At 48.0% G+C, this 50,137-nt stretch carries 42 protein-coding genes and 1 tRNA gene; 8 read left to right on the plus strand and 35 right to left on the minus strand.

Annotation, left to right across the window (positions count from 1 at the left end):
• The 3 genes from ACQY2K_RS00005 to ACQY2K_RS00015 form a co-directional block, all read right to left on the minus strand.
• Positions 1-720, minus strand: a 720-nt coding sequence (locus ACQY2K_RS00005) for a dTDP-glucose 4,6-dehydratase (RefSeq protein WP_428040275.1), incomplete at its 3' end; no start/stop codon positions are given.
• The gene (gene rfbA / locus ACQY2K_RS00010) at positions 720-1,604 is read right to left on the minus strand and encodes a glucose-1-phosphate thymidylyltransferase RfbA (RefSeq protein WP_428040276.1); all 885 of its coding nucleotides are present in this window, start codon (positions 1,602-1,604) and stop codon (positions 720-722) included. The genes ACQY2K_RS00005 and rfbA, both read right to left, overlap by 1 nt.
• 708 nt (positions 1,605-2,312) lie before the next feature.
• Positions 2,313-2,927, minus strand: a complete 615-nt coding sequence (locus ACQY2K_RS00015) for a Fic family protein (RefSeq protein ID WP_428040277.1) — start codon at positions 2,925-2,927, stop codon at positions 2,313-2,315.
• A gap of 59 nt (positions 2,928-2,986) precedes the next feature.
• On the opposite strand from ACQY2K_RS00015, the gene ACQY2K_RS00020 reads away from it, so the two are divergent.
• From ACQY2K_RS00020 to ACQY2K_RS00035, 4 genes are all read left to right on the plus strand, one after another.
• Positions 2,987-3,865 (plus strand): hypothetical protein, encoded by an 879-nt coding sequence (locus ACQY2K_RS00020; RefSeq protein WP_428040278.1) that lies wholly within the window; start codon positions 2,987-2,989, stop codon positions 3,863-3,865.
• 69 nt (positions 3,866-3,934) lie between these two features.
• A complete protein-coding gene (locus tag ACQY2K_RS00025) occupies positions 3,935-4,813 on the plus strand; it encodes a hypothetical protein (protein ID WP_428040279.1) in 879 nt (292 codons plus the stop codon).
• A gap of 36 nt (positions 4,814-4,849) precedes the next feature.
• Positions 4,850-5,347, plus strand: coding sequence for a DNA-deoxyinosine glycosylase (locus ACQY2K_RS00030; protein ID WP_428040280.1), 498 nt, complete (start codon positions 4,850-4,852; stop codon positions 5,345-5,347).
• 139 nt (positions 5,348-5,486) lie between these two features.
• Positions 5,487-5,729, plus strand: coding sequence for a hypothetical protein (locus ACQY2K_RS00035; RefSeq protein WP_428040281.1), 243 nt, complete (start codon positions 5,487-5,489; stop codon positions 5,727-5,729).
• 371 nt (positions 5,730-6,100) lie between these two features.
• Here ACQY2K_RS00035 and ACQY2K_RS00040 read toward each other — a convergent pair whose 3' ends face one another.
• From ACQY2K_RS00040 to ACQY2K_RS00050, 3 genes are all read right to left on the minus strand, one after another.
• Positions 6,101-7,483 (minus strand): hypothetical protein, encoded by a 1,383-nt coding sequence (locus ACQY2K_RS00040; protein WP_428040282.1) that lies wholly within the window; start codon positions 7,481-7,483, stop codon positions 6,101-6,103.
• Between the two features lie 36 nt (positions 7,484-7,519).
• A complete protein-coding gene (locus ACQY2K_RS00045) occupies positions 7,520-8,407 on the minus strand; it encodes a hypothetical protein (protein WP_428040283.1) in 888 nt (295 codons plus the stop codon).
• Positions 8,408-8,615: 208 nt separating this feature from the next.
• Positions 8,616-8,687: transfer RNA gene (locus ACQY2K_RS00050), tRNA-Arg, on the minus strand.
• Between the two features lie 166 nt (positions 8,688-8,853).
• On the opposite strand from ACQY2K_RS00050, the gene ACQY2K_RS00055 reads away from it, so the two are divergent.
• Genes ACQY2K_RS00055 through ACQY2K_RS00065 form a run of 3 tightly spaced genes read left to right on the plus strand, consistent with a single transcriptional unit; the run spans position 8,854 to position 10,856 of the window.
• Positions 8,854-9,000 (plus strand): hypothetical protein, encoded by a 147-nt coding sequence (locus ACQY2K_RS00055; protein WP_177748153.1) that lies wholly within the window; start codon positions 8,854-8,856, stop codon positions 8,998-9,000.
• The gene (locus tag ACQY2K_RS00060) at positions 8,993-9,688 is read left to right on the plus strand and encodes a hypothetical protein (RefSeq protein ID WP_428040284.1); all 696 of its coding nucleotides are present in this window, start codon (positions 8,993-8,995) and stop codon (positions 9,686-9,688) included. Before ACQY2K_RS00055 ends, ACQY2K_RS00060 begins: the two co-directional genes overlap by 8 nt.
• Before the next feature lies 1 nt (position 9,689).
• A complete protein-coding gene (locus ACQY2K_RS00065) occupies positions 9,690-10,856 on the plus strand; it encodes a tetratricopeptide repeat protein (protein ID WP_428040285.1) in 1,167 nt (388 codons plus the stop codon).
• 62 nt (positions 10,857-10,918) lie between these two features.
• Here the strand turns inward: ACQY2K_RS00065 and ACQY2K_RS00070 are convergent, their stop codons facing one another.
• Positions 10,919-11,554, minus strand: coding sequence for a redox-sensing transcriptional repressor Rex (locus ACQY2K_RS00070; RefSeq protein ID WP_177748163.1), 636 nt, complete (start codon positions 11,552-11,554; stop codon positions 10,919-10,921).
• 191 nt (positions 11,555-11,745) lie between these two features.
• Between ACQY2K_RS00070 and adhE the strand changes: the two genes are divergently transcribed.
• Positions 11,746-14,391, plus strand: a complete 2,646-nt coding sequence (adhE, locus tag ACQY2K_RS00075; protein ID WP_428040286.1) for a bifunctional acetaldehyde-CoA/alcohol dehydrogenase — start codon at positions 11,746-11,748, stop codon at positions 14,389-14,391.
• A 69-nt stretch (positions 14,392-14,460) separates the two neighbouring features.
• Here the strand turns inward: adhE and ACQY2K_RS00080 are convergent, their stop codons facing one another.
• The 28 genes from ACQY2K_RS00080 to ACQY2K_RS00215 form a co-directional block, all read right to left on the minus strand.
• On the minus strand, positions 14,461-15,213 hold the full coding sequence (locus ACQY2K_RS00080) for a hypothetical protein (RefSeq protein ID WP_428040287.1): 753 nt from the start codon (positions 15,211-15,213) through the stop codon (positions 14,461-14,463).
• Positions 15,214-15,232: 19 nt separating this feature from the next.
• Positions 15,233-16,000 carry a pirin-like C-terminal cupin domain-containing protein gene (locus ACQY2K_RS00085; protein WP_428040288.1) on the minus strand — a complete coding sequence of 256 codons (768 nt, stop codon included), beginning with the start codon at positions 15,998-16,000 and terminating at the stop codon, positions 15,233-15,235.
• Between the two features lie 431 nt (positions 16,001-16,431).
• Positions 16,432-20,313, minus strand: coding sequence for a hypothetical protein (locus ACQY2K_RS00090; protein ID WP_428040289.1), 3,882 nt, complete (start codon positions 20,311-20,313; stop codon positions 16,432-16,434).
• A gap of 177 nt (positions 20,314-20,490) precedes the next feature.
• Positions 20,491-21,996 (minus strand): hypothetical protein, encoded by a 1,506-nt coding sequence (locus ACQY2K_RS00095; protein ID WP_428040290.1) that lies wholly within the window; start codon positions 21,994-21,996, stop codon positions 20,491-20,493.
• A gap of 48 nt (positions 21,997-22,044) precedes the next feature.
• A complete protein-coding gene (locus tag ACQY2K_RS00100; protein ID WP_428040291.1) occupies positions 22,045-23,499 on the minus strand; it encodes a hypothetical protein in 1,455 nt (484 codons plus the stop codon).
• 10 nt (positions 23,500-23,509) lie between these two features.
• Positions 23,510-23,782, minus strand: a complete 273-nt coding sequence (locus ACQY2K_RS00105) for a hypothetical protein (RefSeq protein ID WP_428040292.1) — start codon at positions 23,780-23,782, stop codon at positions 23,510-23,512.
• A gap of 15 nt (positions 23,783-23,797) precedes the next feature.
• Entirely contained in the window at positions 23,798-25,291 is a 1,494-nt protein-coding gene (locus tag ACQY2K_RS00110; protein WP_428040293.1) for a hypothetical protein, read from the minus strand.
• A 31-nt stretch (positions 25,292-25,322) separates the two neighbouring features.
• Positions 25,323-26,921: a hypothetical protein gene (locus tag ACQY2K_RS00115; protein ID WP_428040294.1), complete on the minus strand. Its 1,599-nt coding sequence runs from the start codon at positions 26,919-26,921 to the stop codon at positions 25,323-25,325.
• A 136-nt stretch (positions 26,922-27,057) separates the two neighbouring features.
• Positions 27,058-27,606: a hypothetical protein gene (locus ACQY2K_RS00120; RefSeq protein WP_177748193.1), complete on the minus strand. Its 549-nt coding sequence runs from the start codon at positions 27,604-27,606 to the stop codon at positions 27,058-27,060.
• 5 nt (positions 27,607-27,611) lie between these two features.
• Positions 27,612-28,742, minus strand: a complete 1,131-nt coding sequence (locus ACQY2K_RS00125; protein WP_428040295.1) for a hypothetical protein — start codon at positions 28,740-28,742, stop codon at positions 27,612-27,614.
• Positions 28,743-28,744: 2 nt separating this feature from the next.
• Positions 28,745-28,918: a class III signal peptide-containing protein gene (locus tag ACQY2K_RS00130; RefSeq protein WP_177748199.1), complete on the minus strand. Its 174-nt coding sequence runs from the start codon at positions 28,916-28,918 to the stop codon at positions 28,745-28,747.
• A gap of 3 nt (positions 28,919-28,921) precedes the next feature.
• Positions 28,922-29,614 carry a response regulator gene (locus tag ACQY2K_RS00135; RefSeq protein WP_177748202.1) on the minus strand — a complete coding sequence of 231 codons (693 nt, stop codon included), beginning with the start codon at positions 29,612-29,614 and terminating at the stop codon, positions 28,922-28,924.
• 27 nt (positions 29,615-29,641) lie between these two features.
• A complete protein-coding gene (locus ACQY2K_RS00140) occupies positions 29,642-30,763 on the minus strand; it encodes an ATP-binding protein (RefSeq protein ID WP_177748205.1) in 1,122 nt (373 codons plus the stop codon).
• The gene (locus tag ACQY2K_RS00145) at positions 30,747-32,651 is read right to left on the minus strand and encodes an ATP-binding protein (RefSeq protein ID WP_428040296.1); all 1,905 of its coding nucleotides are present in this window, start codon (positions 32,649-32,651) and stop codon (positions 30,747-30,749) included. Before ACQY2K_RS00145 ends, ACQY2K_RS00140 begins: the two co-directional genes overlap by 17 nt.
• Before the next feature lie 119 nt (positions 32,652-32,770).
• Positions 32,771-33,721 (minus strand): hypothetical protein, encoded by a 951-nt coding sequence (locus tag ACQY2K_RS00150; RefSeq protein WP_177748211.1) that lies wholly within the window; start codon positions 33,719-33,721, stop codon positions 32,771-32,773.
• Positions 33,722-33,739: 18 nt separating this feature from the next.
• The gene (locus tag ACQY2K_RS00155; RefSeq protein ID WP_177748213.1) at positions 33,740-34,009 is read right to left on the minus strand and encodes a hypothetical protein; all 270 of its coding nucleotides are present in this window, start codon (positions 34,007-34,009) and stop codon (positions 33,740-33,742) included.
• Positions 34,010-34,024: 15 nt separating this feature from the next.
• Positions 34,025-35,134, minus strand: coding sequence for a hypothetical protein (locus ACQY2K_RS00160; RefSeq protein WP_177748216.1), 1,110 nt, complete (start codon positions 35,132-35,134; stop codon positions 34,025-34,027).
• Positions 35,135-35,150: 16 nt separating this feature from the next.
• Positions 35,151-36,590, minus strand: a complete 1,440-nt coding sequence (locus ACQY2K_RS00165) for a hypothetical protein (protein WP_428037699.1) — start codon at positions 36,588-36,590, stop codon at positions 35,151-35,153.
• Positions 36,591-36,601: 11 nt separating this feature from the next.
• Positions 36,602-37,492, minus strand: coding sequence for a type II secretion system F family protein (locus ACQY2K_RS00170; RefSeq protein WP_177748222.1), 891 nt, complete (start codon positions 37,490-37,492; stop codon positions 36,602-36,604).
• A gap of 2 nt (positions 37,493-37,494) precedes the next feature.
• Complete coding sequence (locus ACQY2K_RS00175) at positions 37,495-39,120, minus strand: type II secretion system F family protein (protein ID WP_177748225.1); 1,626 nt, start codon at positions 39,118-39,120, stop codon at positions 37,495-37,497.
• Between the two features lie 25 nt (positions 39,121-39,145).
• Positions 39,146-41,464 (minus strand): ATPase, T2SS/T4P/T4SS family, encoded by a 2,319-nt coding sequence (locus tag ACQY2K_RS00180; protein ID WP_428037700.1) that lies wholly within the window; start codon positions 41,462-41,464, stop codon positions 39,146-39,148.
• 5 nt (positions 41,465-41,469) lie between these two features.
• Complete coding sequence (locus ACQY2K_RS00185) at positions 41,470-42,216, minus strand: type II and III secretion system protein (RefSeq protein WP_177748228.1); 747 nt, start codon at positions 42,214-42,216, stop codon at positions 41,470-41,472.
• 13 nt (positions 42,217-42,229) lie between these two features.
• Positions 42,230-42,991 (minus strand): Flp pilus assembly protein CpaB, encoded by a 762-nt coding sequence (gene cpaB / locus ACQY2K_RS00190; RefSeq protein ID WP_177748231.1) that lies wholly within the window; start codon positions 42,989-42,991, stop codon positions 42,230-42,232.
• A 41-nt stretch (positions 42,992-43,032) separates the two neighbouring features.
• The gene (locus ACQY2K_RS00195; RefSeq protein ID WP_177748235.1) at positions 43,033-43,518 is read right to left on the minus strand and encodes a TadE/TadG family type IV pilus assembly protein; all 486 of its coding nucleotides are present in this window, start codon (positions 43,516-43,518) and stop codon (positions 43,033-43,035) included.
• An 11-nt stretch (positions 43,519-43,529) separates the two neighbouring features.
• Positions 43,530-43,751, minus strand: a complete 222-nt coding sequence (locus ACQY2K_RS00200) for a hypothetical protein (protein WP_428040297.1) — start codon at positions 43,749-43,751, stop codon at positions 43,530-43,532.
• A 26-nt stretch (positions 43,752-43,777) separates the two neighbouring features.
• Positions 43,778-43,963, minus strand: a complete 186-nt coding sequence (locus ACQY2K_RS00205; RefSeq protein WP_428040298.1) for a hypothetical protein — start codon at positions 43,961-43,963, stop codon at positions 43,778-43,780.
• A 3-nt stretch (positions 43,964-43,966) separates the two neighbouring features.
• Complete coding sequence (locus ACQY2K_RS00210; RefSeq protein WP_428040299.1) at positions 43,967-44,938, minus strand: hypothetical protein; 972 nt, start codon at positions 44,936-44,938, stop codon at positions 43,967-43,969.
• Positions 44,939-45,031: 93 nt separating this feature from the next.
• On the minus strand, positions 45,032-49,672 hold the full coding sequence (locus ACQY2K_RS00215; protein WP_428040300.1) for a hypothetical protein: 4,641 nt from the start codon (positions 49,670-49,672) through the stop codon (positions 45,032-45,034).
• Between the last annotated feature and the right edge of the window lie 465 nt (positions 49,673-50,137).

Genomic DNA, 50,137 nt, shown 5'->3' on the forward strand with positions numbered 1-50,137 from the left:
GGCAATTCCCTTGCAATGATCCAACACATACAGCCAATCACGCACATTTTTTCCGTCGCCGTATATCGGAATATTTTCCCCTGCTAAGGCTTTTCGGATAATGGTGGGGATCAACTTTTCGCTGTGTTGTTTCGGACCGTAATTGTTGGAGCAATTACTGGTAGTCACGTTGAGACCATAGGTATGATGATAAGCCCGCACCAACAAATCACTAGACGCCTTGCTGGCAGAATACGGCGAGTTGGGCGCATAGGGCGTGGTTTCGGAAAAAAGTCCTGTTTCACCTAATGAGCCATACACCTCGTCTGTAGAAATATGGTGAAAGCGACTCTTTTCATACCCGGGTTTTACTTGGCCGGGGGCAGTCATCCAATGTTTGCGGGCTGCTTCCAACAGTGTAAATGTGCCTTCTATATTCGTTTTGATAAATGGAAGTGGCCCCGTGATAGAGTTATCCACATGGGACTCCGCCGCAAAGTGGAACACCCCGCGGATATCGTATTTTTCAAACAGGTTCTGCACCAGAGCAGCGTCGCAAATATCGCCCTTTACAAAGGTGTAGCGCGGATTATTCTCGCACTCTTTTAAATTTTCCAAGTTACCCGCATAGGTCAACTTATCCAAATTGAGCACACGATACTGCGGGAACGCCTCTAAAAAGTACGGGATAAAGTTGGACCCGATAAACCCCGCCCCACCGGTAATTAATATATTACTCATTAAAAAAATCCTCGTTTTTCTTCTTTTGGTATGGATAATAGATATTGTCCATACTCTGTACTCTTCATACATTCGCCACGCTTTATTACTTGTTCCAAAGTAATCCAGCCATTTTTGTAAGCAATTGCTTCTAAACACGCTATTTTAAGACCCTGGCGACTTTCTAGGGTCTCTACAAACATAGAGGCATTTAGCAAATCAGCATGCGTGCCAGTATCCAACCAAGCCATTCCTCGCCCCATAAACGATACGGATAGTTGTTTGTTTTTAAGATACCACTCGTTGACTGACGTGATTTCCAATTCGCCGCGGGCAGAGGGCTTTAAAGCCTTTGCTATATTGACCACTTGATTGTCATAAAAATATAACCCTGTAACAGCAAAATTTGACTTAGGATGAGTAGGCTTTTCTTCTATGGATATCACTTGATTGTGCTTGTCTAATTCCACAATGCCATATTGTGAGGCGTTTTTTACAGGATAAGCAAAAATTCGGGCTCCACTAGAAATTTGAGCCGCTTGTTGTAGTAACTGGGTCAGGTTACTACCGTAAAAGATATTGTCACCCAAAATAAGGCACACGGAGTCCTGCCCGATGAATTTTTCGCCTAAAATAAAGGCTTGCGCCAACCCCTCAGGTTTGGGTTGCTCGCAATAGGAAAGTTGCAAGCCGTAAGCGGAACCATCGCCCAAAAGTTTTTGATAAAGAGGCAAATCAGTAGGAGTTGAGATAAGTAAAATTTCCCGTATACCCGCCAACATTAAAACAGATAATGGATAATAAACCATCGGCTTGTCATAAATGGGGATGAGTTGCTTGGATACACCAAAGGTTGCCGGATACAAGCGACTACCAGTTCCACCAGCCAAAATGATACCCTTCATATTCCACTCCTATAAACCGTGGGAAAAGGACTTGTGGAACTCTTGGCGGAGATATTCATAAGTCCCTTTCCCGTTCACACGCCGTGCTGTAGCGTATGAAAACGATGGAACCTATTGAATTTATTCACTAAGGAAGAAATGAAATGGAAGTAAACAAAAACGGCTGACTATAACAAGTCTCATCACAGTCTTGTCATAAACAGCCGTGGTTGCGCTCAAAGGATGTCCGCAACACTCGGCAGAAGACAAAGGGCTCATGACTTCCCCTCATCTTCTGCCTAAACCAGCCGTTTTTGGACGTGATGAGAACTTTGGTTGCCCAAAGCCTTCCTATTCTTCAATAGGATTCCAAAAACAGAATAAATTGTAATTTTGCCACTCTATGTGGCGGTACTTTATACTCCTGTAAATATATCGCTTTATGGTAACATATTTACGCTTAATTGTACATATTTTATTTTCTTATATGCACATACGCCATTGTTGGATATAGGTGTTGAATATACCCAACTGATTGCTCCATGCCACTTAAACTGCCCATAAGGATTGTTCCCTTGTTCCATCTTCGCGCGGAACGCGTATTTCCCCGCCGTCCAAGATATTAAGCAAGTACAATAAACGATTTAATTTTTTAAGGTTTTTCGGTTGCATAATAACAAATCCTTTTGTTACAAGTCGGTCATTTAGGACATACTTTCATCCGTTGCCCTATTCCAACGTCTCACTTGCCAATATATAATGCGTATTTCGCCCAGCCCCCAACTGCTTTAATATCCCTCGCCGTTGCAAATCGGCAATATCACGGCTAGCGCTATCTTGTGAACATTTACAAATAATAGCCCATTTGGTGCTGGTTAAATGCCCCTTAAACCCATCAAAAAGCATATTGAGCATTTTGCTTTGGCGTTCATTAAAGGATTCACTCTGATGTTTCCCCCAAAACTTTGCTTTATCCAAAGTTGTTTTCAGCAATACATCCGCATTTTTAATGGCTTTCTCCAAGGTTTCCAAAAAGCAGACCAACCACTCTGTCATATCCAAACCCCCACGCTGCGTAATTTCCAACTGCTTATAATACATTTCGCGCTCTTTTTCTATAGCGGAAGACATAGAATAAAATCGGGTTGGCCTGTTTTCGCTTCGGGCAAGCAGGAGTTCCGTCAAGGCGCGGGCAATACGGCCGTTGCCATCGTCAAAAGGGTGTAAAATAACAAACCACAAATGGGTAATTCCGGCTTTAATCACGTTATCAGTTGAGTCATTATTCACAAAATCAAACAGTTTTTCCATTTCACCGTCTAAAACACTCGCATTAGGACCCACCGCGAGGATAGGCCCTTTGACCCTGTTTTTTATTCCCTTGTTTTCTATATAATATATATATGAAAAAATTAACTGTTTTTTTGATTTTTGTTTTATCCGCTTGCACGGCAAATCTGGCGTTTGCCCAAGGCAAGTTGGTTGAAGGCGCCGCCAAGGCTAGTGCAAAGGCGGGCGAAGTCGCGGTCAGTTCCGCCGCCAAGGCTGGACGAGCGGTTACCAGCGGAGTAGCCAATGCTATGCCGAAAGTGATGCTCCAACAGGCAAAACTGGCGCAGATTACCGAACAAATTAAAATTTCTACGCCCACGCCCGCACAGACTTCCAAGGCAACGACGTCCCGCTTGTCCAGCATTACTGGCACTTTAAAACGCTTGATGGGCAGAACCCCAGCCGTCCAGTTGCCGCCACAAGTTTTGCACACAGATTTATCGTTAGAAATTAATGATTTCTCGGCCTACAAAACCGATTTAAAAACTCTCCCCGCCGAAACCCCGTGGAAAGAAACTCCGCAGGATATGTACCGCGCGTTAAGTTTGCCCGCAGACGGAGCGGCCTTGCGCAACATTATGGAAAACGGACTTCTGTTAAAAGATGTGGGCCAGTTCAGCAACAACAGAACAATGGCTTATGTCAGTGGGGACCCGCGTATGGTCAGAACGGTTTCTTCTATGAAATTTAACTCTTTGGCCAGCAATCCGAACACCGCTGTTTACTATGCTAAACAGCACCACAGCAAAGACATTATCGTCGTGCTTCGCGTACAAGGATTGCCAGAACACGGAAATGTCATACACGTGGGAAGAGATATCCCGGCAGAAAATATTAAAGAAGTTATCGCCGCTTTAAAAATCGGCGCCAGAACCGTATGGTGCCGGATAAAAGCAGAAGAGGACGGCTTTACTCTTAACCCGTATCTGTTTGATGTTTCCGGATTATAGGTCCAAAGACCTATGGTTTTTTAGCCGAGGGCCCTTATACTATAAGTAATCCCGAGTAAGGAGTTTTTTATGAAACGCACCCTATTTCTTTTGCCTATTATTGCCGCCTTGCTTTTATCTGCGCCACTTCAAGCGCAAAATTTGGTAAAGGCAAGCAAAGGGGCCGAAAAAGCCACCTCTACCGTCCTAAAAGCCAGTGAGGCGGGGGCCAAATCCGCAGGCAAAGCCGCAGCCGCCGCAAGCACGGTATCCTTTTCCACGCGTTTGGCCCAGCAGTTCCCAGGCGTGGTGGTAAAAGTCTATGAATTAAAAGGGCTGTCTCGTCAGCAAGCCTTGCGCAAAGCCGTGGAATTGGGTGCTAACAAAGCCCAACCCGCTTGGCCCAAATTGCAAGCCGACGGATCTATTCACACGCAAACATTTAAAGATTTGACATTGGATGGGTACAAGGGTGCCATTCCCGCGCTGCCACACCCGAACCGCAACATTTATTTGCACCGCGGTATGGGGCTGACGGAAGAAGGGCTTGTAAAAGTCCTGCAAAAGGGTGTCCTTTTGGAAGATGCCGGTGGGGCTTCTGACTGGTATAACACCGCTTTGGCGATGGGCGGCCTTGCCTCGCCGGGGATGTCCCAATCGCTATTAGATAAAATGTCCGAAGCCAAAGCCATTAACTTTACGATTGATGCGCAGGAAGCCGCGCACTATGCCCAAAATAACAGTTTTAAAGAAGGCAAAGTGCCTGTGGTGGTAACTGCGCACGGTATGCGCGACAAGGACCCGGTGTCCGGCTATTACACGTTTAAAGAAGACATCAAACCCGAACAATTTACAGCGGTAGCGGTCTTGCTCAAAGGGCCTATGGGTTTTCCGCTTTGGTTCCGCGCCAGCCTAGGCCAAGACGGCAAAACGCTTGTCTTAACGCCCTATCAAGTAACAAAAGAATAACTTTTGCCCGGGGTTTTTAGAAGCCCCGGGAATTTTATGCTTTACAGTTTTCCCCCACTTATTAATTCCAAAACCCGCGTACTGGTGGTTGGCAGTATGCCGGGAGCGGCCTCTTTAAAAGCGCAGGAATATTACGCTTACAAATACAACCAATTTTGGAGAATTATTTTTGACCTGTTCGCCGGCGGGCGCATACCCCAAAACTATGAAGATAAAAAACAAGTGTTGCTCGCCAAAGGCATTGGCCTATGGGATGCCTTGGCCGCCTGCCAACGAGAGGGCAGTTTAGACGGGAATATAACGGAACCCACACCCAACGATTTTCCCACTTTATTTAAAAAATATCCCCGCGTACACACCCTATTATTTAACGGGCAGGCCGCGCGGAACCATTTTAAACGCGCCTTTGGCGACTGCGGCAAAATTTGCGTACTTCTCCCCTCCACTAGCCCCGCCCATGCGTCGCGCCCTTACGAGGAGAAAAAAATTCTCTGGAAGCAATCCTTTTTGACGGCGTTAAACCGTTCTATGTAGTCCCCCACGCTTTTAAATAGGATATTTTTTGGCTGATTAATTTCTTTGCTTTCGGCGAGTTCCGTTTTCCGTACGGCCTTGCCGGATACCTCTTTTTGACCTTTATAGCCTTTTTGTTGACCGTCCTCAAACCCGCTAAATGCCGCACCAAGGAAAAAAAGAGGCTCTTATTTATCAAGCCAAAGATAGAAAAACTAAACCAAAAGCAACCTTGTCCAATGAAATTGTATGGAGGATCCAAGTTCAACTGGTAGAGTTATTTCAATCAAGCAAATCTAATATTAGTAAGCATATCTTTGAAGAAGGAAATAATCAGTTGTGCGGATTTTCCGAACAACTGCCACTGATAGAAGGGATTATAGTACAAGTTACTACAATTTAGATGTAATCCTAGCCGTAGGTTAATAGGTGCAGGCCGAGCGAGGTACACAATTCCGTATATGGGCTATCCCAAAGAAAGGTGTACACAATATAACACTTTTCGTTATAATATGTACACCTGTTTGGAGATGAACAAAAGTTAAACCGTGCCAAAAAGCGCGTAAATTCAATTTAGTATAGACGGATTTAACTATAAAACTGCCCCGTATTGCGAGCCGTTCGGTACATAAAGCCCAAGAGGAACCCCGCAAGCAAGGGATACCTAACGTGTATGTAACCAACGGCAAGCAATCATAGCAAATGCCGGACGGGTCGTTTACAGACAAAACCTCTTTCTAAACCGTTTTTATCACCGCAAACTACCACGGGGGCTTATTTGTGCACAAAAATCACATGATTACAAACATAATTTTTATTGTTTTGATACGTTTTCATCTCTTCATAATGAAAATGTTGGTATGTGGAATTATCTCTAGATACACTCTGTAAATTTTCGTCATACCATCTGCTCCATTCATGGGCCCCATTGCGGTAGAAGGCATTTCTTCCCAAAGAAAGAGGCTTTTCACTCTTTATAAGAATACTAAACTTATCAAAAATTTGATCATATATCCACTGCGCTAGCACTTTATGGAGTCCATCTAGCGTTTTGATAGAAATTTCTGCCTCCGGCACCCACCCTCCATAGAGGGGCCTATAAATGGCTCGCGTATATAACCTGAGGCCGCTAGGCTCTTGAAAGGAGCGGGAAACTTTCCAGGCAGCAGCTAATTCTTTAAAGTCTTTTTGACATTCCGGCGGTGCCTGTATTTTATCAAGATCTACCGCGGCACATTCAGAAAAATCAATTTTGCCTTTAGAGTTTTTGTTTTTCCGTGCGGTTCTTTTGGTTTGCCCTTTACAATAACTCGTTCCGCTCATACATTGGTACAGTTTTTGCAAGCGGACCTTTGAAAGAGTATCCCCGGGATTTGCCACCGCAGATAACTGATTCAACTGCCACTGGCGATCCGGCGGGGTATAAGAGTAAACACAAGTAATATTTTTTTTATTTGATGTTCTTGAAACGGACCGGGCATCCTCACCAATCTTAGTATAATAAGCATCCGACCAAACGATGAAATTTTGTACGGCTGCACGCTCGCCCAACTCGTCCAATTCTATATCTTCATAAACTTCCCCTTGCAAAGAAGATGGCGGTAAGGTTTGAGCGAAGCCCTCTTTCACAGGAACACGAATTTTTCCGTTTACGATTGGATATTTTGCTTTCAGGTCTTCCGGCACATATGTTTCCGGCACTTCCACAGATGTCAGCCGATCCAACAGGTCGTGAAATTGCGCGCGGTACATGGGAGACAACGCATCAGATACGGTGTAAACAGCACCGTAAACAGCGCCGCCAATTACCAAGATCCCCCCGGCGGTAAGCAGGGTTTCCGGCGCGCTGGCACTCGCCACAGAAATAAATTCTGCGCTTGAAATCGTTTTGTCCAACGCCCTGCCAAGCGCTGCCTTCTCCAGCCACTCAGTTTTTTTGTTTTTTTCCACGGGAAGAAGCAGTTGGCCTTTCACATACCGGAACACCCTGTTACCCAAGAGTTCAAGCCGTACCGTTTCCTTCGGATTGTCGGTTTTGACGGTCCGCAAAACTTCAAGAATAGCAACGGCTTCTTGCGGGTAATAACTGAATTTTCCTTCGTAAAAATCCTTATAATCGTCATTATAGGCATAAGCGGCAGCTACGGTAGCGGCCAAAAAGCGGAATGGCTTGGAATACTTAGGGTTGGTAACCTAATCCATCAGTTTGGTTTGCTCGGCAGGGAACAAACTTTCCGCATAATACGCCAACACCAACCGCACAAAGCGGGGCGGTATATAGTTGATATGTTTTTTGTTAAAAGAGGCGTTTTCGGCCATAAAAGTCAACAAGGGTCTAAAATCACGACGCTCTTTTAACATATTGTTTAGAATTTGAACATCAAAAACAAAATCTTTTTCTTCTAATTTAGAATCTTGTTCAAACAAAAATACGCTTTCCAAATGGCTTACATCAAACGCGGGAACAATTCCCCCGTCTTTCCCGTCGGATAAACCCTTCGTCAACTCGCCGGGAGCTCTTTTCTTTCCCCAAAAAGGGTCCTCTTCCTTTTGGGCTAACTTTAACTCTACTTTTTTATTCAAGACATCACCAGTTAATTTACCAAAATTAAACACAGCAGGCTTTTTCCCAACAATTTCCGCTTGGGTGGATCTTACTTCTACTTTCTTTCCTTTTTCAAGGAACATAAAACCATCACTCCGCACCAATCCATATGTGCCTTTTGCGTCCGCCAACTGCGTAAGACTTTTGTATAAAGCCATAAAATAGGGGGATTCTTCTTTTGCTCTATCCCCTGTTAAATAAACATACTGCTCCATAATATTGTAAAAGGCGGGAACAAGCACTTTTTTTAATTGTTCTTTCTCGTTTTGACTCATGTTCCCCCGTTCCACTCGCGTGGCTAATATCCGTACACATTGGGGCCTAAACCATTGGGTACTTTTAGGGTCGGTCAACATAGTCTGAATATTGCAAGACGCATATTCTGCATCCGAGTTTTTTCCGGCAGAATGATTAGACGCATAAGTATTTATGCAGGTAGCAAAAAAAACTACCAGTAAAATAAATAGTTTTTTCATAATAGAGAACTCCTTATTTTTATTGTAATGGTTATAATACAGGATGTCAATAGGAGGGCCACCCGGCCTACCTCTACCACAAACTCGCTTTTTGCGCTTTTTATAATATCTACCATTAAAACGGGTTCTATTTTCCCCCCGCATACTACAGGGAAACAAGTTCGCTTGTGCGCACAAAAAAACCACGCTTTCGCGTGGTTTCTAAAAGTGCGCCCAACAGGAATCGAACTTGTATCTTCAGCTCCGCAGGCTGACACTCTATCCATTGAGCTATGGGCGCTTAAATCGGATTTTGTTTCGCGGATTAATTACTACCTAATTATTTTAACATTTTTGTTTGTAGTTTTCAACGGGTTTTATAAAAACTTATTTCTCCGTCGTAAATCTATATATGTATTATATCATTTTCTTTTCGCATAAACACTCCAAACTGCTATAATAACAGTATGAACGAAGCAAAAACAGGTACCTATGTGTACGATAAAAAATTAGGAAAAGTCGTAAAAGTATCCGACCGTGTTCCGTCGGTAAAAAAATCCGCAGGCCACATTTGCGGCGGATGCTGTGGCTGTTGCCACGGGAATAATGACTAATTTCCAGCCATCAGCGGGAGCCTTATTTGCACAAGCATTGCAGGGGCTTGCGGATGTTTTGCGCAAAGTTTTTCTGCCACATCTAGCCGCCGGGCTAGGGCTGTTTATTATATCGGTGTACAGCGTTTATTCATTTGTTTTGGCACCTGTGCATTTGCCCCCTCCGGCGGAGTTTATTCTCGTCGGCGCGCTCTTTTTGGGCTACGGTTTAGCCGCCTTTGCTTATTCCTTTATTACCGCGTGCGCGTTTGCCCTGCGCATCGCTTGTGCTACTTGGGAAGAATTTATTGATAATACGCTGGACCAAGTTAAACAAGCCGCCGCCCATAAAATTGACGATATGAACGAAAGCCTCGCGAAGGACCAAGCCAAGGTAATTGTATCCGGCAGTGTGCGGGAGGTGTTTGGCGAATTTAACCAAAGGCGCAAAACCTCTTTCGGGCGCGCTTTAACACGGCTTTTGTTAGGGGTAACTTCGCTGGCGATGCGTTCTGTACTGCTTTCCCGCTTGGTTAAAATTTCAGGTCAAACGGTGCAACTGGGTAAATTATTTGCGGGGCGGGCAACTTTGGTGGGCGCGATTTTTCTTAATTTGCGTTTATTTTCCACCTTACTTTTGATATTCTTATATATAGTGGGCATAGTGGCCCTTATACTTAATTTTTTACTTGTGTTTTGGTTAAAATAATATGATTCAAAAATATTTACTGCTACTTCTTTTTTCGTTTATTTCCCTTTCAGCCTCGGCGGAAACGGGCTTGCAGTTATTAAACCGCGCCAAACAACAAACGGACCCCGCCGCACAAATTAAATTGTTAAATAAGGCCATTTCCAAAGCACCCAAACTGGCAGATGCCTATCACTACCGCGCCGATGCGTATTTGGCAAGCGGTAAAATCAACCAAGCCTTGGCCGACTATTCCAAAACGGTATCGCTCCGCCCCAAGGACCCTTTCCGCTATTATGCCCGGGGATTGGCCTATATGCAGGCAGGGCGGGCGTCGCTCGCACAAACAGACCTGACGAAAGCCATTTCGTTAAAACCTGCCCACCGGGATTTTTACTTAGCGCGCGCTCGGGCCAACACGGCCCTAAACAAGTACGAACTGGCTCTTGCAGATTATAAAAAATATTTGGGCAAGCGCACCCCGTCCGTAACGCTGGGGCGCGAATTAATCCCGGTGTATTTAGGAGCATACCGCTATCCGGCGGCAGAAAAGTTGATAGCTGCCCAGCAGGCGGCCGGTAACGATTCGGCTGATTTACACTATTGGCAGGGGCGCATTTTTTCCGGACAAGGCCGGTTAGACGAGGCTGTTTCCGCTTACAGCAAGGCAATCAACCGCGACGAAGCCTATGCTTCTGCGTATCGCTACCGGGCAGGAGCATTTAAAGATATGGGTGATTTTGAAGCCTCTCTGGCGGACTATACCACCCTTTTAAAATTACAGCCCGAAGCAATCTTTTTTAACCGCCGGGGGCTTGTCTATGAAGAAATGAAGGATTTTAAACACGCGGCCGAAGATTATTCCCGCGCCATAGAACTTTCGCCCAAATGGGCTATTCCGTACAACAACCGCGGCTTTGTAAAAATGCAACTTAAAGATTGGAACGGTGCCAAGACGGATTTGGAAACTGCTATCCGTTTGGACGGAACAAGCCCGACCCCGTATGTAAACCTGGCAGGCGTATATTGGATAGCCAAAAAAGACCGCAAAAATATGTTTGATAATTTGGATAAAGCAGTGCGGCGCAACTTTAAAAATTTTGACTCACTTTACGACGAGGACCAAAAGGGCTGGATGTTTAAAAACATTAATAAAACCGCCGAGTTCCGCGCAGTTTTATATAAGTAAGTATTTGACAAACAGCCCCGGGAAAATGCCCGGGGCTGTTTTATCTCCGCTGAAAAACCGGCTTAACGCTTCAACTTGGCGCACAGTTCCGCCAAGCCCGAAGATATATCCTCCTTTTGCACGATTACCCCCTCCGGCACCGTTAAATTAACGGGTGCAAAATTCCATATGGCTTTAATACCGGCCGCCACCAATGTATCCGTAATGCCTTGGGCAGCCTCGGCAGGAACTGTCAAAATGGCTATCTTTAAATTTTCCCGCTCAATAATACTGGCCAGTTGCGCGGTGTGATACACGCGCACACCGTGCAGGAAATTACCCACTATTTCCGGATGAGTATCAAACGCCGCGACAATTTCAAGGCCGTGGTTTTTAAACCCGGCAAACCCCAACAGAGCCGACCCCAAATGCCCCGCACCCACCAGAAAAGCCTTGTTTAAATTATTCCAGCCTAAAAACTTTTCAATAACCGCTATGGTTCCTGCAACTTTAAACCCCGCACGCAGTTTACTGGGTGCGCCGACAGCCTGTAAATCTTTTTTAATCACAATCGGTAGCAGTTGCGTTTCCTCTGCCAAAGTGGTGGAAGAAACCAATTCCCGCCCGTAAGTGTGCAAGTTGTAAAAAATACGCAGGTATTGGGGCAGGCGGCGTATGGTTTGGGCACTAATCTCTTTTTTGCGGTGAAAAAGGCTCATAAATAAAATTTCTCCGTCGTAAGTTACTGGATATCTTGATATCTATGTTATCTTTTTTAAATTGCTTCTGTCAAGCCTTAAAGAAAGCCTTTCCAGAGGTATTATTGACTTTAAATTCCCCAAAAGTTAAAATATAGATAACGAAATATCTATAACAGGTATTTTAAACACTTAAAGGAGAATAAAAAATTATGGCGGAAAAGAAAGTTGCCGCTGCTCCGGCTGTTGCCACTCCCGAAGAAATGGAACATTTGACCCAGGTCGTGGATAAGGTAAAAGCCGCCCAGCGCATTTATGCTACTTATACGCAAGAACAGGTGGACAAGATTTTCCGCGCGGCCGCTATTGCCGCTGCGCAACAACGTATTCCGTTAGCCAAAATGGCTGTGGAAGAAACCGGTATGGGTGTAATGGAAGACAAGGTAATCAAAAACCAATTCGCTTCCGAATACATTTATAACCAATACAAAGATACCAAAACCTGCGGCGTTCTGTCCGACGACGACGCCTTCGGTTACCGCAAAGTGGCGGAACCTATCGGCGTAATTGCCGGTGTCGTTCCCACCACCAACCCGACGGCTACCGCCATTTTTAAAAGTCTTTTGGCTTTAAAAACCCGCAACGGTATCGTTTTTTCTCCGCACCCGCGCGCTAAAAAATGCACCATCGCCGCGGCCAAAATTGTATTAGATGCGGCGGTAGAAGCCGGCGCGCCGAAAGACATCATTGGTTGGATTGAAAACCCGACAATGCCGCTTTCCAACGCTTTAATGCACCACCCGCACATTAACCTGATTCTCGCCACCGGCGGCCCCGGTATGGTAAAAGCCGCGTATTCCTCCGGCAAACCGGCCTTGGGCGTAGGCGCGGGCAACACCCCGGCCGTCATTGATGCCACCGCCAATATCAAAATGGCCGTCAGTTCTATTATTATGAGCAAAACCTTTGATAACGGTATGATTTGCGCCAGCGAACAGTCCGTAGTGGTGGAAGACCCCGTTTACGACCAGGTCAAAGCGGAATTTATCGCCCGCGGCTGCCATTTTGTAACGGGAAAAGACCGCAAAAAATTGGCTGAAACCATTGTGGTAAACGGCAAACTTAACTCCGGCATTGTGGGCCAGTCCGCTATGAAAATCGCCGAAATGGCCGGTATTAAAGTTCCTGCCGGAACCAAAATTTTAATCGCCGAAGCCAGCGAAGTAAACGACGAAGAAGTCTTTGCGCGTGAAAAACTCTCCCCGGTGTTGGCTTTCTACCGCGCCAAAGATTTTAACCACGCGGTTGAACTCGCCCGCGATTTGATTCTCTACGGCGGCGCAGGCCACACCTCGGTACTTTATACCGACGAATCCAACGAAGAACACATTGACATCTTTAAGGATATGCCCACTGCCCGCACGCTGATTAATATTCCCTCCTCCCAGGGTGCTATCGGCGACGTGTACAACTTCAAACTCGCTCCGTCTTTGACGTTGGGCTGCGGCTCTTGGGGCGGCAACTCCGTCAGCGAAAACATTGGGGTAAAACATCTTATGAACGTGAAATCCGTCGCGGAACGCCGCGAAAATATGTACTGGTACAAAGTGCCGCACAAAATTTATTTTAAACGCGGTGCGCTCTCGCAAGCCTTGGCCGAACTGGCCGGGAAACAACGTGCGTACATCATTACGGATAAAACGATGGAACAGTTGGGCCACGTTCGCGCCGTTGCGGACGTTTTGGAAAGCCTGAACATCAAGTTCCGCGTATTTTCCAACGTGCTGCCGGACCCGAACATTGCCAACGTAAACGAAGCCTTGGCTATTGCCAACTCCTGGCAGCCGGACATCATCATCGGCCTCGGCGGCGGTTCCGCTATGGACGAAGCCAAAATGGTATGGCTGCTTTACGAAAACCCGGACACCAGTTTTGAAGATATCGCTATGCGCTTTATGGATATCCGCAAACGCATTTACGCGGCTCCGCCCTTGGGCAAAAAAGCCACGATGGTTGCTATCCCGACCACGTCCGGTACCGGCTCCGAAGTTACGCCGTTTACCATTATTACCGACGAAAAAACCGGCACCAAATACGCTATTACGGACTATGCTTTAACACCCGATATGGCTATCATTGACCCGGAATTTGTACTCGGTATGCCCAAAAAACTGACGGCTTGGTCCGGCTTGGACGTATTGACTCACGCGATTGAAGCCTACACCTCCGTCTATTCCACGAACTTTACGGAAGGGCAAGCCTTAGAAGCGATGCGCTTGGTATTCAAATATTTGGAAAAATCCTATACCTTGGGTGCCAAAGACGTAAATGCCCGCGAAAAAATGCACTACGCGGCCACCATTGCCGGTATGGCTTTTGCTAACGCGTTCCTGGGTCTGTGCCACTCTATGGCGCATAAATTGGGTGCTATGTACCACGTTCCGCACGGTTTGGCCAACGCGCTCCTGCTTACGTATGTCATTGAGTTCAACGCCACGGATAAACCGACCAAACAGGGCTTGTTCCCGCAGTACAAATACCCGTTTGTGAAGGGCCGCTATGCCAAGATTGTGGACTTCTTACTCCCCCATAACAATATGGGTGATGACAAAGATGCCAAAGTGGAAAAATTGATTGAGATGATTACGGACCTCAAAAACAGATTGGATATTCCGAAATCCCTCAAAGAATACGGCATCCCGGAAAAGGAATTCTTGGATAACTTGGATAAACTTTCCGAATTGGCCTTTGACGACCAGTGCACCGGCGGCAACGCGCGCTATCCGCTTATCAGCGAAATTAAGGACCTGTATCTGAAAGCGTACTACGGCGAACCCGTCAAACACAAAGCCGACTAATGGCTTAACTGAATTGAAAAACAGCCCCGGACAAAAATGCCCGGGGCTGTTTTGATATTCCTCTTGCGCCTATAAATACAACAATTTAAAACCAATACTTATGCTCCAATCTTTCGTTTTCCAATTTCCCGAACCGTGCGTACTGGCATTGGCATAAAAGGCCGTACCGTCATTAACCAATGTTCCTACTTCCACCTCGGGGATAAACTCCGCCAGTCCGCTGTGTTCATAGTCCATATAATAATACAGGTTTGTCAGCACCCACCACTCATTAGGCGAGGTGTAGCCCACGTTCAGGCGCACACGGCCCATATTGATATCGTCGCGTGCGTGGTCCCCCACCACAGAAATATAAAACTTATATCCCAAGGCCGCATAAGCACCGTCAAAAAATTTACGCAAAATAAACACGGACGGGCTGGCCTGCAACTTACCTGTCCCCAAGCGTTTATCGGTAGCCGTGGGCACAAACATTTCCATTTTTACGCCATATCCAAACTCGCCGTCCGCCTGCGGATTCAGCCACGACATACTGACAAGAGCATCCCCCAAACCGCTAACCGATTTTTCCGGTGATTCATAACGCGCAAGCGGTACTTCCACTCCCCAGTTATACCGCGGGTTAATCACACGGTATGTCTTTAAGGTAACTTGGCTGGACGAAATACCTGCGCTGTCGTCAATCGTAGTAAGCGAGGGATTAACTTCAAAAGTAGTAATATTTTCCGTCGGCACCACGCCATAATGGTAAGAGCGTTGGATTTGAGCGGCCGCCGGGCCTGCAAGTAACGCACAGCATAACACAAGTATCCATTTTTTCATATATATTTTCTCCCTCCTTTTACTTTAATGGTATTTTATTAAAATTCAAGTTCTTTGTCTTTTCCGCAGAGGCAGAAAGGAGTAAAAAACGGGCTCCCGTCTGCAAGGTGTAGGCGGTTACTGTTCCGCCGTACATATGCAAAAAAGAATCCTTGCCGAAAAACAGGTCTTCCCCTTCGCCAAAATGCGCCCGCCCCCCAAACACATATACCAAGGTATTATTTTCGGGCGGAACCGGATAAGTAAACGCGGCACCCGGCGACAAGGTAATATCCAACATTAAACTTTCCCCACACGAGGGGTTAAAAGGCCCGGTTTTGCCCTCAAAACTACCGCAGAGAACGCGAACATCTGCTCCGTGGTATCCAACCACCAAAGGGACATTTTCGCTCTCTGTCTGCAAGTTTTGAGGCTTTTTGGATATATCAGCGGAGGCAAGCCACAGTTCCGCATTTAAAACATAAACGGTTTTGGCCGGGGTACGGCGTGTAAGCCCGCCTATGGTATTTATCCAGCGGGAAACACCCCCTTGGCTGGCTAATTCGTCTAGCAGTTCCGCTTCTTCGCTTGGCCCGGTTACCAAATAGTTTAAACGGTCCATACCCGCTACCGCTGAGGGCGGCAAGATATCGGACCGCTCAAAATCCGGACTGCAATAGCAAACGGCAAACCAACAAAACGGTTGCATAGCCCCGGCATTACGGCGGTCAATCAGACGGCGGATAACCAAACAAGGCCCGACAGGGGCTTTTTTCCACATTGTTTTCGTTTTTAGCGCGGTTGTCATTTTGTCCTCCCATAAACAAACAGACCGGGTATCTACTAATATTCTACCCGAACTGGGGACATTTTAAACGCTTGGAAATGGGTTAGTTGCCCTGCGGGCGGCTACTCTATGCGCCAGGCAGTGATTAACGAATCCCCGACAGAAACACTCGGGGATGACGGCAAAAAAACAACAAAAAGGCCGTTATAAAAATTGGGGTCATCCGGAACTGGCGGCCCGCAGGGTTTCAGAATCTACTGCTTGGGCTGTTTGTCGTGTCGTTATTTAACAAAGTCATTCTGGAAGGTTTCTGTCCAGAATCCGTTGTTTTCCTCTTTTTTTAATAACAACAGATCCTGGACTACGACTTTCCAGGATGACGGGAAAAAGGACAAAGAAAAAACCCCGGGAGGTTTTATCCCCCCGGGGTAGTACAACTTTAAAACAACTGTTTATTGCTGTTCTTGCGTCAAGGTACGAGAACCAGGATGTTTAGCCACTTTATCCACGGTACCGCATTTCACCATTCCATTGCCTGGCTTTTTGTTTTTACCATTGGTGCAAACCGCTCCAATGTAACGCAAGGCATCGGCAACCGGCATAGTTCCGGCATCATCCAACTGACAACCGGCCTTATCCACATCATTGAAAATATTACGATACGCCTTTACATATTCTCTACGGTTGTAATCGTCCAATCCGGCAACATCTTCTGTTTTTAACTCATCAGCAGTCAAACTCTGCTTACGAGTAAATCCGAATTTTCTTTCCACCACATCGGCAATCGCGTGCAACGGGAAAGCATTTGGGTCGTCCGCATTGGTGGTCCAACCGCCTTCTTCCAACGCCTTCTTATAAGCATTGCGGTCATAATCGCCGTCTCTTCTGCGAACCTGGCCCAGCGGTCCATATTTTCCGTTCCAGTTATAATTACCATAGTGGTGTCCATTTCTGATAACGATGTTTTTCAAACGACATCTAGCATCTCTTGGACTTTTCTTACAGCCGTCAACGGACATTTTGTAAAGAGTGCCATCAGCATTTTTTTCTTCATCTGCTGTCCTAGCCGAGGTTTTAATATCATTGCAACCCCAGAAACGGCGATCTGCATACTCTTTACCATCCTCACCAGGAACAACAGGTGCTGGATAGAAGGACGAGTTCACACCAGTATAAGCGGCAAACGCACCAAAGGTGTTTCTCCAAACATTTCTGAGGACACGAGCATCCGGGTCCACAGAGGTATAACCAATGGTTTTACCCAAGGAGCAGACAACCTCTATCGGCACTTCTCTGTTAAGCAAGTTCTTTTGATAGGCAATCGTCATAGCATCTACCAACTGGCCTACGCTTACTTCCCCAGAGTGTACCACTTCCGTATTTTTAGCCGTCAGTGCAGGATCGGCATTGACCGCCGCCAATACACTGTCCACATAACTCTTGGCAGCAGAGTTATTAAACACAGCCTGGGCAGCATCTTTTTTAGCCAAACGCTGTAAGCCCACGGCACGGCAATTAGCACTATTCAGCGAAGTGTTGAACCCGAAGTCCGTAGGAATCGTTAAACCGACATCTTTACGGCCCTGTTCATTATACTTTGCCGGGATACCGCCGTTACCACTCAGGTAGTTGGCCAAGTCCAATTTTACCTTACCAGGTTCCGGTTTAGGAGCCTCCGGCTGTACGGGTGGGTCATTGTCCACAGGATTATCGTCCGTAATCGTCGGGAAACCAGGAACTTCCATAACTCCGCCGCCGTCGTCATACACGCAGGTAGCGGTGCTGACTACACGGCCCGGACGGTCTTGGCCCAAAATAGCCGTAACTTTGCCTTTCTCGTCGCGTTCTTTGATTACACCATTTTGGCAGCCGCCTTTATTAATGCTTTCGCCGTCCACGGACAGGCTGTCGCACTGGCGGATTTCCCAAGTGATAATCGTACGGTTGGACGGGTTTGTTCTATCCGAACCGCGCAACTTTTTGATATTGGCGGAGTTTGCAATTACTTGGTAACCCTCGGACAAATCAGACGTGCGTTCTGTACCCAACGAGTTGGTTACAAAACCGGGGCCCGTCATTTGCGTGCTCCACGAACCTGTGTACTTTTGGATATCCATATGCGGGATATCATAATACTGGCCTTGTGCAATATCCGTAGAGGTGGTAATTGCCTGCGCCACATCGTTATTTTGCCCCTGAACAGAATACGAAATCAGGAAGCGGGATTTCATAAGGTTGTAAGCCATATCACCCGACATACCGTTGGTAAACGTCAGATGAGCGTACGGCATACCGTTAATCTTAGCACCCTGGTTAGAAACCGTGGCGTGGTTTTCGCAAGTGATGCGCACCAACGGATACGGACAGCGCGCACCCGTTACAAAGCCTTTGCCCTGTTTGGCACCTTTGGTGGAAACAGACAAAGAATCTTTGGCGTCGGTTTCGCCCGCATCTTTCATAATACCGCCTTTACGCAATACACCCAAGAATTTGGTGTATTTAATAGGCGTTTGCAAAGCCTCTACCTCTTCGGGGGCTACTTCGGTGCCGGAAGCGGCATCAGCCGTAGCCGTACCCGTAGAAGCCTTAGTAGGCGCGGGTTTATCTTTTCTAATCTTTTTATTTTTAATAGCAACGCTTTCCACAAACAACGGTACAAAATTTTTGCGTTTCGTCATTGCCGAGATGTTGCTGTTAAATGTAGTACCTTTATCAATGTAACCCACCACCAATTCTTGCGCTTGTTTGGTAGGTGTCATTTGATAGTAAGCAGACAATCTATTAGTAGGAATACCTACCACATAGTGGAACACGGTCCATTTGCCGGCATCTTTGGTGCTGTCAAAGTCGGCGGTATAGATACCGTCTTTGGCAAAGGTGTTGCAGTCGCCGGCTTCGGCAAAGGTCCCTTTGTTTTTACCAAAGAGTTTGCTCCACATTTTGCCAAACGAAGCACCAAAACCATTGCTCAGGCAGTCCACACGCTGGGCAATCGGACCCAAGGTAACAGAATTTTTGTTACCGTCGTTCCAACCGCCGGGACATTTGTCCTTGCCTACATAACTCACATAGTTATTGCATCCTTCTTTGCCAAAAGCAAGGCCTGTTTGTTGCTTAATCAAACCCGCAATTTTGCTGGCTTTTTTACCACAGCAAGTAGGTTCACTTCCCGCATCAGCAGCCGCACCGAAGATTTTACCCATAGACCAATCGTCGGTACCCGTTGCCAAGCAGGAGAAAATACCGTTGAGGAAGCCCTGCAACATTTGATCTTTCCACTTAATCCAGTCCCATTTGCGGTTAAATTCGGCTTCCCATTCTTTCTGGGCGCGGGTTTTCATCATATCCCACCACCAGGGTTCTTTGCCGTTATAGGTGAATTTGCGGTCCAAATTGCCTTTACCGCCGCCGGGGCCAAAATTGCCGCCGCCCAAACCGCCGATTTTGCCGGGTTGGACAGGCTTCATCTGCGCGTCCATTAACGCCTGCATAGCATTGGCTTTGGACATAGCGTCCTTAGAGCGTCTGGCTTCGGCCGCAGACCCATTACCAAAAGAGGTTCTGGACGGTTTACCCGCCGCCTGCAAGGGCTGCAAGGAAACCGGCTTAGGGCTGTTGCGCGGACCGGAGGCACCCACTTTGCGGGCAGCCGTTTTCATACCGCCGCCCCACATGCCTACACCCAATCTGCTACCGCCGCGGGAGGTTAAACCAGCGGAAGAAAGCGGATTGATTTTGGTAGCCGCACGGCGGAAAGCCGCACGCGTGGCAGGAGCCGCGGCACGTTTATAAATGTTAGTATTATTCTCTTCCACTTCCGTACTGGTAGAGGATTCTTGTGAAGCGTCGTACCCGTCGTGGGAAGGAATATAATCATTGGTTACTTCGTCCGTAGCGGAAGTATCATCGCCCATTTTAATCAAACTAAGCGAATCGCGCCCCACAAACTGGGCGATTTGACCGTCCGGGTTGCCCGTGGCGGTATCAAAGCCGTACCGTTCGGGGTCAAACACGGATTCCTCACTCCCGGGAGTAACCATAGGTTCTTCGCTCACTTGTCCGCTGTACTTATACAAGAACGGCAGTAACAAGAGCGCCACCAAAGCGGCGATGAAGAACGGCGCGTCCCGTCTGGTTCTCTCAAAGAGAGTTTGTCTGGGTTTGCCGTCGCTCCCGATTTTGGAGGAAACACGATTAGCAAAAGATTTAGAACCCATAGGCTTGCTGTTCTTAATCTTATCGCTAAAGGTAAAACTGTCTTTATTATCCTTTTTGGCATCAGACGCGCCTAAAAAGGGGAATAAAGACTTCTTTTTATCTTTTTCCTCTGGCATAAGTGCCTCCTATTAAAATAAAACTGCTGGGTCAGGCCCTTTTTTACAGAGCCAAGGGATTTTTTTATCCCGATACATAAATAAAGAAATTCGTTGTTCGGAACTGGATACCCATCCCGTAACAACTTTCTTTATGCGTACTCCCTTACTTCTATTATACAATTAAATCGCCTTTTTTCAAGGGGTTAATTTCGTATTTTTCAAATCTTCCCCGATAGACGAACCCCACTCCGGCTCCGGAAAGAAGTCCGCCCCGCGCGCAAAAGTGTCATTAACCGTGGCTTCAATATCCGACGGGCGGACACCCTCGTAATCAGCCGATTTTTTACGCGCTGCCATACAGGACTCCTGCTCTTCCAGCGTAGCCAAAGTTTGGCAGCGTTCCTTTTCCTGCTCGCAATAATTGGAATAAGTATCGTACTTATCTTCCAAGCGCAGGGTGGTGCATTTTTCGGTTTGGGCGTTTTTCATTTTCACGCCGCAGGTACTGTTTAAATTGGAATAGGCTTTTTCAACCGCCTTGCAACTATTGCGGATGCCTGCCAAATTATTGGTAAAATTTCCGTTTACGTCGTCGCAACTGGCCGGGAAGGAACCAGGCAAACTTTTAATGGCTTCGTACGAACTGGAAATTTGCTCGTCAATGCTCCCGCCCGTATCCTTTAAAGTGGCGTTACACATTTCTTCCTGGTGCAGGGCCATTTTGATACTGTCCATTTCCGCCACCATACTGTTGGGGTCAATACCCATTCCTCCGGCCATACCCGAGGAATCAAACACGCGCTTGGGCATTTCCGCCCCGCTAAAACCCGCCCCCGCCAACATTTTGCTAAGGCCGGGATTCTTGGCTCTTTTGGCCGCCATACTCGTCAACCATACATAATATAAGTCTCTGCGGGCTTTGTTTGTGTTAAAATCGGCATTGATATTCAGCGGGGTCAGCCCGCCGCCTTTTTTTAGCGTTTGGGTCAGTGCAGTAAGGCCCGAGTCCATACTCTTGGCCTTATCTACTGCACGCATAAACCAATCCGTACCGCTACCGCCTGCAATATTGGCGTTGGCAATTTTTTTAAGCGTTTGGGTGGAATCAAAACCGTCCTTGGGATTGCGGGCAAGAGCGGAGGAATCCGTGCCGAAATACACCTCGGCCTGTTGGGTGGAGTTGGCCTGCGTTTTGGCCACGGCGTTCGTGGGCACGGCCACTCCCGGGCGCTTAATACCGTCGCCCGTATCCACCTGGCTGTATGCGGTGGCAAGGGCGTCCAGCGCGCGGCCCTGTCTGGCTAAGGAAGCGTTTAACGCGCGCAAATTGAACAGTTGGGAAGCCTTAGCCTTTTCCAGTTGCTCTTTTAACGAGCCGGAATCGCCCGCAAACACATTGGAGCCGTCGGGGTCTTGGCGTTCGCCGTTCATAATTTTATTATGTTCGTTCCAAGTTAAAAGAGCCTTTAAAAAGGATATATTTTCCGTTTCCTCGGGCGAATATCCCATAGCCCACACCAAATTGCGCAGAAACGGAATTTTCCCCACAGGGACCACAGAGCCTAACAACAGTAAAACCAAAAAAACCGCCGCCACAATGCGCACATTTTTGGAGCGCGCAAGATTTTTAACCTCTTGCCATAACAGCGGCAAAGTTTTTATATCTTCTTCCTGTTCGGTCGGTTTATTTGGTTCTGCCATAATTTCACGCAAAAAGGCGGGGACGGCACACGCCCCCGCCTATAAGTTTTATTTATCGTTTATAATATCTGTGCCCACTTTTCTCAACTGATTAAGGCCTTCTGCCTTGGCAAAATTTTTGCCTTCCTTCATAGCAAACTTCTTCATTGCGCCCGTTATTTTATTCATAAAGGTATGAAGCGGGCTCTTTTTGTTAGCAAAGGCCGCCGCAATCGTAAAGCCCAAAGCACCGACACACAAACCACTGATAATACTTGCCGCTATGGGAAGAGCCCCCCCTCCAAAGCGCGAGGCATACTGCCCTGCTTTTACAATAGTAGTTACACATCCTGCCATTGCCGCCGCAATAATGCCTAAACCGGCAATAATGGACCACACACCGACAGGCACAGCATTTCTACCCGCAGTAATTAAATTATAACCAAAGAACACAGCCGCCGCAGAAGCCGCCACGCTGGCTAACATCAAAATGGTAAGCGTATTGCGGGCTTTTTGACGCGCTTTGGCTTCGTTTTCGGTTTTTTTAGCGGCATTGCCGACGGCTTTCAAGCGTTGGTTCGTCGGCGTTTTAAAATCAGCCGAACCCGTCGTGCCGACCTCCACACCACCTTCCACGCGCATACCGCCCGAGTTGTTGGAACCCGCCAAAAAGGCCGTAGAACCTTCGTTTGCGCCACGGTGGCTGTTGCCGGCTACATCAGCAGAGCGTTTGGCAATAGCCTGCAAGTCATTTCCGCCGCGGGAAAATTTACCGCTAGCAATAGTTGCCTGTCTGCCGCCGGGAACAAAACCCGTCGTCTGTAATCTGGCGCCGGAACCTGTGTCCATAGCGGACACCAAGTTAGACCCGCTAGGCATTGCGCCCGAAAATTGATAATCGCTTCCGCCCGCCGAACCGTTTGAGCCGGAGCGTCCGCCACCCAAGGCGCCGGAGGCTTGGTTAAACACATTTCCGCCGGAAACAGAGCCCATAGAGGCGCGCGTTAAGGTATTGACCGGCCGCCCCCCGTTATTGGCCGCCGCGCGGCGGGCCGCATTGTTTACAGCCCCGCCCGCAGAATAGCGGCGCGCTTCGCCGGTGGTAGCATTATTCACTTCCGTAGCCACGTTGGCGTTCATCCCTAATCCGTCAGAGCCGGAAAGTTGCACGGCTTGACCTAAGGAACCCGCCACGTTATCTACTTTATCCAGTCCAAAGCGGCTACCCGAGCCGTTATCGCCCAAACGGGCGACATCATCCGGATTAGCCAGTTTATTACTGGAATCTACAATGTTAATAGAGGTCAGTTGTCCGTTTCTTTCCTGCAACCCCTCATAAGAGGAGGCTGTTCCCGCCACAGAGGACAAAGAACGGACGGCTAACTCCTGCTTGCCCTGCTCGGCACCCACGCCAAACAAGGTGGCCGAAGCAATACCACCCACAGCAAGCGTGGTAACGGAGGTATTAAGCACCGTCAGTTGCACCTTGCCGGAGACGCTTCTTAAAAATTTAAACACGTTCATAATTTTCTCCTTACCGTTTAAACGCGTCCACAGCGTTTTGCACGCCGGACGGCTGCGCTTGCCGTTGCAGAGCGGCGCGGCGGTAAGAGGCCGCTCTTTCCAAGCGTTCCTCCTCGCGCTGTTGCGCCTCTTTTTCTGCGCGCACTTTGGCGGACAGTTGGGCGCTTTCGTAATAAATTACCGCGCCCCATACCGCCCACAACGCTACTAGCAAAAGCGCAACCACACGCCAAATAGCATTGTGTTTATTCCACGGCTCAATAATCAAATTTCCAATTTGCATACCTTATTTTCCGTTTTAAGGTTTTGGCAGGGCATCAGGTCTAAATATCTTTCCCGCTGTGCCCGTTGCTCTTTTTGTTGTTGCACTAGCGGCATCTGCCCCTTTTAACCCCAATTTTTCTCCAATAAATTTATAGAAATCCTTAAAGGCTCTTCTAAAAACCCAAGCCATAGCAACCCCGGCGGCCATTAAACCGCCCACTATCATTACGGTTGTGGACATACCCGAGCCGCCCCATTTATTGGCAAACTGGCCACCCTTAACAATCGCCATCGCCGCAACAGCCAACGCCGCCACGGAAATAGCAATCGCCGCAAAAATACCCCAAAAAGAGTGCTTTAACAGCGGAATCGCAATCATTGCGGCCAAGCAAGTGGCAATCGCACGCCAGAGCCATTTTTGCAGGTTTTGGCGGTCAAGCATACGCTGAGTGGCTTCATCCACCGCGCTTTGGGTCCACTTGCCAATGCCGCGCAAATTCGCCTCATTTACATTATCAAAATCCTTAGAGCCTTGCCCTTGCCCGATAGCCACGGTGTCGCCGACAATACGCATACCGCCCGAAACCTTGGTGCTTGCCAAGAACGCGCGGGAGCCTTCGTTGGCGGAGCGGTTACGGTTACGGGCCGCATCAGCAGAACGCTTTTGAATAAAGACTAAATCTTTGCCCTCTTTGGACGAGCGGGCGTCGCCTACGGACAACTCTTTATCCGCGCCCAAGGAGTTATTGCCCGGACCAAAGTTGGAGCGGGAACGCATTTGCATCCCCTCTACGGTGCGGTTGGCCTGCGCCTGCGCGGAAGCAAAAATGTTGCCCGCTTCTTCGGGCGAACCTGCCCCGGCCACAGCGCGGGAACCTGTATTTTTACCGCTGTTTTGAATTACAAAAGAGGAATTAAATGCCTGACCGTGCCCTGCCCCGGCAGAACCCGCACTCGTACGTTTGGCACTTGCCAAGGTGGCTTTACCCGGTTTTTCTTCCGGATTTTGCGCCCCCGCTTGGGCTTGCGCCTGTGCCTGCGCACGGCTGATAACATCTTTCATACCGCTCATTGTGCCCTGTATAGCCGCTAATGGATTTCCGTCCAGGCCCTCGCCTTTGCCGTCGTTTGCGTTCATCCCCAAGCCTTCGGTTGCACCCATTTGATAGGCGGACGGCGTGGGAGACACGGAAACAGAGGGAATTACGTCATCCTCCATAGCCTGCGCCTGCTTCTGCGCCAAGGTCATTTTTTCGGTCATTTCAATCGCCTTGGAAGGTTTGGCGCGAAAAGCGGATTCCACCTCGCCATTGGCACCGTAAGCGCCGCCGGAAGCCCCGGCGACATAAACCACCTCGCCCGGGTCGTACTGGGAGGCGGGATTGAAGGCCGTGTTGTCGGCGGGTGAATCTAAATATTGCCAAGCGGCAATACCGGCCACCCCCACCACGGCAGAAAGCCCCACCGCTTGCGCGGCGGAAAGAGCCATTTTTCCGGCCCGGCCTGTCAGCCATTTAAAGATATTCATAAATTCCTCCTAACCTTAAAAACTAAATTTTTTATGCTCGCTGCAATCCATATTTTCGTATTCGTTCTTGTTCTTGACGTTCATGCAATTCACGCTCACGTTTAGCCTCTTGCTCGAGCTCATTCAATGCTTCTTTCTTATACGACTCCATCTTCTTACGCAGCTCTGCCATTTTTCGTTCGTCTTCTTCGAATCCTGATTTGGAATCCCCTTGTACAGGCACCACTTCCTGCTTGCTGTGTTTAGCGCGGGAATTGTACGCCGCCACACGCGTGCTTTGGTACCGGCGAGAAAGATCACCTTCCCCACTGCTTAAAGCCGGGCGCATAGCCTTGCCAAAAGCCTTTTCTTCTTTGCGCAATTCTTTGTTGTAGCGAGCCATCTCTTTATTATAAGTATCGTCTTCTGCGGAAGCCGTCGGGCTGGACGTACCGCCGGAAGGATTATCCGACGAGGCGGTACGACGGACAGGCTCCGCGGGGGCCTCGGCACCCGTAGATTTACGATAGAGAGAACGGGCAGAGCCACTAGGCGGTAACTTATCGGCAGTTGTACCCATAGCAGAAGCAAATAAACTCTTCTCTTCCGGCGTTAATTTTGATATATCTTTGTTCAAAATTTCTTTACCAATCTCAGCCGCATAATTGTTACCCGCCTTGTTGGCAGAGATATTGGCCATCCACGTATCAATGCCTTGGCTCAACTGTTGCATACCAAGATCCACCGCTTTGGTAAGCACTTGTTTCCACAAATCGTTCGCCAAGGTATTGCCAAATTTTTCATCCTCTTTCTTTTTTTCGTCTTTACCTTTTTGATTGGCATCGTCAATCTTTTTATCCAAATTGGATAAGTCGGCAGACGATACGGGGGCATTGGTATCCAAATTAAGGCCGCCCGCTTTGCTCAAATCTACCGCGCCCGTTTCGGAAAACGCTTCACTGCCTTTAATTCCGGCACCCATTAACGCGCGTTTGGCATTTATGCTTTTGCCGTCCTTTAACCCCGCCGCCGCGGCACTTCCGCGCGCAAACTGGGATAAAGCCTTTTTGGCATCCGTATTTTTTAACTGCAAAGGGGTTTCGGTGCCTTTATCCTGACTTTTATAAGGAGAAAAATCCCCTTTGGGCGCGCCCCAAGTGGCACTAATGCCGCTGCCGCCCGACCCGCGCATACTGGCTGAACCCAACTGGCCGATTTGCGTAGGCGTTCTGGCCCCGCCACGGCCCGAATAACCGCGCCCGGAATAGCCGGAATAAGACGAATCCGCAGAAGCCGTATCGGACGAGGTATCGCCGGCGGCCTCTTCCTCGGCCTGTGCGGCATCTTCCGCCTGGCGCTCCTCTTTTTCGGACGAACTGTAAAGCATAGTAGAATTATTACCCTGCATATCGGGGTATTTGGAGGCTAATAAATATTCTTCGGCTTCGTCGTTTACAAAAGGCATTTGGGCCAAATCGTACCCGCGGGAATTAAACCCGTCAAAAGAAGAATCGTCCGCCTTGCCCAAAAAGGAAGCCATTGTAATTAATGCCACAAACACCACCACCACAATCGCCCCCAAAGTATAGGCCTGTTTGCGGTCCATTTTATTTATCTTTTGGAATACATTTCCCGGTTTTAACTTAAACATACAAAACCCCTTAACATAATAATAAAAACTACTCTTGTTGACCCGCACCCGGGGGTGCGCTCAAACACAGAGTTATATTTACCTACTTTTAGTATAGGCAGAAAACACCCTCTTGTCAAGGGTATTTTCTATGATGTTACCGTCCTTCCGGGCGTTGGTACGGCGAAGGACGCTCGTTCGCTCCTACATATTTGGTGCTGACGACCTCGCCCCCGGTTTCGCACAAATAGTTATAGCCTTTTACGCATTTGGCATCCTGTTGGCAAATCTGGTCGCGGTTGTACTTGCACAAAAAGCGGATCCGCGGCGGACGCGTGCGGGCCGTAATTACTACCTTCGTCCAAGTGCCGGAGGTGTTAATATCCAGTTTTAATTCATTTAAACTTAAAAATTTCTTCATACCCGGATTATTAAAACCCAAGTAGTTTTCTATCTTTTTTTGAATATCTTTCTTTAAAAACCGTTTATCCCAAGTGTTTGCATAATAGTCCGTTACGTGCGACTGCAACTGAAAACGCCGCCCGGCATAATAACCTGCGATTTCCATTTTTTGGCTCAAAATCAGCAAACCGAAGATTTTGATAATAAACAAAATAAAAATAACGAAAATAGGAAACAGCAGTACCACTTCGGTAGTGGCCTGCCCGCGGCGGGAGCGAAAGAGAGAAAAGTTCTTCATCATCATAAATATCAGGGCGCCAGCGTTACATTATACTTAGGCAACGGGTTTGGCCACACGCAGTTATTATTGGCGCGCGGGCATTGTAATTTAACGGTGGTACGCACATACGGTTTATATTTTTGTTCCAAATTAATATTAAAATGGTTTTTAGGCAATGTATAGTTTTGTTTCAGCACAATACCGCGCCCAAACTGGCGCAAGCGGGTGCGGGACCCCGGGTCCAAATACGCAAACTGGAACATTTTGCTCTTGACGTTTTCCTCCATATTAAAATCCAAGTTATATGCGCCGTAGTGCGCGCCGGAGCGGGAGGAGTCGGATAAGAAGAAGCGCACGTTATTTAAGTAAAAGGGCTGTGAGTTAAGCGGCAAATAGTTACGCAATTTGGCGGCACTCTGGCGGGCGCAGTCGGAGCGTTTGCAGTTACTTACGTTTAAATAATATACGGAGCGGAACATAACGGCATTTTTACTGTTTTGTTTATACACATACGTCTGGGAATCATAAGTAGAGCCCACATACAAAAACATTTCCAAATAATATTGAATTACGTTTTTGGCAAAGTCCACACCCGGGATATAATAGTTTTCCACCAGGTCGCGGCTCATCACCGGCACCCACTCACCGGACGAAGGCTCCTTGGGCGATTCCTTTTCCCAATCGGTGCGGGGATAGTGGTTTTCGTCCTTAGTGGTAATAGCGGGGTCATAGCGCAGCCCCCAATCGGTAGATTCGGCTTTCGGCGGGGGGTTAATACCGGTCTCATAATCCGGCCCGATAGCGGGAATACCGCCGCCGTGGTAAAAAAGTTCATAAACGCTTACCTGTGCCGGGCGGCCTTGGCGTTTGGCCTCGTCGGTAGCGTTGACCTTTTGGTCTTTGTAATAAAGCATTACACGGTAGGGGAGCGGCCCGTTGACCATACCCAAAGCGTTTAAATAAGTGCTGGCGGCAGACACCTGCGTATAGGCGGCATTATCCAAGGCAAATTGTTCGCGGACCTTAGCCATAGATACCTTGGCGGTTTCAAACAGCAAATAAATAACCAAGATAAAAATAGGCGCAAGAAGCACCGAAGGCAACAGAATTTGCGCCTTTTTCTCTTGGAGTTTGTGTTTTATACGCTGCCAATTAAACATTTTTAACTTGCCAGTAACTGCCCGATAAAGATAAACAAAAACCGCACAATATGCGTGTGAAATGCCGTTAAAAAGGCCGACAGCACCACCACCACCGTGGCAAGCATAAGCACATATTCAATAGTGGCTTGCCCGCGGCGGTGCCGAAAAAGTGCAAACGGCCCTTTTGATTGCATAGATTATTCTCCGTCCGTATCGTCCGAAATAGTCCGGCCTTCCGACGAAATAAGCCCTTTTTCAATAGCCTTTACCACGGCTTCCGTACGGCTGCTTACGCCTAATTTATGAAAAGCGCTGTTCAAATGGTTTTTAATCGTTTTGACGCTGCAATCTAACTCTTTGGCCAGTTCTTTATTGCTTAACCCTTTGCCCAAATAGTCCATTACCTTAATTTCGGTCTTTGTCAGCGTAGCCTGGGAGGGCATACCGTTATCCCCCATTTTGCGCAGGCCGTGGAGGAGTTTGCCCATTAACTGCTGGGGAATCATTAAGCCCTCGCTGGTAAAAGTTTTAATAGAGTTGACGAGTTCGGCAGCCGGAAGCATTTTGGACAAATAGCCGTTGGCCCCCGCCTGAATAGCATCTAAAACGTGGGCTTCGTCCTCAAAACTGGAAAGCATTAGTACATTTACTTCGGGGCACTGTTGGCGGATTTGGCGAGTGGCATTAATACCGTCCATTTTCGGCAGTTTGATATCCATCAAAACCACATCGGGTTTCAATTTTTTTGCCTTAGCAACCGCTTCCAAACCGTCGGCGGCTTCCCCAACCACTTCAATCCACTTCTCCCCGGTCAACACATCTTTAATCCCTTCCCGGAAGAGCGTTTGGTCATCAGCAATCAGTACCGTTACTTTTTTCTTCTTATTCATAGCAACTCCCCTGTATATTGTAAAATGTTACGAATTCATAATAGGCAACGTAAAGTTAAACGAAGCCCCTTTCCCTAAGCCCTCGCTGTGGGCCCAAATGCGCCCGCCGTGGTTTACGACGATATCCTTAGCAATGGACAAACCTAATCCCAAGCGGCCGACGCGGCTCCTGTCGCCTACTTGCGTAAAACTGGTAAACAAATTGGGCGCCTGCTGGGGATCAATACCGTCCCCAGAGTCCGCTACTGACACTTTAACATTTTTTTCATCTATTTTGCTAACGACAATTTCAATCGTGCCGTTATCGGGCGTGTGGCGGACCGCATTTTCCAAGATGTTAGAGATAACTTGGCGGACGCGTTTCTCGTCGGCAAATACGGGTACCGCACCGCAACTTTCAAAGGTAACGCGGATATTGCGCTTAGCCCCCTTGGCGCGGAAAATTTCCGCCGTCTTTTTTAAACTTTCCGTCAGTTCAAAGCGGGCTTTTTCAATACGCAGTTTGCCCTTTTCAATAGCGGCCCAGTCCACGAGGTCCTTAATCAAATGCTCAATTTGGCCAATAGATTCATCCATAAACATCATTTTTTTCTTTTGGTCGTCGTCCGGCGTGAGTTTCTTTTTGAGCATATCAAAACTCATTTTAAGCGTCATCAGCGAGTTGGATAAGTCGTGCGACACAATGGAAAAGAATTTGGACTTCATATTATTCAAGCGGTCCAAATCGTCGTTGCGCGTTTTTAACTGGGCAAGCAATTCTTTGTTGCTTTGTTCCAAGAAATATTTATCCAAAGCGCGGTTAATGGTGCGTTTTAAATAATCAAAATCCACCGGCTTAATCAAAAAGTCGTAAACAGACTCCTGCATTGCTTCCATAATGGCATTTAACGAAGCATAGGCGGTAATCATAATAATCTGCGTATCTTGGTTAAAAGAGCGGATTTTGCGGATAAGTTCCATACCCGTTTCGTCCGGCAGGTTGTAGTCCATTAAAATCACGTTAAAAAACTCGTTGGAACACAATTCCAAGCACTCTGCCGCCGTACCGGCCTGATAGACTTTATAACCCTCAATTTCCAGCAAATCCACCAGTGTTTCGCGCAGGTTGTTGTCATCATCCACTACTAAAATTTTAACTTGCTTCTCCATAACTCGTATCTCCGGGTTTTTTATAAATTTTCAGATAAATCTGGAAGCAGGTTCCCTTGCCCGCTTCGCTTTGAATAAAAAGTTTACCCTTGTGGCGGCCGATAGCCTTGCCTACCACGGCCAGGCCAAGCCCCGTTCCGCGGGCCTTTGTGGTAAAGAACGGCGCAAACATTTTATGGCGCACTTCCTCACTTATGCCGGGACCGGTATCGGCGATATAAATACACACCACGCGGCGGCCTACTTTTGTACCCACGGTCAGCGTTCCGCCGCCGTTCATTGCTTCCACAGCGTTGGAAACAATGTTGCGGATAGCCTGTTTGATTTCTTCCGCATCTACTTTAATACGCACCGATTCCGGGTCCAACTCATCTTTCAGCGTAATACCCGGGATAAACGGATATGAAAGCAGAATTTCACGCAAATAACTGTTCAAATCAATCGTACTTAAAATCAAATCGCGCGTGCGGGCATAACCTAAAACCTCGCTGATAATGCTGTTGGCCTGTTTAATTTCCGCCTCAATGATGCCAAACTGTTTAAGCAACTTGGCATCCGGCGTGCGCACCAGCATTTTGATTAGGCGGGTAGCATTACTGATAACCGCCAGCGGGTTGCGGATTTCGTGGCTGATAATAGAGGCCATTTGTCCGATAGCGGCCAAACGCTCGGATTTAACCAACTCCCGCGTGGCAGCCTTTAACTCGTGGGTGCGCTCCTCTACGCGCTTTTCAAGAGCCTGGTTCATTTGAGCCAGTTCCGTCTGCGCGCCAATCAGTTCCTGCCTGCGGGTATGCAACGCGCCCGACATATCCACAAACGCCTGCGCCAATTCACCAATTTCGTTATTTGGGATATCCAAATCCTCCGGGCGCACCACATAATCGCCGTTTTCGCGCTGTTTAACTGCGGCCCGGCGCAAACGCTCCAAGGGGCGCGTAATCGGTTTAATTACCCAATAACTCACCACTCCCACAAACAGCAACATCATCAAAACAATTACCGTAACGTCCCACAACGAGTGAAATGTGCTTTCTTTTAATAACTGTACGGTTACGTCGGCCGGTTGGTCCACATACACGCGCCAACCGGAAATCGGCAAATCGGCACCCGCCACTAAAATCTTTTCCCCGGAAGACAATTTAATTTCCTTACTGGAAGAACTGCCTAATAACTTTTTTATTTCCAATACACGGTCCGTCATTTCCGGCTGCGGTTCGGCCGCCAATCCACCGGGAGCACCGTTATACGAAATAACTTGCCCCTCCTGAGTGGCAATCAACGCGTTCATATCCATCGGATATACCTGCAACAGCGTCCGCCCCAGTTCCGCAAGGCCTGTTTCCGCCACCAAAACGCCCGATACGCGGCGGTCGTTTAGGTGCTGGCGGATAGGAAAAGCCATCAGCATAAAAAGCCCGTCTTTGGAAGGATATACCCCGCCCAGGTAATACGTTTTTTGCTCTTTTACGCACGCTTGCAAAACAGATTTTATTTCCTGCGTCCAATTTACACTTTCTGCGCGTTTTCCGGAAGAAAGCAACAACTTCCCCTCTGGGTTTAAGGCCGCCAAGTACAAAACGGACGGGTTACTGCGGCGCAGGTATTTTAAGTCAGCGGCGTTGATGAAATTATGTCCGCCAAAATCGGTATGCAAATCCACAAAGACGGAAAAATACTGCGTATTATGGGTAATGTTAAAGCGTACTGCCGCCGCCAAACGGCTGGCTACCGTTTGCTGCTTTTGTGAAATTTCATTTTTCAGCACGCGGCTGTTTACATCCATTAAGTGATACCCGATAACGAACATCGGCACAATGGAAATTAAAATCAGCACAAAAACCGCGTTAGAAAATAACCCGCGAAACAGACTTCCTTTTGTATTCATAGAATTAGCATTTGTATTCAAAATATCCGGGCCGTAAGCCTTGGGCCTACCGCCCGGGTACTTTGCAAAACGGGGGCCGGGAAGTTATTTCCCCGCCCCCGTCTTTTATTTAAATCAGTTTAGCAACTGCCGGCAGGAGCCGCGGCGGCCGCACCGGATTTGGCGGCGTTCGGGTTTAAGAACCCAAAGCCTTCAATTTCCGAGGCGGAACCGAAGTCCAACTGCACTTTGCCTTCCCATACAAAGGACGGGGAAGCATTGATGCCGTATTCCTGCGTATATTTGGCTTCGGCCTTCAACAATTCCACCCCTTCGGTATCAAATTTCTTCATAATTTTTTTGGAGTTGATACCGGCTTCGTCCATCGCTTTATCCCAGCGGCTGGAACGGTAGTCTTTATTGCGGATTTCCAAATATTTCCAGAATTTTTCCGGGTAGTATTTGGCAATTAACAGTTGGCGGATGTTTTCTTCCCATTCACCGGAACCGTGCAGGCTGGAAAAACCGTCTTTGTCGCTGTAATTGACGATATAGCGCACGCGGATATCTTTCCCGGCGGGCATTTTGCCGTCTTTTTGGGCTTGGATAACCAAGTTTTCAGCCATTACGCCGTAGGGGCACTGGGACATTACAAAAATTTCCATTACGCCCGGTTTGGCGGTTTTGTTGTTAAACACACCTTGGCGGGTTTGGTGCGGCAAGATGATGTAGTCCGCATTTTCTTGGGCATAACCGTATTGCAGGTGTTTTTCCAATTTGGCGCGGATAGCATCAGTCTTTTTAATCAAATAAAGCGGCAAGAAACTGTAATCCAAGCCAGCCAATTTTTCATTGGAAACAGCATCTTTATAAGATACCTTGGTTACAGCAGGCTCCGCTTCCAAAAACTGGGCGATACCGGCAGTCAGTTGGGGATCTTCCTGACCCGCTTTGTATTCATCCGATTCAATGATGACGAATTCAGCCTTGGCAGGCGCTTTTTTAGCGGTTTTGGCCGCTTTTTTGGCCGGAGCGGCAAACGCAACACCCGCAACGGCACAAACTACTAAAATGGCAATAAGTTTTTTCATTAACCCTTGCTCTCCTTTTTATTTATCTTCCAACTCTACGTGTACCCCACGGATACCGATAGAGCACAACAAATTGTAAGCCAGTGCAAACAACACCGACGACACCAAGAACAACAAAGTGCCTTGGATAGCGCGCATAATCAAACCCATTACATAGGCAACCGTAAAGGAAAAGTCGGGATTGAATATTTCCATAAACGCGCTTAACAGCATCACCACAAATACTGCCAATGGAAAAACAGAAAACAACAACGCTGAAATATTAATTTTTTTGATTTCTACTTTCATATCTTCTCCTAAATCTTATTTTTCGGGTTCCAATACCAGCACAATGCGGTTCTTACCGGCATCGTCAGGCAGTTGAACGGCTTTTACCAAACATTTTACATTTTTATTGACAACCGTGCCGCGCAAAACCTTGGTTGGGTTTTCAAGCGCTTCGCCCACAACCTGGATAATTTCCTGCTGGCGGCCGTCAAAAATATCCAACAAGTGCACTTTTTCTTTGCCCGGCACTTTGAGTTCAAAATTAGTATATAAGATGTTGTTGTTTTCGTCAATAACCAACGCGCGGGAACCTTTCGGCACCGTTACGGCCAAAATGGTTTTCCACCAACGCTGTTCCTTTTCAAGCGACATAATTTCCACATTTTCCATACTCTTAATATCCTCGCGGATTTTAACGAGCAAACTGGAAACAGACTGCGCAACGCCGCCAATTTCATCTTTACGCGGAGGGAACGAAAGCGCTAAATTGTTAAGCGAAACGGCATCCACACTATCTTTTAAAGCCCCCAACGGACGAATAATTTTAAGCAGCAAGAATAAATACAGCACACCGCCGATGAGCAAAATCATAATAAACGCCCCGCAGGCATAGCGCACCATAGAGGACTGAATCAATTTTTGGGCATTTTCGCGCGATACGGTTACATTTACCACCCCAGCCACGGCATTACCCTTGGCCAAAAGCGGAATAGCCATATCGTAATATTCGCCGCTGGATGTTAAAATGGCGCGGGGGAGACCGTCTCTAATCGCTTGAACAGCGGCATTGGAATCAAACCCCACGGACGCGTTATAATCGGCATACGACATACCTAAAAACTTGGTGTTTTCGTGCCAACGGATAGAACCGTCGTAGTTCAAATATACCAAACTGCGGATACGGTTATCGTTGCGTTGGAGCCCCTTCATAATTTCGGCCTCGCGGAAGGTAGCCGCGCCCTTGGGGCGGGAAGCCAGCCACTGCACCAAAGACGGCGCACGGAAACGGACCATTTCCACCATTTCGTTTTGGAGTTTTTTATCAAAAACAAATTTAAACAAATTGTAATAGAACAGCCCGCCGATAACAGACGCATACACCGTTACCAGAACGAACCACAAAAGCCATTTAGATGTCAGTTTCATATCAAAAGCAGAACTCCTATTTCATTAATTCTTCCAATTTGCGCAAGCCCAAGTCCGCATCGCTATTGCCCGGATCCAGTTGCTTAGCCACAATCCAAGCCTGGCGGGCGCGTTCATAATCGTCCTGGTTATACGCATCCAACCCTTCAATAAATTTAGCACGGGATGCAGCGCTTGCTTCGGCGGACACCGGATTCGTGGTCGTACCCGTCAAGGTGGGCAGAGTTTCGTTCGCTCCCACCGTTCCCACGGAAGAGCCGATGCCACCCGTAGCCGCACCCGGGATAACCGTTCCGCCCGTCATACCGGGCACATTGCCGTCCACCATCACAGTTTCGGGCTGTTCCGGCAAGGTTTCTTCTGCCTTTTGTTCGGCTTTATTAGCAGCATCTTCCGCCTTTTTAGCGGCCTGTTCCGCTTTGGTAACAGCCAGTTGCGCCTGCTGTTGTTTTACGCGCAAATGGTTTTCCTTGGCGTTGCGGGCCCGTTTGATGAGGCCGTCCATCGTTGTTGTATCAGCGCCCCATTTTTTAGCGTTCGTCCAGTACGAAACGGCTTGGTCAAAACGATTGGCATTATACGAGCGGTTGCCCGCCTGATAATAACCCGCGGCAATTTCGTTTTTCAACTGGGACATATATTTTTGCACACGAGGGTCGCCGGGTTGTATTTTTGTAATGCGTTCAAACACCGCGTAAGATTCCACATATTGACCCTTGTTATAAAATTCCAGGGCCTGTTTCATTGATTCTTCCACCTGCTGTTTGCGCAGTTTATTTTCCGTTTCAGCAATTTTGGATACGAGTTTCGGGTCGTCCTTACGCATCAAAAGGGCATTATACCAAGCATCCAGAGCGGCCTGATAATTGTCGTTCTTATAGGCTTCGTCGCCGCGGCGGGTATATTCTTTGGCAATATCGTAATCAATCTTGCGCTTCCAAGCCTGTGCCTTGGAGTTGCCGGGCTGAATTGTCAAAATTTCGTTTAATTTATCGTTGGCTTCCACCAAGCGGCCGCTGTCATAAAGGCGAATGGTTTCTTGGAATTTAGCCTCAATCACTTCGGCTTCCGAGGTCGTGCCGTAAGTGCCCATATGGCTGGCCTGTTTGGCGAGCGTTTGGGCCTGTTTAAAGTTTGGGTCAATACTTAAAATGGTTTGGGCCATTTCCTGCGCGCGCTGATAATCACCGCGTTTATAGAGGAGATAGGCATTTTCATACACCATACGCAAGGTGTAGTTTTGGATGCGCTGTTTTTCCAGTTGGACGGTGGAAAGATACTGTTTTTTCTCCTCCACGTCGTTCAAGGTGCCCATAGAAATTTTGCTCAAATCTAACAACATTCCCTCTTCCTTGCCGTGTTGGCGGACGGGAATTTCCTTGCGGAAAGTATTGGCCGCTTGCAACCACGCGGGGGCAAGGGCTACAACAAATGCCAAGGTGAAATATTTTTTCATATGTTTATCCTCTAAAAACCTGCGCCGCCGCTGACCAAACCGCTAATCATCGGGGCTAAAATTAAAATAAAAATCGTCGGGAAAATGAACATAAACAACGGAAACAACATTTTGGTAGAAGCCTGTGCGGCCAACTTTTCGGCGCGGCTCAAACGGCGGGAGCGCAGGTCGGACGAGAAGTTGCGCAACAAATCTACCAAACTGGTACCGAGTTCATCAGACTGGATAATCAAACTGACTAACGAACGAACCTCGGCTACCCCCGTGCGGGCGGAAAAGCGTTCCAATGCCTCTCTGCGGGAGTACCCCAGTTTAATTTCATTAATCGTCTTTTCCAGTTCTTCTTCCAAAATCGTTTTTTCTTTGGCAATTTTAATAATTCTTTCAAAAGCGGTCAAATAGTCCAAACCGGATTCAATAATCAGGGCCGCCAAATCTACCGTCGTAGAAAAGTTACCCAAAATTTCAGCCTGGCGTTTTTGGATTTTGCTTTTAAGCAGCACATCCGGCACCATAAAGCAAAGCGGCACCAAGAAAACCGGCCAAACGGCCTGAAACAACAGCATTATCGCCGCAGGGATAGCCAAAGAGGCGATAATTTTAGTATATAAAATATCCACAGGCTGCGGGTTATCGGGGCTGCCCAGTTGCATATGCAACTCTTCCAAACTTTTTTCCAAGTGAAAGTTATGCAGGCAGAATACAGCCAAGCGGTCCATAATTTTTTCTTCCGGTTTCAAACGCGCAAAACTGGAAGTGGATTTGAAACGGCGGACAGCCACGTCCACAATTTCTTCCTTTTTGGGTTTAGGGGCCAGCAAGCCGAAAATCGTCAAGAATACGGCAAACATCCCCACCGCCAGCAACAAATTGAGCCCTAAGGTAAACGCTAAACTGTTCATAATTATACCCGCACTTCTCCCATTTTTTTAAGTACCTTCATACCGATACCAATCCAAATGACGCAGAATAAGAATACGAACATCCCCACCGGGCTGGTGTAGAACGAAATCATTTGCGACGGGTTGAAGATAAACATAACCAGCATCATCACAAACGGCATAATACTGACCACGATGGACTGGATTTTCTGCTGGGCGGTCATTGCCTGCAATTTTTCTTCCAGTTTGCTTTCTTCGCGGATGTTTTCCACCAAGCGGGCGAAAATAACCGTTAAGTTACCGCCGACCTGGCGCTGAATAATAATAGCCTTGATGATATACGAAAGCATACGGCTTTCCACACGGTCGGAAAGGCCGTCCAAGGCTTTTTCAAAGGGAGTACCCAACTGGTAGTTTTTTACCACCAAACCGAACTCATCGGCAATCGGCGGGAGCATATCCTTAGACACGAGTTCAAACCCTTGTACAATATCCATACCGGAGCGTAAAGAGTTGGAAAGCAAAATAAGGGAATCCATTAATTGTTTATTAACGCGCTTACCGCGGCTCTTTTTAAGCGCGTCCAACACCGCCGCCGGCATACGGATACTGACAAAAGCCCCCATCAGCACCACCATTAAGAACACAAACACGCCAAAGAAGCCGCCTACCATTAACCCCAAGAACAGCCCAAACAGGGCAAACAATCCCACCGTACCAAATACGATATATTTGATATCAATGGTTACGAATTGGCGGTTAAAATCCTCCGCCCAAGCCACGCTTTTTTGGCGGTAATCGGCCGTTAATTTGGCAATAGTATCTTTTTTGCCGTCCAACAACAAGTACACGGCAAAACCAGCCAGGGCAGAACCCAACAACACCATAATCAAACTGATAAAGCGTTCTGCGGCGGTTGTTTTGTAAATATCGGGTTTCGGCGGATAGGCAGGGATAGGCGCCGCAAAAAATTGGGAAAACAGGTGATTGGAAAGCACCACTACGCCGATAACGGACTGGCGGTATTTGTTTTCACGCTGGGAAATAGGACTGGAAAAGGATTCAATCGTGCTGAAAAACTCGCTGTTCATCAGTTCTAATGTGGAAAGCATAGAGCGCGCACGGCCTTCCATACTGTCTTTCATAATAAGCGGCTGTTTGCCGCGCAGCAAGTCTTTATTCAAGCGGTCCAAGGCCGCCACCAAACGGATACGGTCGCTGACAAACCCGCGGGACAGTTGGTCCAATACCACCGGCTGTGTAGGGTCCAAAGACTTATCGGCACGGTCCAAGAAATAGTACACATTGGAAAAAGCCTGGCGCCACAAGTCCACCTCGCTGTATGTTCCTTCGTTGGGCACATAGATAACCTTGTTTTTATCCATACGCGCCAGTTCAGAAGCAAACCACTTTGGCATTTGCACCACTTTACCGGCAGCCCCACCACATTGCTCCGGCAGTTTATACACCTTTTTATCGGCAGGCAGGCTGACGTCAAAAAATTCCGCCATAATGCGCATTTTTTCCTGGGCGCATTGGATGCGCGCGCGGTCGTTTTTATTAAGCGCGCGGGCAAGCACGCTGGCAGGCGCACATAAAAACGACAGCAACATAAGGGCCAAACACAACACTTGAATTTTCTTCGTCATAATCCTTTTTCTTTTTATTAAAATTTTATGCTTTAACCGGGGCTGGCGGTGGCGGCGGAGTTTGTTTTCCGGCGGCCATTTGAGCCTGCAAACGGTGCACAGCGTTTAAGTCCGGGTCTCCGTCCGGGCCGACCGGTACGGCGTTCTTCAAAAACACCTCTTTATCCACAGGCTGACCTTTGGCCGCAAAATCGCCAAAGAAGGTCGGCAGTTCGCCTGTTGGCGCGAAAACCCCCTGCACTTTGCCGTTTTCGTCCACGCCTGTCTGCACATAGCGGAACAGGTCGGTAGATTGGATTTCATTATCCTTTTGACCGTGCATTTCGGTAATGTAAGTTACCTTTCTGGAACCGTCCGAAAAGCGCGATAACTGGACAATCAAGTTGACGGCGGAGGCAATCATTTCGCGGATTACATAAATCGGCAAATCGGCGCCTGTCTGCATACACATTGCTTCCAAGCGGGACACTCCGTCGCGCGGCGTGTTGGCGTGAATCGTGGTCAGAGAACCTTCGTGACCCGTGTTCATTGCCTGCAACATATCTAACGCTTCGCCGCCGCGGCACTCCCCGACCACAATGCGGTCAGGACGCATACGCAAGCAGTTTTTTACCAAATCCTGAATTGTAATAGCACCCTTGCCTTCCACGTTTGGCGGACGGCTTTCCAAAGATACCCAGTGCGGCTGCTGCAAACGAAGTTCCGCGGTATCTTCTACGGTGATGATACGTTCGTTATGGGAAATATAACCGGAAATGGCGTTCAAAAAGGTAGTTTTACCGGTACCCGTACCACCGCAGACAATAATGTTTTTGCGGATGCGGACGCATTTTTCAATAAATGCCATACACTCCGGGCTAATCGTACCGAAACGGTAGTAATCTTCGGGACCGAAAGGCTTTTGGGAGAAGCGGCGGATGGTCAGCGTCGGGCCGGAAACAGCCAACGGCGCGATAATAGCGTTCACACGGGAACCGTCCTTTAAACGGGCGTCCACGAGCGGTACGGATTCGTCAATGCGGCGACCTAACGGAGCCACAATACGTTTAATCACCTGCACCACTTGTTCGTTATTGCGGAATTTATATTTGGTTAAGGTCAACTTACCTTTTTGTTCAATAAAAATCTTGTCAAAGGCGTTGACCATAATTTCGGTTACGGCCGGGTCGCGCATTAAGACTTCCAACGGACCTAAACCTAAAATTTCGTCTAACAATTCCGACGAGAAACGCGTTCTCTGGTCGCGCGAGAACTGCAAGTTGGGCTGCTTTTGCAAGATATCATCTACAATCGCGGCCACGCGCTTGCGGGTCTGCGCACTGGCGGAACTTTCGTCGCTGACGACAATGTGTTCAATTTCCAACGTATGAACCACTTCTTTGTGGATTTTTTGTTTTAAATCGTCCCAGAAAGACAACTTCGTTTTTCCGGCTTCCTCCTCCGGCTCGGCAATATGGCTCTCTGCCGTCGTGGTTTTGCCGTCGTCAAAGAGCACCGGGCTCCAAATTTCTTTGGAGGCTTGGGCAAATTCTTCGTCAGAAACGGAAGCGACCCAATCTTTGGGGGCCGGTTTCAAATCGCGGATTTTAGCCAACACCAGGCGCAAGCCCTTTACCCACTCGGATTGCGGATTGGTAATAATTTCTACTTCCTTACGGTTGGCAGTTGCCATTACGTCTTCGTCCCACGGCAAAAATACGTCCATTTCGCGGCCAAGGGAGGAATAGAAGCGTTCCACTTCTTCGTAAGGGATAGAACCGGGCATATCATATGCGTTGCAGATAATGCTAACGCGGTCCATAGGATAGTGCTGTTCTTTATAATCGTTAAAAAGTTGGACGGTGGAATTTAAGTGCGTGCGTGTGGCTTGCGACACCCAAAAAATCTTGTCCGCGATATCAAACGAAAACGCCTGCATCGGGAAACTGGATTCCACATCCAAGAAAATATCAAAGGTTTGCGATAAACGGGATAAAATCGGGATTAAAATTTTCGGGCTGATGGCAGACACCTGCGCACGCGTATTGCCCAAAGGCAACACCCCTACGCCCCATTGGGACATAGAAATTTTACCGCGGAGCAACCCCCCCACCACAGCGATAGAGGTATTGCCAAGCGTTTGCAAAATATCAGACACGCTGACGGGCTTTTTGATATCCAAATAGAAACTATGCTCCTGACGGGCCAAAGGGTCCAGCGGTACAATCAGCACCGGACGCTTTTGGATACCGGCCCAACCCAAGGCCAGGTTCAGTACAAGCGTGGTTTTGCCGGCGCCTTCTTTCGGGCCGGCAAAAGCGATAATCTTTGCTTCATTTTTGGGGGTGTCTTGTTCTTCTGCCATAAAAACTATTCCACAATTTCAACCGTAATAAACAGGAAGAGCGAGCGTTGTTCTTCGGTTACGTCTTTGTTCTTAAACAATAAACCGATAAGCGGAATTTTGCCCAAGAACGGCACGCGGTCCTCGGACACGTTGCGCGCACTGTTTTTCAAGCCGCCAATCACCAAGGTTTCACCGCTGTTGATTTCAACATGTGTTTCCACATTGCGGTTCGTAAAGGAAGGGGCCGTAGCCGTACCGATTACCACAGTTCTGGAATAGTCCACGGTGGAAACTTCCAACTGGACCTGCAAGTCAATCAGGTTGTTGCGTTCCGGCATAATCGTAGGCAAGACGTTAAGCAAAATGCCGTATTCTTCCAACTGAGAGCCAACCCCCTGGTTGTTTACCACCGGTATCGGGATTTTGCCGCCTACGTTGATTTTGGCGGCATTGCCGGAAGACGTTACAATCTTCGGGTTGGAAAGCACTTGGGCGCGGCCTTCGGTTTCCATTAAGCGCAAGCGGGTAGCAACCGCCGTTTTGCGTTCAAACTCACCCAAAGACAGCACACCGGGGATAGCGGCCTCTTCAAAGTCAAAGAGTTGGTTCCAAGAGAACCCTTTTACGCTCTGCATCGTACCGCTGATTTCTACCACGTCGGCGCTGACCGCCACCAGCCGCGTTTGTTTGGCAAACGCGCCCGACGGCAACAGCACACCTAAAAGCAAGACGGTCAGAAAAACTTTTGAGATAAACTTTTTATTCATCATTGATTTGTCCTATTTATTGAAATAATTTTTCAAAAGTGGCTACTTCCATCAAGTAGTTCGTTACGTCGCCGTGCGAACGCAAGATAACCGTTACCGCCCCGTCAGATTGGGCAAGCGCCAAGGCCAAATACTGCGCATCACGCGGGGACAGAGATAAAGACAAGGCCGTCTGGTCGGAATAGGCAGCCGCATCGTCTTCTTTGCTCTTCATTGCGCTGGCGGATTTAGCATCTAATCCCTGGCCCAAGTCGGAACCGACGCCCAACACTTTTACGTTCTGCAACAGGGTAACCGTTACCGTTTGGCGTTGGCCGCTCTTCATCGTGGCTTCAAACGTAAGCAAAATATCCACGTTATCATCCGGCTTAATCATACTGGCGGTGGATATCGGCACATTGGTAAGCACAAAACCTCTCATTTGCACCGGGATTTTGCTAGACAGACCGGCCTCGGGAGACAGCGAGGTTACGGCATACTTGGAAATCTGGTTGCCTTTGGGGATTTGAATACGCGCCACAGCATTTTCAATAGATTTGAAATCAGCGGGCGTGGAATAAGTAAAAGCGTCCTTTTGCAAATAAGCGGCCGGCACGGGAACAGGCTTAATATAGTCGCGCTTAATCACTTCGCGCTCCTTAATGTCACGAATCGGCACAAAAACCTGTTGGATGTTTTTGGACGCGTTAAGTTTCTTTTCCGCACTGCTGACAATCATCGCGTACACGATGGCCGCCAAAATGGCTACCACCAACGGAAGCATTATTCCTTTTTTCATTTCGTCTCCTTAAAACTGCTTTAAAAATTAATAAGTCAAATCTATTTCGTATCCGAACTTAAATATGCTTTTTCTATCGGCATACGGGTAACGGATTGTATGCGGCGCATCCCTTCGCGCCGCGGTTCGGTGGCCAGAATATAACTGGTACCGGGGAAGATTAACCGCACGGGATACGTTACCGTTACAATTACGTCCTCGTGGCGGTGCTTTCTGTACATTGGGTCCACGCCGGTAGTTTCCACCTTTACGTTTACCCCCACCCGTCCGGCATCTGAGCCAAAAACCCGCGTTTTTGCGTGGTTTATTTTCTGCGTGATGACCGTTCTGTCCGGCCTGCCGCTGGGCTTTTTGACTGCCACCAGCGAGCCGATACGGGCAAATTCGTAGGAAGCGTGGTTGATAATAATCGTGTGGTATGCGATGTTGCCGTATTCAAGCACAAAGAAAATCAGTAGCATAAATACCGGCAAAATCAGCATTAATTCCGCAGTTACCTGCCCACACTTCCTACGAAAAAGTTTCATACGGCTCCAAATTACATTTCGCTCATGCTGCCGGTGATTTTGGCCTTTACCTGATCAAACAAATCCGGCATAAATTTCTTAATGAGCACACCGGCCAAACCGGCTACACCCACGACCACGACGAGCATCAATACGTATTCAATCGTGTTCTGCCCTTCTTTCTTTTTCAGGCAGCCCAAAGCTTGCGCTTTCAGGGCGTCCATTTTGTTTTGTAAAGCAACGATAAACTTCATATAACGTCCTCCTGATTTTTTAAAATTTAATTTGCATTATAATCCGACAAAATTATTTTAGCCCCTTGGTCAAACTGCTGCGGCACCAAATGGGAATACAACACATAGAAAGAAATGAGAGCCGTTAAAAGCCCGGCCGCCGTTACGATATATTCTACCGCAGTTTGGCCCTTTTTGTTTAAAAAAGTTTTTCTTTCATAGGTGTTCTTCATACATTAAAACTGGATAGCCAACGCAATCTGTTGCGAGGTGCCCAACGCGCCAAACGGCGTAACGGCATAATCAATAGACGCCCCGTAACCAAACAATTCGGAACTGTAAATACCGAACCCGAAGGAAACCTTGGAGGTTTCAGCCAGACCTAAATCGCCCACCCAAGAATCTTTTTCGTTGGTGCCTGTATTTGTGCGGGTATAGTAACCTACACGCAAATCAAAGCGGGCCACTTGAAGCATATCCTCAGGGATATGCACTTCCAAGCCAACGCCATAGCGGGCTTTATCGTCGCGGTATTTCATATATTCGCCGGACACGGTAAAATAACGGGTATTCAAATCGGCACCCAAGCGCAAACCGCGCGGCATTTCTTCTTTATCGCCAATGTTTACAAGCGCACCGCCGAGGCCCAACCAGTTGACGAGGCGCAACTTGGCCCCTACATCAAAACCGACGTTATCATAGCGGTCGGTATCCAATTTTTCGCTGATATACTTGGCCGTACCGCCGATTTGGAGTTTTTGGTTGAAGAACCCGCGGGCAATAGAAAGACCGCCCACAAAGTTCTGCACCGGAACACCGACTTCGGGCTGTAATTCCCCACGATCTCCGCGAAAATCAAATCCGTCCATATCCATATAGTTCAGCGTTACGCCGATAATGGTTTTGCCAATAGGCTGCAAATAAGCCAAAGTGCGCGCTTTATAACCCTGTAAATAGTCCAAATACGCAAATTGGAGTTCGCGCGTAGAGGCAGAAGCGGCTCCCGCCGGGTTCCAGAACAAGGCTTCCGGGCCGTCCGCAATAGACACATAGGCATTACCTAATGCCTGGGCTCTGGGGGAGCCGGCGTCAATCTTTAAAAACGCGCTCGCGCTGGTACCGGCATTGGAATTAATACCAGCCTGTGCGCCTGCGCTTAAAAGACCGACCGTTAAACAAGCAATTAAAACTTTTATTCTTATATTCATAAATCTGTTTCTGCCGGACACCCGGCCCTATTTACGGCACTAGCGGCACAAAGTCCGCAGGCCCTTGGGGTTTTGCCCCCAAGGGCTGTTAAATTACGGAACCAAAATCTTTACAACTTTCTGGCAATGTTCACGTCCGTTTTGGGCTCTAAAATCTACCAGGCCGAAATATACACCGCGGGCAACCTTTTTGCCGTGCTGGTTGGTTCTATCCCATTTGCAGCGCAGGGCTGCGTTGCGGATATTGGGGAACGAATCCAAGCCGTCCTTATCCAGTTTTACAGAGCCTTCCGGTGTATTATCCGGGTTGAACTGCAAACTGCTGCCCATAGTTACCTGGTAGTTGTTGGCATCCACGCAGGTATAGTTGCTATCGCGCACCAAATCGCCCGCCAAGTTGAAATATTTAATAGATACCGTACCGGGCACCGGCATTTTGGTAATTTCCAGCGTACCTTTGCTGGCTACGCGCAACGGGTTCGGATAGAAGAATACTGTCTTTTCCCAGTCTTCGCAGACAAAGCGTCCGTCGCCAATGGCTACCGTGGCTTTATGCAAGTTTTGATACTGGTAAGTATCGGCCACTTTTTCAATGCTCCACTTGGCGGCATCAGCCGAGGTATCATCCGAGCCTAAAATTTCGCCGGTTACACTGTCAATATCGGCGGAGTTAAGCGCCGTTACAAAGCGGAACGGATAGGTTCCGTCCGGCACTTCCTGCTGGGCATAGTCGCGGCCGTCCCACACTTCTTCAATAAGTGTGGTGGCGGGACGGATACCCACAATGGCCTTTACCAATACTTCGTGGATATCTTTCACTTCCGTACCCGTCGTGGGGTTACGCAAGGTGCCCTTTTGGTAATCGTAAATCGTGGTACCGGGTTTAAAGATTTGGATAGCCACTTTCATCGGAACGGAAATCTGGTAACCAATCTTCATATCCGTATCGCGTTGGTTAAGCGCATAACCGTCCGCTTCCAAGAGGTCAAACACTTTTAACAAGTCGGCATTAATGCGGATAACCTTAACCGTTTCTTGATAGAGGTGCGGATCCGGGTAGTTTTTGGCAATCAAGCGGACCTCGTAAATGCCCGGCTTGACGTAAACACCGTTGTTATCCGTACCGTCCCAATACACTTTGCGCACGGTGTTAGGGTCAAAATTGCCCGTATTGGCAATCGTCGTAGTGGAAAGGTATTTGCATACCGCTCCGGCGGCGGCGTTGCGCTCGGTCAACTTGCCAGTAGTGTCGTAGCACATATTGGGTTTCAAGGCCACAATGGCGACCTCTACCGTTGCCGCGCGGGAAACGGAGAAATCAATTTCGTACGGCGGGATAAACACCGGGCCCGTAGAAGCATTGAACAACTGCGGGGCATTGGGATATACCGTTGTGGAGCCGTCCAAGAAATACACCGAACCGCGGGTAATATTAATCTTGCTGGACACCTTATCCGTAGCGTACCAGAAAGGTTCCTGTTTTACTTCGGCAGGAGTTTTAAACGGAGCGCCGACGATATAATTCTTATCCACACCGTTTTCCTTATATGTCTCGCCGGACTCTGCATAATAGCGGTCAAACGGTTCGTTGGAGCGGGCAGAGATAAAGAACGGATATTGTCCGTCCGGCACTGTTTCGTACGGGCAGTCTTTCAAATTCGTTTTGCCTTTGCACGCACCGGGCTGCTGGGTAGAGGTCGGGTTGTAGAAAGACACCGCATCCCACTCCTCGGTAATCATAATGCCGTCGCCCGTCTTGGTAGAAGTGCGGTCAAAGGTTTTAATCGGCTGCAAACGCACATCCAACTTACCTGCGGCCGCATCTTGGGCATTGGCCGGGTAGTTGGTAAAGGTGGTATCGTTTACATAGATACATTTAGTATCTTTCGCCGCCGCTGCGGCCGGGTCCACATAGCCCGCCGCATTAAACACATCGGCATCCGTCGTTTTGTTACAAATACGGGGCGGCCAAGAGGTTACACCCGTGGAGAGCGTACCGATTTCGCGCTTCAAAGTTACATAGTATTTGAGTTCCGTCGTAACCGTGGAACCCACCACATAGTTCGGGTTTTCCACCACCGTTACCGTATCGCGCGTATAAGGGTTAGCCGTACCTGTAAGGGTGGTATTCGTACCAATACCAGGATTCGTCAATGTCGCAAACGGAGTGGTTACACCCGTTTCGTACACATCTACACTCGCCAAGTTGGCGGCGTAACCCGTCGCCCAGGTAGAGGCATTTACCACAAAATCGCTGTAATCGCCACCCTTGGTGTTGTAGGCGGGGATAACGACATCTTTATTATAGATGTTGATTTGTACGTTCATCGCCTTGGACAACATATAAGAAATCGTAGCCTTGGCAGCACTATCGCCATATACATCAGTAGTGGCTACATCCACCACGCGGTACATATCCACCGGGAACACGGCAGAGGCTTTATTGGTTACCGCAGGGAACATAGCATCTTTGCTTTCCACTACAAACATATAAGTACCGGGGGTTACCATACGGCCTTGGTCGTCGCGCCCGTCCCAAGACAGCGTATTCATCTGCTGGGCAACCTGCGTGATGCCTGTTTTGGGCGTTAAGTATTTCACGTCCACGCCCGCCGAGTTGGTAACTTTGGCTACCACATTGGCTTCGCGCACGATAGAATATTTAAAGATGAACGGATCCAAACCGTACGCGGTCGGGCTGGAACCCACGGTGGAATAACTGACCGGTTGGATAGTGATATCCACAAATCCGCGTTCAATAGCCACCTGGCCCGTGTAGTAACTGAGGGTTTTTACACCCGTAAATTGTTTGTTGTTGTTGTCTTCGCTGGCCGTGCAAGCAGTCCCCCCAGCAAATCTCGGGGTATTAGCAGTACCGCCCAACGCGTTATAATAGCAGCCGTTATACGGAATTTCCGCCCACAGCACATATACATAGTTGCCGTCCGGCATCGGGGCCCCATAAGCAAAGGCTTCTTTGCAGGTAGCATCTGGGCAGGTAGAGCCGTCAGACATTTTTTCGCCCTCGGCATAGGTGCGCGTACAACCACCTTCTACGCCGCACAGACCGTCCCACTTGGAGGTAAAATTCATACGGCTGGTGCGGTCCTCGGCGGAACTATATACCAAAGTACCAGTTCCATCTACAAGCTTCGGGGCCGTACCCGTAGGCTGGGAGGAATTGGTGTTAATCGTATTCGTGCCGGAGTTGGTACCGGCAAAAGTAGTGCCGGGCGTGTAAATATTCCAATATACCTTGGACGCTTCCGTCGGAACGTAACTAATAGAAGCGTACGCCGTAGATTTTTTGTTCAGACCCGTAACGGCAATATCCGTCAATTTCAAGGGGTCCAAGGAAACTTGGCGCGTAACGGCGCGGGAGAAATCAATGCCCGGCCACTCATCCTGCGTTTTGGCTTGGATAGCGGCAATATAGTTGCCCGCCGGCAGGAGCATACCGCTGTCGCTGCGGCCGTCCCACGAGTCAGACTCTACAATTTGCTTATCGCTTTCCACCCCTTTCAACCCTTCACCCACGCGCGGCTGCCAATCAACCAAGGTGCGAACGATTTGGGCCTTACCTTTAATAGGATCTGCCGTATTTGTGGCGCCGTAATTGGTATTGTCGCTATTGGAAGCATCCAAAATAGCGATACGAACATCCGCATCTTTGCTCAAACGATAAGCAAAGGTGTAGGGTTGGGCCGGCACGGCGGTAATATCCCCCACCACGGTAGGAGTGCTGCGCACGGTATGTACGTTGGTTACGTCCACCTGTATCGGGATTTGGTTTTCGCCGGGGTAGGCAATCGTGGAGTTAAATTCAATTTTATCTACGGCTACGTTATCGCCGGGGAAGTCCGTCGCCACGGTGGCGCGGAAGGCAAAATCCCCATTGGATTTACCAAATTCGCCCGCAATATCGTAAGAACCGTCCCACGCGGCGCAGAAAGGAATCTCCTTATCAGAAGCCGCTCCATCGTTATTAAAAATAATAAATTGACAATTTTTATTAGGGCAATTAGCATCTTTATCTCCAATCGTACAATAAGAAGAACTAACCAGACCGCCACCCACCTCGTAGCACAAACCTTCTCTTAATTCATATTTTGGAGCCGTGCAAGTGTACCCATCATTCGGGCCACCCGGGCAACGATAAGAACCACATTTGGCAGATTTATCTGCCGTATTCGGGTACAAATCAATAGAGCGGATAGCCGGGGTACCTTCCGCATCTTTAATGTTTTTACCGTTATAGTATTTGACGATATCAAAAGTAATATTCTGTAACGGAAACGCAATAGAATAAGTGGCCTGGGCCATAGGTCTGTTGGTGCAGACTACCTGCATACACAAGGCTAAACAATGGTTGGGGTATTTATTTTCTTCCGTAGGAGCCGGATAAGGCTGGTCGTATTCAATCAAAGCGGAACTGACCCACGGATCTTGCTTATTTGCATTTGAAGACGGGTACGGCTTGGTCGTAAAACTACGATTATTAGCAGCCTTAATAACGGATGTGCCCCAGTTACAATATACCGCGCTATCGCCAGTTACATTGTTGCTATTGTCAACTTTCATCTGGGAGCCGTCTTGATAATACACCCCTGCGCTTCTTACGTCGGCGCGTTGGGCAAACAGCGGCGAGCAAGCCGCGACTAACAACAAAGCCAAAACGGCGCGAAGCACCGTCCGGCCCGATAAAACCCGGATTAAACTTTTAATTCTATTCATTGTGTATGTATCCATTTGGGGACTTAATTCCCGTCTAAAAATTATATTTTTTACAAATCTTTTCCGCGCCAAAAACAATGCGCACGGAACGGCGGCTGATTATAAAAATAAACAGACGCCGAACCTATACTCTTAAATTTTTGCAACTTTTGGGGCAAATGTCAACTGTTTTTTGCATTTTTCCCCGTCTTATTAGGGAAATGGCACCATCCCCTAATTTAATTAACAACAAATTTGATATAAAAACACTTTAAAAAGAGCACATCAAACGGCCCCAACAAACAACACAATCGGTAGATCCTGAACTAAATTCAGGATGACCTCCCTTTGTAATAATGGCAGGGTATCCCCCTGCGGGCCGCACCTTGCAGGCCGCCAATTCAGGATGACCTCTCTTTGTAAGAACAACGGATCCTGGACTACGACTTTCCAGGATGACAACCGAAATCATAAACAAAGGCAATA

This window comes from Candidatus Avelusimicrobium fimicolum (assembly GCF_021632165.1).
Classification (GTDB): domain Bacteria; phylum Elusimicrobiota; class Elusimicrobia; order Elusimicrobiales; family Elusimicrobiaceae; genus Avelusimicrobium; species Avelusimicrobium fimicola.

Coding starts and splice junctions, on each gene's coding strand:
- rfbA (WP_428040276.1), bottom strand. CDS start 1,604: ATGAAGGGTATCATTTTGGCTGGTGGAACTGGTAGTCGCTTGTATCCG.
- ACQY2K_RS00020 (WP_428040278.1), top strand. CDS start 2,987: ATGAAAAAATTAACTGTTTTTTTGATTTTTGTTTTATCCGCTTGCACG.
- ACQY2K_RS00025 (WP_428040279.1), top strand. CDS start 3,935: ATGAAACGCACCCTATTTCTTTTGCCTATTATTGCCGCCTTGCTTTTA.
- ACQY2K_RS00030 (WP_428040280.1), top strand. CDS start 4,850: ATGCTTTACAGTTTTCCCCCACTTATTAATTCCAAAACCCGCGTACTG.
- ACQY2K_RS00035 (WP_428040281.1), top strand. CDS start 5,487: ATGCCGCACCAAGGAAAAAAAGAGGCTCTTATTTATCAAGCCAAAGAT.
- ACQY2K_RS00045 (WP_428040283.1), bottom strand. CDS start 8,407: ATGAAAAAACTATTTATTTTACTGGTAGTTTTTTTTGCTACCTGCATA.
- ACQY2K_RS00055 (WP_177748153.1), top strand. CDS start 8,854: ATGAACGAAGCAAAAACAGGTACCTATGTGTACGATAAAAAATTAGGA.
- ACQY2K_RS00060 (WP_428040284.1), top strand. CDS start 8,993: ATGACTAATTTCCAGCCATCAGCGGGAGCCTTATTTGCACAAGCATTG.
- ACQY2K_RS00065 (WP_428040285.1), top strand. CDS start 9,690: ATGATTCAAAAATATTTACTGCTACTTCTTTTTTCGTTTATTTCCCTT.
- ACQY2K_RS00070 (WP_177748163.1), bottom strand. CDS start 11,554: ATGAGCCTTTTTCACCGCAAAAAAGAGATTAGTGCCCAAACCATACGC.
- adhE (WP_428040286.1), top strand. CDS start 11,746: ATGGCGGAAAAGAAAGTTGCCGCTGCTCCGGCTGTTGCCACTCCCGAA.
- ACQY2K_RS00080 (WP_428040287.1), bottom strand. CDS start 15,213: ATGAAAAAATGGATACTTGTGTTATGCTGTGCGTTACTTGCAGGCCCG.
- ACQY2K_RS00085 (WP_428040288.1), bottom strand. CDS start 16,000: ATGACAACCGCGCTAAAAACGAAAACAATGTGGAAAAAAGCCCCTGTC.
- ACQY2K_RS00090 (WP_428040289.1), bottom strand. CDS start 20,313: ATGCCAGAGGAAAAAGATAAAAAGAAGTCTTTATTCCCCTTTTTAGGC.
- ACQY2K_RS00095 (WP_428040290.1), bottom strand. CDS start 21,996: ATGGCAGAACCAAATAAACCGACCGAACAGGAAGAAGATATAAAAACT.
- ACQY2K_RS00100 (WP_428040291.1), bottom strand. CDS start 23,499: ATGAACGTGTTTAAATTTTTAAGAAGCGTCTCCGGCAAGGTGCAACTG.
- ACQY2K_RS00105 (WP_428040292.1), bottom strand. CDS start 23,782: ATGCAAATTGGAAATTTGATTATTGAGCCGTGGAATAAACACAATGCT.
- ACQY2K_RS00110 (WP_428040293.1), bottom strand. CDS start 25,291: ATGAATATCTTTAAATGGCTGACAGGCCGGGCCGGAAAAATGGCTCTT.
- ACQY2K_RS00115 (WP_428040294.1), bottom strand. CDS start 26,921: ATGTTTAAGTTAAAACCGGGAAATGTATTCCAAAAGATAAATAAAATG.
- ACQY2K_RS00120 (WP_177748193.1), bottom strand. CDS start 27,606: ATGATGATGAAGAACTTTTCTCTCTTTCGCTCCCGCCGCGGGCAGGCC.
- ACQY2K_RS00125 (WP_428040295.1), bottom strand. CDS start 28,742: ATGTTTAATTGGCAGCGTATAAAACACAAACTCCAAGAGAAAAAGGCG.
- ACQY2K_RS00130 (WP_177748199.1), bottom strand. CDS start 28,918: ATGCAATCAAAAGGGCCGTTTGCACTTTTTCGGCACCGCCGCGGGCAA.
- ACQY2K_RS00135 (WP_177748202.1), bottom strand. CDS start 29,614: ATGAATAAGAAGAAAAAAGTAACGGTACTGATTGCTGATGACCAAACG.
- ACQY2K_RS00140 (WP_177748205.1), bottom strand. CDS start 30,763: ATGGAGAAGCAAGTTAAAATTTTAGTAGTGGATGATGACAACAACCTG.
- ACQY2K_RS00145 (WP_428040296.1), bottom strand. CDS start 32,651: ATGAATACAAAAGGAAGTCTGTTTCGCGGGTTATTTTCTAACGCGGTT.
- ACQY2K_RS00150 (WP_177748211.1), bottom strand. CDS start 33,721: ATGAAAAAACTTATTGCCATTTTAGTAGTTTGTGCCGTTGCGGGTGTT.
- ACQY2K_RS00155 (WP_177748213.1), bottom strand. CDS start 34,009: ATGAAAGTAGAAATCAAAAAAATTAATATTTCAGCGTTGTTGTTTTCT.
- ACQY2K_RS00160 (WP_177748216.1), bottom strand. CDS start 35,134: ATGAAACTGACATCTAAATGGCTTTTGTGGTTCGTTCTGGTAACGGTG.
- ACQY2K_RS00165 (WP_428037699.1), bottom strand. CDS start 36,590: ATGAAAAAATATTTCACCTTGGCATTTGTTGTAGCCCTTGCCCCCGCG.
- ACQY2K_RS00170 (WP_177748222.1), bottom strand. CDS start 37,492: ATGAACAGTTTAGCGTTTACCTTAGGGCTCAATTTGTTGCTGGCGGTG.
- ACQY2K_RS00175 (WP_177748225.1), bottom strand. CDS start 39,120: ATGACGAAGAAAATTCAAGTGTTGTGTTTGGCCCTTATGTTGCTGTCG.
- ACQY2K_RS00180 (WP_428037700.1), bottom strand. CDS start 41,464: ATGGCAGAAGAACAAGACACCCCCAAAAATGAAGCAAAGATTATCGCT.
- ACQY2K_RS00185 (WP_177748228.1), bottom strand. CDS start 42,216: ATGATGAATAAAAAGTTTATCTCAAAAGTTTTTCTGACCGTCTTGCTT.
- cpaB (WP_177748231.1), bottom strand. CDS start 42,991: ATGAAAAAAGGAATAATGCTTCCGTTGGTGGTAGCCATTTTGGCGGCC.
- ACQY2K_RS00195 (WP_177748235.1), bottom strand. CDS start 43,518: ATGAAACTTTTTCGTAGGAAGTGTGGGCAGGTAACTGCGGAATTAATG.
- ACQY2K_RS00200 (WP_428040297.1), bottom strand. CDS start 43,751: ATGAAGTTTATCGTTGCTTTACAAAACAAAATGGACGCCCTGAAAGCG.
- ACQY2K_RS00205 (WP_428040298.1), bottom strand. CDS start 43,963: ATGAAGAACACCTATGAAAGAAAAACTTTTTTAAACAAAAAGGGCCAA.
- ACQY2K_RS00210 (WP_428040299.1), bottom strand. CDS start 44,938: ATGAATATAAGAATAAAAGTTTTAATTGCTTGTTTAACGGTCGGTCTT.
- ACQY2K_RS00215 (WP_428040300.1), bottom strand. CDS start 49,672: ATGAATAGAATTAAAAGTTTAATCCGGGTTTTATCGGGCCGGACGGTG.